Annotated in this window: 45 protein-coding genes and 1 tRNA gene (2 of these 46 only partly in view); 32 read left to right on the forward strand and 14 right to left on the reverse strand. The window is 73.9% G+C overall.

Features of this window, described 5'->3' with window-relative positions; translation table 11 throughout:
* Positions 1–1,385, forward strand: the 3' portion of a protein-coding gene (locus CELGI_RS00780) for a GMC family oxidoreductase (protein WP_013882212.1). The gene continues 334 nt to the left of window position 1, outside the view; only the last 1,385 of its 1,719 coding nucleotides appear in the window; its start codon lies off the left edge, out of view; it ends in the stop codon at positions 1,383–1,385.
* 4 nt (positions 1,386–1,389) lie between these two features.
* On the opposite strand, the gene CELGI_RS00785 is transcribed toward CELGI_RS00780, so the two are convergent.
* Both CELGI_RS00785 and CELGI_RS00790 read right to left on the reverse strand, forming a co-directional pair.
* Complete coding sequence (locus CELGI_RS00785) at positions 1,390–2,340, reverse strand: ribose-phosphate diphosphokinase (RefSeq protein WP_013882213.1); 951 nt, start codon at positions 2,338–2,340, stop codon at positions 1,390–1,392.
* A gap of 49 nt (positions 2,341–2,389) precedes the next feature.
* The gene (locus CELGI_RS00790; protein ID WP_013882214.1) at positions 2,390–2,695 is read right to left on the reverse strand and encodes a YtxH domain-containing protein; all 306 of its coding nucleotides are present in this window, start codon (positions 2,693–2,695) and stop codon (positions 2,390–2,392) included.
* A gap of 501 nt (positions 2,696–3,196) precedes the next feature.
* Between CELGI_RS00790 and CELGI_RS16195 the strand changes: the two genes are divergently transcribed.
* The 4 genes from CELGI_RS16195 (at position 3,197) to CELGI_RS00810 (ending at position 13,438) form a co-directional block, all read left to right on the forward strand.
* A complete protein-coding gene (locus CELGI_RS16195; RefSeq protein ID WP_013882215.1) occupies positions 3,197–7,930 on the forward strand; it encodes a beta-L-arabinofuranosidase domain-containing protein in 4,734 nt (1,577 codons plus the stop codon).
* Positions 7,931–8,070: 140 nt separating this feature from the next.
* A complete protein-coding gene (locus CELGI_RS16200) occupies positions 8,071–11,763 on the forward strand; it encodes a family 43 glycosylhydrolase (RefSeq protein ID WP_013882216.1) in 3,693 nt (1,230 codons plus the stop codon).
* A 71-nt stretch (positions 11,764–11,834) separates the two neighbouring features.
* Positions 11,835–13,127, forward strand: a complete 1,293-nt coding sequence (locus CELGI_RS00805) for an MFS transporter (RefSeq protein WP_013882217.1) — start codon at positions 11,835–11,837, stop codon at positions 13,125–13,127.
* Entirely contained in the window at positions 13,124–13,438 is a 315-nt protein-coding gene (locus tag CELGI_RS00810; protein ID WP_013882218.1) for a hypothetical protein, read from the forward strand. Before CELGI_RS00805 ends, CELGI_RS00810 begins: the two co-directional genes overlap by 4 nt.
* A 10-nt stretch (positions 13,439–13,448) precedes the next feature.
* Here CELGI_RS00810 and CELGI_RS00815 read toward each other — a convergent pair whose 3' ends face one another.
* Complete coding sequence (locus CELGI_RS00815) at positions 13,449–14,135, reverse strand: response regulator transcription factor (RefSeq protein WP_013882219.1); 687 nt, start codon at positions 14,133–14,135, stop codon at positions 13,449–13,451.
* Entirely contained in the window at positions 14,132–15,439 is a 1,308-nt protein-coding gene (locus CELGI_RS16205) for a sensor histidine kinase (RefSeq protein ID WP_013882220.1), read from the reverse strand. Before CELGI_RS16205 ends, CELGI_RS00815 begins: the two co-directional genes overlap by 4 nt.
* Positions 15,440–15,638: 199 nt before the next feature.
* On the opposite strand from CELGI_RS16205, the gene CELGI_RS16865 reads away from it, so the two are divergent.
* Both CELGI_RS16865 and CELGI_RS00830 read left to right on the forward strand, forming a co-directional pair.
* Positions 15,639–16,325: a D-alanyl-D-alanine carboxypeptidase family protein gene (locus CELGI_RS16865; RefSeq protein ID WP_049785496.1), complete on the forward strand. Its 687-nt coding sequence runs from the start codon at positions 15,639–15,641 to the stop codon at positions 16,323–16,325.
* A gap of 69 nt (positions 16,326–16,394) precedes the next feature.
* Positions 16,395–18,524: a TerD family protein gene (locus tag CELGI_RS00830; RefSeq protein WP_041574039.1), complete on the forward strand. Its 2,130-nt coding sequence runs from the start codon at positions 16,395–16,397 to the stop codon at positions 18,522–18,524.
* A 22-nt stretch (positions 18,525–18,546) separates the two neighbouring features.
* Here CELGI_RS00830 and CELGI_RS00835 read toward each other — a convergent pair whose 3' ends face one another.
* From CELGI_RS00835 to CELGI_RS00845, 3 genes are all read right to left on the reverse strand, one after another.
* Positions 18,547–19,554: an IS481 family transposase gene (locus CELGI_RS00835; RefSeq protein ID WP_013882223.1), complete on the reverse strand. Its 1,008-nt coding sequence runs from the start codon at positions 19,552–19,554 to the stop codon at positions 18,547–18,549.
* 113 nt (positions 19,555–19,667) lie between these two features.
* Complete coding sequence (locus tag CELGI_RS00840; protein ID WP_013882224.1) at positions 19,668–20,633, reverse strand: phosphotransferase family protein; 966 nt, start codon at positions 20,631–20,633, stop codon at positions 19,668–19,670.
* A gap of 9 nt (positions 20,634–20,642) precedes the next feature.
* Complete coding sequence (locus tag CELGI_RS00845; protein WP_013882225.1) at positions 20,643–21,917, reverse strand: MFS transporter; 1,275 nt, start codon at positions 21,915–21,917, stop codon at positions 20,643–20,645.
* Positions 21,918–22,004: 87 nt separating this feature from the next.
* Between CELGI_RS00845 and CELGI_RS00850 the strand changes: the two genes are divergently transcribed.
* On the forward strand, positions 22,005–22,298 hold the full coding sequence (locus tag CELGI_RS00850; protein ID WP_013882226.1) for a GNAT family N-acetyltransferase: 294 nt from the start codon (positions 22,005–22,007) through the stop codon (positions 22,296–22,298).
* 64 nt (positions 22,299–22,362) lie between these two features.
* Positions 22,363–23,379, forward strand: coding sequence for a LacI family DNA-binding transcriptional regulator (locus CELGI_RS00855; protein WP_013882227.1), 1,017 nt, complete (start codon positions 22,363–22,365; stop codon positions 23,377–23,379).
* 72 nt (positions 23,380–23,451) lie between these two features.
* On the opposite strand, the gene pgm is transcribed toward CELGI_RS00855, so the two are convergent.
* Positions 23,452–25,134: a phosphoglucomutase (alpha-D-glucose-1,6-bisphosphate-dependent) gene (gene pgm, locus CELGI_RS00860; RefSeq protein ID WP_013882228.1), complete on the reverse strand. Its 1,683-nt coding sequence runs from the start codon at positions 25,132–25,134 to the stop codon at positions 23,452–23,454.
* 109 nt (positions 25,135–25,243) lie between these two features.
* Here pgm and CELGI_RS00865 point away from each other — a divergent pair, with 109 nt between their 5' ends.
* The 5 genes from CELGI_RS00865 to pheA all read left to right on the forward strand — a co-directional run bounded on the left by CELGI_RS00865 (position 25,244) and on the right by pheA (position 33,126).
* Positions 25,244–26,068, forward strand: coding sequence for a DUF5926 family protein (locus tag CELGI_RS00865; protein WP_013882229.1), 825 nt, complete (start codon positions 25,244–25,246; stop codon positions 26,066–26,068).
* Between the two features lie 73 nt (positions 26,069–26,141).
* On the forward strand, positions 26,142–26,717 hold the full coding sequence (locus CELGI_RS00870) for a methylated-DNA--[protein]-cysteine S-methyltransferase (RefSeq protein WP_013882230.1): 576 nt from the start codon (positions 26,142–26,144) through the stop codon (positions 26,715–26,717).
* A 93-nt stretch (positions 26,718–26,810) separates the two neighbouring features.
* A complete protein-coding gene (locus tag CELGI_RS00875) occupies positions 26,811–27,674 on the forward strand; it encodes a glycosyltransferase family 2 protein (RefSeq protein WP_013882231.1) in 864 nt (287 codons plus the stop codon).
* A 20-nt stretch (positions 27,675–27,694) separates the two neighbouring features.
* Positions 27,695–32,173, forward strand: coding sequence for a hypothetical protein (locus CELGI_RS00880; protein ID WP_013882232.1), 4,479 nt, complete (start codon positions 27,695–27,697; stop codon positions 32,171–32,173).
* 11 nt (positions 32,174–32,184) lie between these two features.
* Positions 32,185–33,126, forward strand: coding sequence for a prephenate dehydratase (gene pheA / locus CELGI_RS00885; protein ID WP_013882233.1), 942 nt, complete (start codon positions 32,185–32,187; stop codon positions 33,124–33,126).
* 4 nt (positions 33,127–33,130) lie between these two features.
* Here the strand turns inward: pheA and CELGI_RS16215 are convergent, their stop codons facing one another.
* Both CELGI_RS16215 and CELGI_RS00895 read right to left on the reverse strand, forming a co-directional pair.
* Positions 33,131–33,817: a GntR family transcriptional regulator gene (locus tag CELGI_RS16215; protein WP_013882234.1), complete on the reverse strand. Its 687-nt coding sequence runs from the start codon at positions 33,815–33,817 to the stop codon at positions 33,131–33,133.
* Positions 33,818–33,935: 118 nt separating this feature from the next.
* A complete protein-coding gene (locus tag CELGI_RS00895; protein ID WP_013882235.1) occupies positions 33,936–35,120 on the reverse strand; it encodes a diacylglycerol/lipid kinase family protein in 1,185 nt (394 codons plus the stop codon).
* Positions 35,121–35,227: 107 nt separating this feature from the next.
* Here CELGI_RS00895 and serS point away from each other — a divergent pair, with 107 nt between their 5' ends.
* The 7 genes from serS to CELGI_RS00930 all read left to right on the forward strand — a co-directional run bounded on the left by serS (position 35,228) and on the right by CELGI_RS00930 (position 42,850).
* Positions 35,228–36,508, forward strand: coding sequence for a serine--tRNA ligase (serS, locus tag CELGI_RS00900; protein ID WP_013882236.1), 1,281 nt, complete (start codon positions 35,228–35,230; stop codon positions 36,506–36,508).
* On the forward strand, positions 36,505–37,302 hold the full coding sequence (locus tag CELGI_RS00905) for an HAD family hydrolase (protein ID WP_013882237.1): 798 nt from the start codon (positions 36,505–36,507) through the stop codon (positions 37,300–37,302). Before serS ends, CELGI_RS00905 begins: the two co-directional genes overlap by 4 nt.
* 129 nt (positions 37,303–37,431) lie before the next feature.
* The gene (locus CELGI_RS00910) at positions 37,432–38,433 is read left to right on the forward strand and encodes a LacI family DNA-binding transcriptional regulator (RefSeq protein ID WP_013882238.1); all 1,002 of its coding nucleotides are present in this window, start codon (positions 37,432–37,434) and stop codon (positions 38,431–38,433) included.
* Between the two features lie 141 nt (positions 38,434–38,574).
* Positions 38,575–39,951, forward strand: coding sequence for an ABC transporter substrate-binding protein (locus CELGI_RS00915; RefSeq protein WP_013882239.1), 1,377 nt, complete (start codon positions 38,575–38,577; stop codon positions 39,949–39,951).
* Between the two features lie 86 nt (positions 39,952–40,037).
* Positions 40,038–41,012, forward strand: a complete 975-nt coding sequence (locus CELGI_RS00920; protein WP_013882240.1) for a carbohydrate ABC transporter permease — start codon at positions 40,038–40,040, stop codon at positions 41,010–41,012.
* Positions 41,009–41,926 (forward strand): carbohydrate ABC transporter permease, encoded by a 918-nt coding sequence (locus CELGI_RS00925; protein WP_013882241.1) that lies wholly within the window; start codon positions 41,009–41,011, stop codon positions 41,924–41,926. The genes CELGI_RS00920 and CELGI_RS00925 overlap by 4 nt, the downstream gene beginning before the upstream one ends.
* Positions 41,927–41,986: 60 nt before the next feature.
* On the forward strand, positions 41,987–42,850 hold the full coding sequence (locus tag CELGI_RS00930; RefSeq protein ID WP_013882242.1) for an EamA family transporter: 864 nt from the start codon (positions 41,987–41,989) through the stop codon (positions 42,848–42,850).
* Between the two features lies 1 nt (position 42,851).
* Here the strand turns inward: CELGI_RS00930 and CELGI_RS00935 are convergent, their stop codons facing one another.
* Entirely contained in the window at positions 42,852–43,403 is a 552-nt protein-coding gene (locus tag CELGI_RS00935) for a bacterial proteasome activator family protein (protein ID WP_041574291.1), read from the reverse strand.
* Between the two features lie 63 nt (positions 43,404–43,466).
* Between CELGI_RS00935 and CELGI_RS00940 the strand changes: the two genes are divergently transcribed.
* The gene (locus CELGI_RS00940; protein WP_013882244.1) at positions 43,467–44,699 is read left to right on the forward strand and encodes an AGE family epimerase/isomerase; all 1,233 of its coding nucleotides are present in this window, start codon (positions 43,467–43,469) and stop codon (positions 44,697–44,699) included.
* A 22-nt stretch (positions 44,700–44,721) separates the two neighbouring features.
* On the opposite strand, the gene CELGI_RS00945 is transcribed toward CELGI_RS00940, so the two are convergent.
* Entirely contained in the window at positions 44,722–45,738 is a 1,017-nt protein-coding gene (locus CELGI_RS00945) for an NAD(P)H-quinone oxidoreductase (protein ID WP_013882245.1), read from the reverse strand.
* Positions 45,739–45,927: 189 nt separating this feature from the next.
* Between CELGI_RS00945 and CELGI_RS17685 the strand changes: the two genes are divergently transcribed.
* The 8 genes from CELGI_RS17685 to CELGI_RS00990 all read left to right on the forward strand — a co-directional run bounded on the left by CELGI_RS17685 (position 45,928) and on the right by CELGI_RS00990 (position 54,373).
* On the forward strand, positions 45,928–50,631 hold the full coding sequence (locus CELGI_RS17685; protein WP_013882246.1) for an ATP-binding protein: 4,704 nt from the start codon (positions 45,928–45,930) through the stop codon (positions 50,629–50,631).
* A gap of 70 nt (positions 50,632–50,701) precedes the next feature.
* The gene (locus CELGI_RS00955; protein WP_013882247.1) at positions 50,702–51,151 is read left to right on the forward strand and encodes a roadblock/LC7 domain-containing protein; all 450 of its coding nucleotides are present in this window, start codon (positions 50,702–50,704) and stop codon (positions 51,149–51,151) included.
* A 13-nt stretch (positions 51,152–51,164) separates the two neighbouring features.
* Complete coding sequence (locus tag CELGI_RS00960) at positions 51,165–51,542, forward strand: DUF742 domain-containing protein (protein WP_013882248.1); 378 nt, start codon at positions 51,165–51,167, stop codon at positions 51,540–51,542.
* Positions 51,523–52,134 (forward strand): GTP-binding protein, encoded by a 612-nt coding sequence (locus CELGI_RS00965; protein WP_013882249.1) that lies wholly within the window; start codon positions 51,523–51,525, stop codon positions 52,132–52,134. The genes CELGI_RS00960 and CELGI_RS00965 overlap by 20 nt, the downstream gene beginning before the upstream one ends.
* Before the next feature lie 106 nt (positions 52,135–52,240).
* Positions 52,241–52,702, forward strand: coding sequence for a PIN domain-containing protein (locus CELGI_RS00970; RefSeq protein WP_013882250.1), 462 nt, complete (start codon positions 52,241–52,243; stop codon positions 52,700–52,702).
* Between the two features lie 61 nt (positions 52,703–52,763).
* Positions 52,764–52,853: transfer RNA gene (locus CELGI_RS00975), tRNA-Ser, on the forward strand.
* Between the two features lie 334 nt (positions 52,854–53,187).
* Positions 53,188–53,745, forward strand: a complete 558-nt coding sequence (locus tag CELGI_RS00985; protein WP_013882251.1) for a hypothetical protein — start codon at positions 53,188–53,190, stop codon at positions 53,743–53,745.
* Positions 53,746–53,938: 193 nt separating this feature from the next.
* Positions 53,939–54,373 (forward strand): hypothetical protein, encoded by a 435-nt coding sequence (locus tag CELGI_RS00990; RefSeq protein ID WP_013882252.1) that lies wholly within the window; start codon positions 53,939–53,941, stop codon positions 54,371–54,373.
* Positions 54,374–54,444: 71 nt separating this feature from the next.
* Here CELGI_RS00990 and CELGI_RS00995 read toward each other — a convergent pair whose 3' ends face one another.
* Positions 54,445–54,807 carry a DUF2200 domain-containing protein gene (locus CELGI_RS00995; protein ID WP_013882253.1) on the reverse strand — a complete coding sequence of 121 codons (363 nt, stop codon included), beginning with the start codon at positions 54,805–54,807 and terminating at the stop codon, positions 54,445–54,447.
* A gap of 185 nt (positions 54,808–54,992) precedes the next feature.
* Here CELGI_RS00995 and CELGI_RS01000 point away from each other — a divergent pair, with 185 nt between their 5' ends.
* Together CELGI_RS01000 and CELGI_RS01005 are read left to right on the forward strand one after the other, a co-directional pair.
* The gene (locus CELGI_RS01000) at positions 54,993–55,763 is read left to right on the forward strand and encodes an LppM family (lipo)protein (RefSeq protein ID WP_150104626.1); all 771 of its coding nucleotides are present in this window, start codon (positions 54,993–54,995) and stop codon (positions 55,761–55,763) included.
* A gap of 67 nt (positions 55,764–55,830) precedes the next feature.
* Positions 55,831–57,297, forward strand: coding sequence for an RNB domain-containing ribonuclease (locus tag CELGI_RS01005; RefSeq protein WP_041574044.1), 1,467 nt, complete (start codon positions 55,831–55,833; stop codon positions 57,295–57,297).
* An 81-nt stretch (positions 57,298–57,378) separates the two neighbouring features.
* Here CELGI_RS01005 and CELGI_RS01010 read toward each other — a convergent pair whose 3' ends face one another.
* Positions 57,379–57,671: the 3' end of an MFS transporter gene (locus CELGI_RS01010; protein WP_013882256.1), read on the reverse strand. 1,264 nt of this gene lie beyond the right edge of the window; 293 of the gene's 1,557 nt are visible here — the last part of the coding sequence; its start codon lies off the right edge, out of view — the gene reads right to left on this strand; it ends in the stop codon at positions 57,379–57,381.

Consider the following 57,671-nt stretch of genomic DNA (forward strand, 5'->3'; position numbering starts at 1 on the left):
CCGGCATCACCGACTGGCGCGACGAGCTCGCGCCGTACTTCGACCAGGCACGCCGGATGCTGGGCGTGGTCACCAACCCGACGACCACGCCCGCGGACCGCGTGGTGCTCGCCGCGGCCCGGGACCTGGGGGTGGCGGACACGTTCGTCCCCGCGCCCGTCGGCGTGGTGTTCGGGCCCCCGGGCGAGCCCGTGCCCGACCCGTTCTTCGGCGGTGCCGGCCCGGAGCGCCGGGGCTGCCTGGAGTGCGGCGAGTGCATGACGGGGTGCCGGCACGGGGCCAAGAACACGCTCGAGACCAACTACCTGTGGCTCGCCGAACGGCTGGGTGCGCGCATCGTGCCCGACACCACCGTGACCTCGGTGCGGCCCGTCGGCGCCGGCTGGGAGGTGCGCACCGTCCCGACGGGACGGCGGGGACCGGTCACGACGACGCGCGCGGACCAGGTGGTGCTCGCGGCCGGGACGTGGGGCACGCAGTCGCTGCTGCACCGGCTCAAGGCGGACGGGACGCTCCCGGGGCTCTCGGACCGGCTGGGCGTCTCGACGCGCACCAACTCCGAGGCGCTGGGCGGCGCCGTCCGCCGCGTGCGCGGGCACCGGCGCACGCCACCGGTGAACACGGGTGTGGCCATCACGTCCTCGGTGTGGCTCGACGAGCACACCCACCTGGAGCCCGTGCGGTACGGGCGCGGGTCCAACCTCATGGGCCTGCTGGGCACCGTGCTGACGGACGGCGGCGGCCGCGTACCGCGGCCCGTGCGCTGGCTCGGCCAGGTGCTGCGCCACCCGGTGCGCGTGGTGACGGTGCTGACCGGGCTGGGCTCGTGGTCCGAGCGGACCGTGATCGGGCTGGTCATGCAGACCGGCGACGCGTCCCTGACGCTCGCGCCGCGCCGGACCTGGCGGGGCGGGTGGCGCCTGACCTCGACGCGCGGCGCGGGTGAGCGCCCGCCGACGTGGATCCCGCAGGCGAACGCCGCGTTCCGCCGCATGGCCGTCCACCTGGGCGGCGCGCCCATGAGCAGCCTCGGGGAGGTGGTCGACGTGCCGATGACCGCGCACTTCATGGGTGGCTGCGCGATCGGGGCGAGTGCGGAGCAGGGGGTGGTGGACGCCTACCACCGCGTGTTCGGGCACCCGGGCCTGCACGTCCTCGACGGCTCGACCATCTCCGCGAACCTGGGCGTGAACCCGTCGCTGACCATCACCGCGCAGGCCGAACGGGCGTGCGCGATGTGGCCCCGCGCCGGCGAGCCCGACCCGCGCCCGCCCGTCGGTGAGCCCTACCGGTGCGTCCCGGCCGTCGCGCCGCTCCACCCGGCGGTCCCGGCCCACGCACCCGCGGCACTGCGTCTCACGGTGGTCCGACGCCCCACGGCCTGACGGCTCACTCCACGCCGTGGTGGAACAGCGCGCTCACCGACTCTCCCGAGTGGATGCGTCGCACCGCCTCGGCGAACGCGGGCGCCACCCCCAGGACGGTCACGCGGTCGTCGTCGGCCAGGTCGTCGTGCGGGACCGTGTCGGTGCAGACGACGCCGTCCACGCGGCCGGACGCCATGATCCGGTCCAGCGCGCCGTTGGACAGGATGCCGTGCGTGCACGCGACCTGGATGCGGCGGGCGCCGGCGCGGTCCAGCAGGTCGACGATCGCGATGATCGTGGACCCGTTGGCGATCTCGTCGTCCAGGACGATCACGTCGCGGCCCGCGACGTCGCCGATCACGGTCGAGATCGAGACCGCGTCACCGTCGAGCCGCTCCTTGGACCCCGCCGCCACAGGCGTGCCGAGCATCCGCGCGAACGCGGTCGCGGTCTTGGCGTTGCCCAGGTCCGGCGAGACCACCGTGGTGCGGGACAGGTCCTGCAGCGAGAAGTGCGTCGCGAGCTCGTGCAGCGCGTGCAGCTGGTCGGTGGGCACCCGGAAGAACGCGTGGACCTGAGGCGCGTGCAGCGACATGGTCAGCACGCGGTCCACGCCGGCCGTGGTGAGCAGGTCCGCCACCAGCCGGCCGCCGATCGAGATGCGCGGCGCGTCCTTCTTGTCCGAGCGCGCGTACGCGAAGTGCGGCATGACCGCGGTGATGCGCTTGGCCGAGGCGCCGCGCGCCGCGTCCACCATGAGCAGGAGCTCCATGAGGTTCTCCTGCACGGGCGCGACGATCGGCTGCACCAGGAACACGTCGCGCTCGCGGCAGTTGGCCAGGAGCTGCACCTGCAGGCAGTCGTTGGCGAACCGCTGCAGCCGCGAGGGGCTCAGCGGCACGCGCAGGTGCTCGCACATCCCCGCCGCGAAGCTCCGTCCGGCCTGCCCTGCGAACACGCGGATCTTCGCCACGCGCCGATGCTACCCAGGCCGGCCGCTCGGGACTGGCGCTGCGCGCGCGTCAGGGTGCGGGGGTGTCGGGTTCGACGACGAGCGTGCGGGGCACGGGCGGCGGCGGCGTCGCCGGGGTGCCGGACATCGCGGCCTTGGCCGCGTCGACGGCCTTGTCCTTGAGGCTCACGGCCTGGTCCTTGGCGAACTGCTTGGCCTGGTCCTCGACGTCGTGCACGTAGGACTGCACGCGCGGGTCCTGCCACACCTGGCCGGCCTTGCCGCGGGCCTTGGCGACGAGCTCGCGCCCGTGCCGCGTGCCGAGCAGGTACCCCACGCCGGTGCCGACGACGAATGCCGTGATGCGACCGCTCACGGTCACCACCTCCCTGGACGACGGAAGTTCCGACCCTAACCAGGCCACGCCGAGCCCGCCTGCGCAGCCACGGGACGGCGTCCTCGCCCTCCGATCCCGGCTCGGATGCCGCCGACGGTTCCCAAGACGCGGTGTGAGCGTTAACATCACGCGAGTCGCCCCGGTCACCCGCGGCGGCGGGCGCCGGGCCACCGGCGTCCGGACGTGCGACGGGGCACGGACCGCGAACGGCGCAGCGGAGCGTCGTCGCGGACGCGGCACCGGACGCGCACCACGCCTTGTCCGTGACACGGCCGCACCCCGGCCCACGGACGTCGGGGTCGCTCGACCTCACCCGGCTCGGCTCCGGCCGCGCCGCCCCGGCGCTGCCACGCCGAGGACCCGGACCCGCACCGAGCAGCGGCGCTGCCACGTCGCTCCGCGAGGCCGACGCGCACCACCCCGGCGCTGCCACGCCGGCCCCGGCCGACGGCCGGGCACCACACCTTGGAGAGGCTGCACATGCCCCACGAGACCCGCCGACGCCGGTTGCGCCGGCTCGTCGCCGCCGGCGTCATCGGTCCGTTCCTCGCCGTCGGGAGCCTGGTCCCCGCGCACGCGGAGACGACGCTGAGCGACCCCGTGCTCGACCTGTCCTTCGAGGGCACGGTCGCCGACGCCAGCGCGCTGGCCCACCCCACCGCCCTGACCGGGCACAACGGCTCGAGCACGCTGAGCTACCAGTACACCCCGGGCGTGGCCGAGGGCACGCAGGCGCTGCAGCTGCAGGGCAGCACGTACCTGGACCTGGGGACCAGCACCGCGCTCCAGCCGCAGGACCTCACGCTCTCGTTCTGGATCAAGCCCAACGGCGCGTGGTCCGGCGAGCAGGTGATCACGTGGAACAAGAGCACCTGGAACAGCGACGGCTGGTACGTCGCGTCCGAGTCGAACACCTCCCCGCTGGCGATCTCGATCGGCCCGGCCACGAGCGGCAACAACCAGCCGTACATGGTCACGGTCGCCTCGACCGACCGGGCGGCGTTCATGCCCCCGGGCGAGTGGACGCACCTCGTCGTGACGTACGACCACACCTCCAAGGGCGTCGCGGTGTACCGCAACGGCATCGCCGTCCCGACGAGCGTGCGGTACCCGTTCGGCGGCGCGAACGGGGCCACCGGCGTGCTGGGCTCGAGCCCCGCGCTGCCCAAGACGATCGGCTTCAACGGCCCCACGTACAAGGGCTCGTACCTGCTGGCCGCGCTCGACGAGTACCGCGTCTACGACGACGTGGCCTCGCTCGAGGACGTCGTCGGGCTGTACGAGCAGTCGGGCCGCACGATCGACCGCCAGGCGGTCGCGCAGCAGGACGCCGACGCGCTGTCCGTCCCGGAGCAGGTCACGCTCGGCGTAGTCCTGCCCACAACCGGCTCGCAGGGCTCGCAGGTGAGCTGGGAGTCGTCGGACCCCGACGTCATCAGCACCACGGGTGTGGTGCACCGTCCGGGCGCCGACGAGGAGGACGCGACGGTCACGCTCACCGCGACCGTCCGCTACCTGGGCGGACCCGCGGTGACGCGGACGTTCACGGTGACGGTCCCGGCGGACCTCACGGAGCACGCGCTGCAGGACAGCGGCCTGGAGGACCTGTACCTGACCGACGCCTACCTGACGAACGCCGCGGCCAAGGAGCACGAGTACCTGCTGAGCCTCAGCTCGGAGAAGTTCCTGTACGAGTGGTACCGGAACGTGGGCCTGACGCCCACGACGACCTCGGGCTACGGCGGCTGGGAGCGCAGCGACGTCACCAACTTCCGCGGGCACGCGTTCGGCCACTACATGTCGGCGTTGTCGCAGTCCTACAGCGCCACGGCCGACGCGACGACGAAGGCCGCCCTGCTCGAGCAGGTCGAGGACGCGGTCGCGGGCCTGACGCTGGTGCAGGACACCTACGCCGCCGCGCACCCCGCGAGCGCCGGGTACGTCTCGGCGTTCCCGGAGAGCGCGCTCGACGCGGTGGACGGCACGGGCACGACCACGGACAAGGTCCTGGTGCCCTGGTACAACCTGCACAAGGTCCTCGCGGGGCTGCTGGACATCCACGACTACGTGGGCGGCGCCACGGGGGCGCAGGCGCTCGACATCGCGTCCCAGTTCGGTGAGTACACGTACCAGCGGATCTCGCGCCTCACGGACCGCACCCGCATGCTGCGCACGGAGTACGGCGGCATGAACGACGCGCTCTACCGCCTGTACGACCTGACCGACGACCCGCACGTCAAGACCGCCGCGGAGGCGTTCGACGAGACCGCGCTGTTCACGCAGCTCGCCGCCGGGCAGGACGTGCTCAACGGCAAGCACGCGAACACGACGATCCCCAAGCTCATCGGCGCGCTCAAGCGGTACACGGTCTTCACGTCCGACGCCGACCGGCTGGCGAGCCTCACGGAGGCGGAGCGCGCGCAGCTGCCGACGTACCTGGCCGCGGCCGAGGAGTTCTGGCAGATCACGGTGGACCACCACACGTACGCCACGGGCTCCAACAGCCAGTCGGAGCACTTCCACGACCCGGACTCGTTGCACGAGTTCGCCACGCAGCAGGGGGAGACGGGCAACGCCCAGACCTCCGAGACGTGCAACGAGTACAACATGCTCAAGCTGTCCCGCGAGCTGTTCAAGCTCACCAAGGACGTCAAGTACGCGCACTACTACGAGAACACGTTCATCAACACGGTCCTGGCGTCGCAGAACCCCGACACCGGCATGACGACGTACTTCCAGCCGATGGCCGCGGGCTACGACCGCATCTACTCGATGCCCTACACCGAGTTCTGGTGCTGCACGGGCACGGGCATGGAGTCGTTCTCGAAGCTGGGCGACTCGATGTACTTCACGGACCGGCGCTCGGTGTACGTGACGATGTTCTTCTCGTCGCGGTTCGACTACGCCGAGCAGAACCTGCGGCTGACGCAGGAGGCGGACCTGCCGTCCGACGACACCGTGACGTTCCGCGTCGCGGCGATCGACGGCGACCAGGTGGCCGACGGGACCACGCTGCGCCTGCGCGTGCCGCAGTGGATCGACGGCGCCGCGACCCTGACCGTCAACGGCGAGGCGGTGACGCCGCAGGTGGTGCGCGGCTTCGTCGTGCTGGAGGGCGTGGCGGCGGGTGACGTGATCACCTACCGGATGCCCATGAAGGTCCAGGCGCACGCGGCACCCGACAACCCGACGTGGGCCGCGTTCTCCTACGGCCCCGTGGTGCTCTCGACCGGGCTCGGCACCGCGAACCTGGGCGCGTCGCAGACGGTCGGCGTGGGGGTCCGGGTCGCGCGCGTGGACCCGGCCGCGCAGAAGTCGGTGACGGTCGCCGAGGGCACGCCCGAGCAGTGGCTCGCGGACGTCGAGGACAACCTGGTGCGCATCGCCGACGGCGCCGACGGCCAGGTGCGGTTCGCGCTGCGGAACACCACCGACGGCGCGGACCTGGTCTTCACGCCGCACTACCAGCGGCACGACGAGCGCTACGGCCTCTACCTGTACGTCGAGTCCGTGGACGGGCCCGAGGCGCAGGCGCGGATCCTCGCGGCCAAGCAGGAGCTGCGCGACGACGAGATCGCCGTCGACGGGATCGACAACTTCGACGGCAACAACTTCGAGGCCGAGAAGGGGCTGCGCACAGGCGGCACCGGCACGTCGCAGGTGGGCGTCTGGAACGGCCGGCAGTACCGCGACGCCACCGCGGGCGGCTGGTTCAGCTACGACCTGGCGTTCGACCCCGCAGCCCCCACGGGCTACCTCCGGGTGCGCTACTACGGCGGCGACGTGGGCCGGTCGTTCGACGTGTACGTCAACGACGTCAAGCTCAAGACGGTCGCGGTCTCGAACGCCCAGGGCGGCACGTCGTTCTACCTGGACGACACGCTCCTACCGGCCTCGGCGCTCGCGATCGACGGCAGCACCCGGTACAAGAAGGACGTCAACGGGAACGTCGTGCTCGACGCGGACGGGCACAAGATCCCCGTCGTCACGGTGCGCTTCCAGTCGACCGGCGGCCTCGTCGGCGGCGTGTTCGGCGCGTACGTGCTGCGCTCGACGGCGTACGACACCGACCCGGAGCTGTCCGCGCTGTCGTTCGACGTCGGCACGCTGGACCCGGCGTTCACCCCGGGCCGCTCGTCCTACGTGCTCACGGTCCCGCCGGCAACGACGAGCGTGCGCATGAGCGCGGCGCCGCACGTGCCCTCGGGCCTGGTGCACGTGGACGGCGTGCTGATCGACGACACGGTGGCGCGCACGGTGCCGCTCGCGGCGTCGGGGACCACGACGGTCTCGATCATGGCGCGCGCGCAGGACCACACCACCGCGGCGCCGTACACGGTCCAGGTGGTGCGCCGCGCGCTCGGCACCGACGCGTCGCTCAGGTCTCTCACGGTGGACGGCACCGCGGTGCCGGGCTTCGACCCGGCCGTGCACGACTACGCGCTGACGACCGCCACGGGGACCGCGGTGGTCGCGGCGGTCGCGGCCGATCCCGCCGCGACCGTGGTCGTCGGTCCGCAGGGCACGGACGGTGCGTACGCCGTCGCGGTCACCGCGGAGGACGGCACGACCACCGCGACCTACCGCGTGGTGGTGACCAGGACGCCCGCGCCCGAGCGGTCCGCGTCCACGACGACGGCCACCGTGCCGCGTCAGGTCCGGTACGGCGCCGCGCACACCGTGAAGGTCCGGGTGGTCGCGCGGGACGGCAGCGCGGTCGCGGGCAAGGCGACCGTCACGGTGCGCAAGGCGGGCAAGACCGTCCAGGTGCGGACGGTCACGGTGAAGGCGGGCGTCGCCGCGGTCACGCTGAGCCGGCTGCCCGTGGGGCAGTACTCGGTGCAGGCCACGTTCGCGGGCAGCACGACGGTCCTGCCCTCGAGCGGGGTCGCGGTCACGCAGGTGGTCCGGACCCCGTCCAGCGTCACCGCACGCCTCGGGACCGCGACGATCAAGGCGCGGACGGGTCGGACCTCGGTGGCCGTCACGGTCCGCACCGCGACCGGTGTGCCCGCCACGGGCAAGGCCACGGTGCAGCTGGTCCGCGCGGGCGTCGTGGTCCGGACGACCACGGTGACCCTGAGCGCCGGCAAGGCCGTGGTCCCGGTGCGGGACCTGACCAGGACCGGCACGTACACCGTCAAGGTCACCTATCGCGGGACGGCGAACGTCGCCGCGTCGGTGGCCAAGGCGCTCACCCTGCGGGTCACCTGACCTGACCCGCACGGCCGGCCCGGTGGGACGACGAACCACCGGGCCGGCCCCCGGCCCCCGCCCGCACACCGGTGGGCGGGGACCGCCGGATGGTGACGTCACCACCCGGCCGGACGCACGACGAAGGAGACGGACGACCGATGCGCACAGGACCAACCCGGCTGACCGGCACCGCGGTGCTCGCGGCCCTCACGGTGGCGGGCCTGGCCGGCCCGGCCGCCGCGGACCCGCCACCCACCGACGCGCTCGCCGCGCACTACGACTTCGCGGACCTGAGCTCGCCGACGGTGCACGACGTGAGCGGCCAGGGCCGCGACGCGACCGTCGTCGGGACCGTGGCCGCGGGTGAGCGCGGGCTGCTGCTGGGACCCGCCGCCTACGTCACGCTCCCGCCCCTGCTCGCGGAGGCGAGCAGCGCGAGCGTCTCGGTGGAGGTGCGCGCGGACGCCGCGGCGTTCCAGACCGCGAACTTCGTCTGGACGTTCGGCGGCCCGGGGGTCAGCGCGTCCGGCGGCGGCACCGGCTACTTCTTCGCCGCGGTGCACAGCAAGCAGGCGCGCACCGAGATCACGCCCACCAACTGGCAGGGCGAGCAGGAGGCGCGCGCGGCGGCGGGCACGTTCGCCGCGGACACGTGGACGAACCTCACCTCGGTGCTGGACGCGGATGCGGACACCCTCACGCTCTACGTCGACGGCGTGCAGGCCGCGCAGGCCACGGGCGTGACGGTGACGCCGTCGCAGTTCGGCAGCCAGGCGGTCAACTACCTGGGCAGGTCCGCCTACTCCGCGGACGCCAACTTCACGGGTGAGGTGGCCGACCTGCGCGTCTACACCGACGCGCTGACCCCCGCCGAGGTGGACGCGATCGCCGACGAGCAGGCCACCGATGCGCTCGCCGCGCTGCGCACGCGCGTCGAGTCGGCGCTCGCGGTCACCGACGGCGAGGGCCGGGCGCTGCGCAGCGTGAGGCTCCCCGCGGGCGTCACCTGGACGTCCTCCGACCCCGCGGTGATCGGCACCACGGGGACGGTCGTCCGGCCCGCCGCGGGCCTGCCCGACGCGCGCGTCACGCTGCAGGTGAGCTACGCGACGCGCGGCCTGACCGGCTCCGCGACGTACGTCGTCACGGTCCCCGCGCAGCGCGAGGACCGCCTGGTGGCGCACTACCCGCTCGACGAGACCGCCGGCACGGCCGTGGCCGACGCGAGCGGCAACGGCGCGGGTGCGACCGTCGTCGGGAACGCCGTCTGGAACGGCGGGTACGGGCTGCGGCTGGACGGCAGCACGTACGTGGACCTGCCGGACAACCTGCTGGCGGGCGCGCGCAGCGCCACGTTCTCGATCGAGACGAGCGCGGACCCGGTCTCGCTCGCGCGCAACAACTTCCTGTGGACGCTCGGCGGCACGGGCACCGAGGGCTACTGGTTCGCGTCCACCGGCAACGGTCACGCGCGCACCGAGATCACCGCGACCACGTACACGGCCGAGCAGACCGCGCAGGACCCGGCCCCGTTCCCCGCGGACACGTGGACCAACGTCACCGCGACGATCGACGGGTCGACGAGCCCCGCGACCATCGCGCTGTACGTGGACGGCGAGCAGGTCGCCACCACCACGAACGCCGCGGTGGTCACGCCCGCCGAGCTGGCGACGCAGACGCTCAACGCGATCGGACGCTCCGCCTACAGCGCCGACTCGCGCTACGTGGGCACGGTCGCGCAGGCGCGCGTGTACGCCACCGCGCTGAGCGCCGAGCAGGTCCGGGACGTGGTCCTCGAGGACGCCGCGACGGTCGCGGGCGCGTTCGCGCTGGACGTGGCGGCCGTCGACGGCACCCGGGTCACCGACGCGCTGCCGGGTGCGCCCGGCGTCACGTGGACCGCCGACGTCGCGGGCGTGGTCGCGCCCGACGGCACGATCACGCGGCCGCAGGCCGACCAGGACGCGCTGGTGCGCGTCGTGGCGACCGCGACCTACACCGACCGCACGGGCACCATGCGCACGCTGCCGCCCGTGACGTTCGACGTCCCGACGACGCCGCCCAACGACGGCCCCGCGCTCGTCGACGCCGACGGCGGGCACTTCTACGCCGACCCGAACGTCACGGTGTTCGGCGACACGTACTACGTGTACGCGACCACGGACGGCACACCCGGCTGGGGTGGCAACACGTTCTACGCGTGGAGCTCGAAGGACCTGGTCACGTGGACCCGGGCCGAGGAGCCCTTCCTCACGCTCGACGGCGCGAACGGCAACGTGCCGTGGGCGACCGGCAACGCGTGGGCACCCACGATCATCGAGCGGGACGGGCGCTACTGGTTCTACTTCTCCGGCCACAACCCCGCGGACAACGCGAAGAACATCGGCGTCGCGGTCGCGGACAGCCCGCAGGGCCCGTTCACGGCGCTGCCCGACTCGATGCTCAAGGGCTCCACGGGCAACGGCCAGGAGATCGACCCGGCCGCGTTCCGTGACCCGCAGACGGGCACGCACTACCTGCTGTGGGGCAACGGCACGCCGTACTACGCCGAGCTCGACGACTCCATGACGTCGCTGCGCACCGCACCGAAGGTGATCAGCGGGCTGACGAACTTCCGCGAGGGGCTGTTCCTCAACTACCGCCAGGGCACGTACCACCTGACGTACTCGATCGACGACACCGGCAGCGAGAACTACCGGGTCGGCTACGCGACCGCGACGTCGATGAACGGCCCGTGGACCTACCGTGGCGAGATCCTGACCAAGGCCCCGTCGATCGACGTCTACGCCACGGGCCACTCGTCGATCCTCAACGTGCCCGGCACGGACGACTGGTACATCGTCTACCACCGGTTCGCGCAGAGCGTCCCCGCGGCGCAGCGCACGGGCTACTACCGCGAGACGAAGATCGACCGCCTCACGGTCGGCGCCGACGGGCTGTTCCAGACCGTCGTCCCGACGCTGCGGGACGTCGCGCCCGAGACGGTCATGACGCCCACGCTCACCGGGACCGCGCGCGTCGGTCAGCCGCTGACTGCGGCCGCCACGGGCGTCGCCGACGAGTGGACCGCGACCGGCTACCGCTGGTTCGTCGACGGCACGGCCGTGGCCGGCCAGACCGGCGCGACGTTCGTGCCGCGTGCGGCCGACGCGGGGCTGACGGTCACCGCCGAGGTCACCGCGACCGACGCGGCCGGGCACGTCGCGGTGCGCACCACCGCACCGAGCGCCGCGGTGCTCGCTCCGCTGCCCGTGGCCACGACGACCACCGCGACCGTCGCGCGCTCGGTGCGCTACGGCGCGCCGCACACCGTCAAGGTCGCGGTCACCGCGCGGGACGGCGCGACCGTCGGGGGCACGGCCACCGTCACGGTGAGGCGGTCCGGCACCGTGGTGCTGGTGCGCACGGTGACCCTCACGCGCGGTGCCGCGAGCGTGCCGCTCGGCCGCCTGGGCGTCGGCGTGTACTCCGTGCAGGTGCGCTACGGCGGGTCCGTGACGCTGCTCGCGTCCACGGGCATCGCGACGACGACGGTGGTCGCGACCCCCTCCTCGGTCACCACGACGCTCAGCCGCAGCACCATCGGGCAGCGCACCGGGGTGCTCACCGCGAACGTCGTCGCGCGGACCGCGACGGGCGTGCCCGCAACGGGCAAGGCGACCGTGCAGGTGGTGCGAGCGGGCAAGGTGGTCCGCTCCACCACCGTGACGCTCAGCGGCGGCAAGGCCGCGGTGCGGATCGGGAAGCTGACCGCGACCGGCACGTACACGGTCAAGGTCACCTACCGCGGCACCACGAACATCGCGCGGTCCGTGGCCAAGGCGGTCACGTTCCGGGTGGTCGCACGCTGAACCGACCGCGGGGCCCGGCGGAGTCGTCGGGCCCCGCGGCGTGGGTCGCGGCCGCCACCTAGACTGCCGCGGTGCGGTCCCTCGTCGTCGACACGACGCCCCTGCGGATCAGCCCCGACTTCCGTCGCCTCTGGTGGGGCCTGTCGATCGCCAACCTGGGGACGCAGCTCACCGTGGTGGCCGTCGGGCTCCAGGTCTACGGCATCACCGGGTCGACGCTGTCGGTCGGGGTGCTCGGCATGTGCGCGTTCGTGCCGCTCGTGGTGTTCGGGCTGTACGGCGGTGCGGTCGTCGACCACTACGACCGACGCACGGTCGCACTCGTCGCGAGCGTCGTCTCGTGGGTCGCCATCCTGGTGCTCGCGGTGCAGGGGTGGGCCGGCAACGAGCACGTCGGGCTGCTGTACGCGCTGACGGCGGTCCAGTCGGGTGCGAACGCGGTGAACTCGCCCGCACGCTCCGCGATCATCCCGCGCCTGCTCGCCCCGAAGCTCATGCCGGCCGCCAACGCGCTGCAGGCGATCGGCTTCCAGACCGCCCTCACGGTCGGCCCGCTGGCCGGCGCCGGGCTCGCCTCGATCGACTACGGCCTGGCGTACACCGTGGACGCGGTGCTGTTCACGTTCGCGCTGGGTGCGGTGCTCCGCCTGCCGCCCGTCCTGCCCGAGCCCTCGGACTCGCGCCGGGCGCGCGTGGGCCTGGCCTCCGTGGTCGACGGCCTGCGCTACCTGGCGACGCAGCCGGACGTGCGCATGACCTTCGCTGTGGACCTGTGCGCCATGATCCTGGCGATGCCGCGCGTCGTGTTCCCCGCGGTCGGCATCTGGTACCTCGGTGGTGGCGAGACCACCACCGGCATCCTCACCGCGGCGCTCGCGGTCGGCGCCGTCTCGTCGGGACTGCTGTCCGGCGGGCTCGCGCGCGTGCGCTGGCAGGGCCGGACCATCACGTGGGCGATCACCGGGTGGGCGGCGTCCGTGGTCGCGTTCGGCCTGGTGCTGGTCGCGGTCGGCCGGGACCGGCCCGAGCACGCGCTGTGGGGTGCGATCGCGGTCGCGTGCCTCACGCTCGTCGCGGCGGGCGCGTCCGACGAGGTCAGCGCCATCTTCCGGCAGACCATCCTGCAGACCGCGACGCCCGACGACATGCGCGGCCGGCTGCAGGGCGTGTTCATCGTGGTGGTCGCGGGCGGACCGCGCCTGGGCGACATGTTCATCGGCTCGGTCTCGGGCGCGGTGGGCGAGGGGTGGGCCGTGGTGATCGGCGGCGTGCTGTGCGCCGCGGCGCTGTGGACCCTGGTCCGCACGCAACGCTCGTTCTGGCGCTACGACGCGCACCGCTTGACCCCAGGAGCACGCACATGACCCTGCTCGGCCGCCCGGAGCTCACGCAGGTCCCCGAGGGAGCGGTCGCGGACGTCACCCCCGACGTCTTCGTGACGTTCCTGGCGGGAGACCCCGCGCTCGACACCCTGAGCGCGGAGTCGACGTACCTGTTCCGCGAGGCGCGCGACGTCCCCGCGGTGGTCGCGTGGGCGCAGGCCCACGTGCCGGAGCACCTGCTGCTCGCGGAGGTCGCGGTCCGGCCGGCCGGGACGTCCCGGCGTGCCCGGATCTGGTGCTCGATGCCGGACACGCCGTGGGCGCGTGAGGTCGGCGCGGACTACACGTACTGACCGCGGGACCCTACTGACCGCCGACGCGGACCAGCCCCGACTCGTACGCGGTCACGACGAGCTGCGTGCGGGTGGTGCAGCCGAGCTTGCGCAGCAGCGCGTGCACGTGCGCCTTGACGGTCGCCTCGCCCACGCCCAGCTCGGCCGCGACGTCGGTGTTCGAGCCGCCCCGCGCGACCGCGACGAGCACCTCCCGCTCACGTTGGGTGAGCGTGCCGATCGCCTCCGCGGCACGCCCCGCCGCGGCCGCACGCGGTGCGGTGCCCGCGCGCCACTGGCCCACCACCACGCCCGTGACCTTGGGGTCCAGCACCGACTCGCCGCGGTGCACGCGGTGCACGGTGTCGACGAGCGTCGCGGGCTCGGCGTCCTTCAGCAGGAACGCGTGCGCACCCGCGTGCAGCGCACCGGTGACGTACTCCTCGTCGTCGAACGTGGTGAGCACGACGATGCGCACGGCCGCCAGGTCCGGGTCCGCGCGGATCCGGCGCGCGGCCTCGACCCCGTCGGTCCCGGGCATCCGGACGTCCAGCAGCACCACGTCGGGCCGGACCTCGCGCACGACGTCGACCGCCGCCTGCCCGTCGCCCGCCTCACCGACCACCTCCACGTCGGGCTCGTGGTCGAGGATCATGCGCAGCCCCAGGCGGATCGTCGGCTGGTCGTCGACCACCACCACGCGCACCGCACCCGTCATCGCATCGCCCCGTCCCGTCCGTTCGTCGGCACCATCAGCAGCACGCGCCAGCCGCCGTCCGGTGCGGGGCCGACCGCGAGGGTCCCGCCCGCCGCGGCCGCGCGCTCGCGCATGTGCACCAGGCCGTTGCCGCCGCGCGAGGCCTCCGCGCGGGGCGGGCCGGGGTCCCGGACGTCCAGCACCAACGTCCCTCCGGCGACCGACAGCGTGAGCACCGCCTCGGTCGCGGCCGAGTGCACCAGCACGTTGGTGAGCGCCTCCTGGGCCACGCGCACCACCGCGAGTCCGACCGCCGGCGGGCACGCGGGCAGGGGCGCGGGGAGCTCGGCCGTCACGACGACGCCTGCCGCGCGCACGCGCTCGACCACCGCGGGCAGGGACTCGAGCCCCGCGGTGGGGGCGAGCGGCGCGGACTCGTCGTCCGCAGCACGCAGCACGCGCACCACCGACCGCATCGCGTCGAGCGCCTCGCGGCCCGCCGGTGCGATCCACCGCACGGCCTCGCGCGGCGCCTGCGGGTCGCGGTCCGCGACCCGGTCCGCGGCCTGCGCGCGCACGACGATCGCCGAGACGTGGTGCGCGACCACGTCGTGCAGCTCCCGCGCGATCCGTGTGCGCTCGTCACGCACCGCCGCCCGCGCGCGGACCTCCTGCAGCGCCAGCAGCTCGGCGTTGCGCTGCTCGAGCGACGCGCTCGTCAGCGCGAGCCGCCGCATGATGCTCCCGATCACGGCCGCGGCGACGACGAGCGCGGTCAGCTGGACGGCGCTCGACCGGTCGATCGCGGGGAACCACTCGCCGCCCGTGACCCCGCGCGTCGCACCCGCGAGCCCGGCCGAGAGCACCAGCTCGGCGCCCACCGACGCGACGACCGCGGGCACCACGCGCAGCCCGCCGCTGCGCGTCACGCCGAACGCCGCGACCAGCAGCGGCAGGATGTGCGACGGCGACGACATGCCCCAGCCGTCGGTCACGACGAACGAGTACGTCACGGGGTAGCCGACCGCGACCACCCAGAACGACGCGCGCGGCGCGGCCCGCCACGTGGCCAGCGTGATCGTGAGCCACAGGCCCGCCCACCAGTAGCCCTCGATGCTCAACGGCATCCAGTTGGCCGAACGCATCGCGACCAGCAGCCCGAGCGACCACAGCGTGCCCACGGCGAGCCCGATGGGTACGTCCGTGCGGGCCGCCGTCCGCCACGCCCCGCGCGGGCCTGTGCCTGCCTTCGGTGTGAGCACCGCCTCGCGGGCCCGGCGGTCCGCCACGGGCGGCGGCGGGACCGGCGGGAGGGTGGCGGGCACGGCACCGACCGTACGCGCGCGCGGGCGCCCCGCCGAGCGTCGTCGGCCGGACACGCGTCTCCACCCTGGGGTGGAGACGCACGGTCCTCCCCCTGCCCAGGGCAGGGTGCGGGTCGGTCCTCTGGCGGAGACCCCCGCAGGTCACGTCCCGCCCACGGTCCGACGCGGCCGGACCCTGCGTCACGGGAACGTCGTCCTCGTGACCCGACCGACCCGCACCGCACCCGGAACCCGCACCGCCGCCCGCACCGCCGCCCGCACCGCGCACAGCTCCGCCGGCGGCGCCGCGGTGCCCGGAGGCGTGCTGGCGGCCTCGCAGGCCCACGAGCGGGCGAGGCAGCGCCGGCGCAGGTGGCGGGTCGGGTGGGGCGTGCTCGTCGCGCTCGTGCTCGCGGTGGGGGTGAACCAGGCCGCACGCGTGGCCGCCGATGCCGTCGGACCGCAGGGGGGTTCGACGGCGGGCGACCGCACGCACGGCGACGGCACGTCCGGCGGCGAGCATGCCGCGACCGGGCTCGACCCCGAGCTCGAGCGGCGGTTCGCCGCGGCGCAGGACGCCGCCGCGGCCGACGGCGTCACGCTCGTGCTCAACTCCGGCTGGCGCTCGGCCGACGAGCAGCGCCGCATCGTGCGGGACGCCGTCGACAAGTACGGCAGCGAGCGCGAGGCGCACCGCTGGGTCCTGCCCGCCCGGCACTCCGCGCACGTGCAGGGCCTCGCGGTCGACGTCGGCCCGCCCGAGGGCGCGCAGTGGCTCAGCGAGCACGGCGAGGCCCTGGGGCTGTGCCGCACGTACGAGAACGAGCCGTGGCACTTCGAGCCGCTGCCGGCCGGCGCCGACACGTGCCCCCCGATTCACCCCGACTCGTCGTGGGGCTGGTCGTAGCACCCGGCTGGCGGAGCGCTGCGGGTGAACTTCCCGTGAGCCGCCGACGGCGGCTCTAGCATGCCCCGCATGGACGAGATCGTTCTGCGCAAGGGGGCCAACTGCGAGGTCCCGTCCGAGGTGGAGAGCCTGCAGGTCGTGGTGGCGTGGGACGAGCCGGACGGCGAGGTCGACGTGGATGCCGCGGCGCTGCTGCTCGCGGGCGACCGTCGAGTCCGCTCGGACGCCGAGTTCGTCTTCTTCAACCAGCCCGCGTCACCCGACGGCTCGGTCCGCCTGGTCGGACGTTCGAGCACCGAGTCGGGCTCGCACGAGCTGGTCCGGATCGACCTCGTCAGGATCGACCCGGAGGTGGACTGCGTCGCGGTCACGGCGAGCCTCGGAGACGGGGACTTCGGTTCGCTCGCGGGCCTGCGCCTGCGGATCCTCGACGCCGGGGGTGAGCCGCTCGCGAGGTACGACATCGACGACGCCGACGCGGAGACGGCGTTCGTCTTCTGCGAGGTCTATCGACGCGGCCCCGGCTGGAAGGTGCGCGCTGTCGGGCAGGGGTGGGACTCCGGCCTCGCGGGCCTGGCGTCCGACTTCGGCGTCACCGTGGACGACGGCGTCGACAGCGACGTGCCACCCGTCGACGACGCACCGCTCGGCGAGGAGGCCGACGGCGCCGTCGTCCAGGTCGATGCCGCCGAGGCCGAGCCGTCGCTCGTCGAACCCGTGGACGGCGTACCGGACGAGAGCCTCGATCCGGACGGCGTCGCGCAGGTGATCGAGTTCCCGGCGACGCCGACCGGGCGCGTGCGCCCGACGCGCCCGCGTCCGGGCGTGCGGACCAGCAAGCGCGCCGCCGTCGTCGTCAGGCCACCGCGGCTCAAGCTCGCGGGCGCCGAGACCTGGCAGCCGTCGCGTCTGTTCTCCATCTCCGGTGTCGGCACCGCCGAGGAGCAGGAGAAGCGTGCGACCTCCGCACTCCTCGCCACGGTCATGGCAGTTCCCGCCTTCGGGCGCGCACTCAGCGCGCGGTTCGGGGCGCCAGCGGGACCTGTCGAGACGTTCCTCGAGGTGCCCTTCGGTCTGGGGGAGTCGACTGTCTACCCCGACGGGGTGCTGCGCGTCGCGCGCGGCGGGAAGCTGTGGACGGCCGTCCTCGAGGTCAAGACGGGTAGCGGACAACTCCTCAGGGAGCAGGTCGAGCGCTACCTCGACGTCGCGCGGCAGGAGGGCTACGACACCGTCGTGACCCTCTCCAACGAGATCGCGGCACATCCGGGCGAGCACCCGGTGCTCGTGGACAAGCGCAAGCTGCGCCGAGCGACGTTGACCCACATCTCGTGGGCGGAGGTGCTGCACGAGGCGAAGTTCACGCTCCACCACCGCGGCGTCGGCGACCCCCTGCAAGCCTGGATCCTCCACGAGTTCATCCGCTACATCGAGCACCCGCGCTCAGGAGCCGCGACCTTCGAGGACATGGGTCCGTCGTGGGTGCCCGTCAGGGAGGCGATCCACGCAGGCACGCTTCGTGGGAGCGACAAGAAGGTTCCCGCGGTCGCGGCGGCGTGGGTACGGCTGGTGCGGCACCTGTGCCTCCGCCTCAGCAGCGATCTGGGCGTCAACGTCGTCCCGTCCGTCGCGCGCAAGCTTGCCGGTGACCCGGCTGCTCACGTGCAGTCGATCGTCACGCGGCTGGCATCGGAGGGTGCCCTCGAGGCGGTCATCAAGGTCCCGCTCGCCGCTGGGCCGTTGACCGTCACGGCCGACCTGCGCACCTCTCAGGTCCGGACGTCGGTCGCGGTCCGCGCGCCCCAGGAGGGCAACGGGCAGCGGCGGATCGCGTGGCTCCTGCGCCAGCTGAAGGACGCGCCCGACGCGCTCCTCGTCGAGGCGGTGTTCGCGGCGCGCACCGAGACGGCGTGCGAACAGCTGAAGGACGTGCGCGACAACCCGACGATGCTCCTGCCCGACAGGGGCGTGGAGATCAGCGCGTTCCGGCTCTCGCTCGCCAGTGCCATGGGGACCAAGCGGTCCGGCCAGCGAGGCGCTTTTGTGCCGAGCGTGACGAGTGCGGTGGAGGCGTTCTACTCGTCGGTCGTCCAGCCGCTCAAGGCCTGGCAGCCGGCAGCGCCCAAGCTGTCCGAGGACGTCGAGAGCGAGGCGATCGAGACGCAGGAGAGCGAGGTCTCCGACGAGGCGATCTCGTAGCGAGCTCGGGTCCGGGCTGGTCCTAGATGTTCCGGCTCATGAGGTTGGTGACGCCTGCGTGGAGGCGTGAGGCCGGGGGCTGGTTGCCGGCGGCGGTGTGGCAGCGATGGTAGTTGTAGTGGACGTTCCAGATCTTGATCGCTGCGGCCCGCTCGGCCTCGGAGGTCCAGATGCGGGCGTAGAGGAGTTCCTCGGCCAGGATCCGGTTGTATCTCTCGACCTTGCCGTTGTGCCGGGGAGTGTGCGGACGGATCCGCTGGTGACGCGAGGCGAACGCGGTCACCGTCCGGGTGAACGCCTTGGCGGTGTAGTTCGCGCCGTTGTCGGTGACCACCCGGACCAGCCGGTTGATGCCGTGGGCGGCGAAGAACGCCCGTGCCCGGCAGAAGAACCCGATCGTGGTCGCTGCCTTCTCGTCGGGCAGGTGCTCGGTGTAGGCCAGTCGGGAGAAGCCGTCGACGGCGGAGTGCAGGTAGACGTAGCCGGCGCGGGCGCCCTTGGTCTTGGCCCGCTGGGCGGCCTTGTCCGCCGCTGAGCCGCGCCCGTGAGCGCGCCAGCCGCCGCCATCGGGGATGCGCCCGACCTTCTTGACGTCCAGATGGACCATGTGACCGGGGTAGCGGGCGGTGATGCGGCCCGCGGTGCGGTTCATCGACCCGTCGGGGTCGATGTCGCGGCGCCGGCTGATGCCCAGGCGGACCAGCCACCGCCCGACGGTCGCGACCGAGACCTGGTGCCCGCGGCGGACCAGCTCGAGGTGGATCGCCCGGGCCGACCACTTGTGCTCCCGGCGCCACGTCTCGATCAACGCGACCAGGTCGGGCTCGAGCTGGGTCGGGGACGCGTGAGGGACACTCGCCCGGTCGGCCAGCCCGACCTCGCCCAACTCGTCGAACCGGGCCTTCCACTTCGACAGGCACTGCCGAGAGATGCCCGCCTCGGCAGCGACGTGAGCGATCGGTCGGTGGGCGCAGCGGCGCACGAGCCGCAGCCGCCCTTCGGGGGTGAACGGGGCGTTAGCGTGGCTCATCGAGGGGTAGGTCCTTCGCGCAGCAGTTGGTTGGTCGCACTTCCATCCTGCCGCCGGGGCCTACCCCTCCCTCACACCCCCAGCCGCGTCACCAACCTCATGAGCCACAACACCTAGACGCCGAGCTCGTCGAGGGCGCGCAGCAGGTTGCCTCGGTTCGCGGAGTCGTACTCCGCCACCCAGTCGCCGGTGTAGGCGCGGGGCGCGATCTCGACCGTCATCACGAGCGCGAGCCACATGCGGGCCAGCAGTAGCCGCGCGGCACCGGACGGCGAGGTGAGGTCGAACGAGTCGTCGAGGTCCAGGCCGGGCCCGTCCCACATGGGGTCGGCGCCCACCACGTCGACGAGCGGGTCGCCCCACAGCGCGCGCTCGGGGTCGATCACGCCCGTGAGCGCGCCCGTGACGGGGTCGACGAACAGGTTGCCGGGCCACAGGTCGGAGTGCACGAGGCGGGGCTCGGTGACCTCGTCGAGCGCGGCGCCGTGGCGGTCCAGCGCGGTGCGGATGCGATCGGCCGGGACGTCGACCGACCACCGCTGCGCGTCGGACAGGAGCGCCTCGACCATCGCGGTCAGCGCCCCGCGCCACGTGTCCGCCTGCAGCGCGGGGGACTGCGGGTAGCCGAACGTGGTTCCGGTGACCGCGGCGAACCGGCCGATGAGCGCCGCGAGGTCCCCGTGCGCTCGTGCCGTGCGTGGGTCCAGGCCGGCGGGGCCGAAGCCGGCGTCCTTCCACGGCACGCCGTCCAGGTGGGCCGCGACCACGACGTCCCCGCCGACCACCTCACGCGTGAAGTCCTGGTGCAGCAGCCGCGGGAGCAGGAGGTCCGGGTGCTCCGCGCCCAGCGCGTACACCTCGGCCTCGGTCCGCAGCAGGTCGTGCTCGTGCGTGAGGAGGCGGCCGGTGGCCACGGGTGCGGTCTTCACGACGACGCGCGTCCCGTCCTCGAGCGTGACGCGGTACGTCGTCGCGAACAGGCCGCCCTCGAGGCGGGTCGCGTCGGCCAGCGTCCCCAGCGGAGCGACCAGCCTGGTCAGGGCGTCGAGCGGGAGGTCGGGTGCGGCGTCGTCGGGCACCCGCGCAGCCTAGGGCCGCGGCTCGTCCTCCGGGCCGGGACGTGCGTCCTCGACCTCGCCGGGTGCGGCCTCGGCGTCCTTGGCGGCGGCGAGCCCCGCGTGGTGCGCGGCGCGCAGCGTACGCAGGGACGCGACCGTCGCGACGGCCGCGCACGCGCCCGCGACCACGACGACGACGAAGCCGCCGTGCGAGCCCTCGGCGTCGATGCGCGCACCCGCGATCGACGAACCGATGGACACGCCGACGCCCAGCGACGTCCCCACCCAGGTGAGCCCCTCCGTGAGGCGCCGCGCCGGGACCAGCTCCTGGACCAGGCCGTTGCCGTTGATCAGCGTGGGCGCGATCGCGAACCCGGTCACGAACATCACGGCGGCGAGCGCCCACAGCGACTGCACCACGACGAACAGCGACACACCCGCGGCGAGCGCGACCATCCCGATGCCGAACCGCATCCACAGGGGTCGCACCCAGTGACGCGCGCCGTACAGGAGGCCGGAGACCATGGAGCCGGCCGCGAACACCGCGAGGATGAGCCCCGCCGCGGACTTGCGGTCGGCCTCCTCGGCGAACGCGACGGTCGCGACGTCGGTCGCCCCGAAGATCGCGCCCATCGCCAGGAACACGACGACCAGCACGAGCATCCCGGGCACCGCGACCAGCGACCCGCCGCCGGAGCCGTGGTGCGGGACGGGTGGCGGCTCGGTGCGGCGCTGCGACAGGAACCAGGTGCCGCCGACCACGGTGGCCACGAGCGGCACCACGAGGCCCGCGGTGGGGGTCACGCCGGTGGCGAGGATGGTGGCCGCGGCCGGTCCGACGATGAAGACGACCTCGTCGAGCGCGGCCTCGAGCGAGTACGCGGTGTGCAGCGCCTTGGCGTCGCCCTGCAGCAGGTGGGACCAGCGGGCACGCACCAGCGAGCCGAACTGGCCGCTGATCCCCGCGACGACGGCCGCGGCCCACAGCACGGGTTCGGGGGCGTGCGCGAGCAGCGCGGCGATGAGCCCGACGAGGCCGGTCCCGCACGTCGCGAGCGCCACGCGCATGACGCGGGCCTGCCCGTGCCGGTCCACCAGGCGCGCGATGAGCGGCGCGGTCAGCGAGGATGCGACGACGAACACCGCCGAGACCCGGCCCGCCATCGCGTAGGAGTCGTACAACGACGACACCGCGAGCACGATCCCGATGCCCACCATCGAGATCGGCAGCCGCGCGACGACTCCCGCGACGGAGAACGCGAGCGCCCCGGGCCGCGCCAGCACTTCCCGGTAAGGCCCCAGCACCCGCACATCCTGTCATCCGGTCCCGACACGGACGTCCGTGCGCGCGGCCACCGGCCCCGGGCACCGACCGGTGGCAGGGTGGGGTGCATGGTGGACGTGGTGGAGGTCACGCAGGAGGAGCGGTTCGAGGCGCGCCGGGACGGGGAGCTGCTCGGGTTCGCGGCGTACACGCTGGACCGGGGCACAGTCGTGCTCACGCATACGGAGGTGTTCCCGGAGCACGAGGGGCAGGGCGTCGCGGGTGAGCTGGTCCGTGGCGCGTTGGACCAGGTGAGGGCCTCGGGCCGGGACGTCGTGCCGCTGTGCCCGTACGTCAGGGCGTGGCTGGGGCGGCACCCCGAGTACCAGGACCTGGTCCGCGCGGATCCCTCGAACGGGTGACCACAGGGCCGCTCACGGCCCGGTGGCTGTGAACGTTCCCGGACACCGCCTAGAGTGCGAGGCGATGGAGCCGAGAGCAACGCCGCGCAAGCGGCCGACGATCCGCGACGTGGCGGCCGCAGCCGGGGTGTCACGCGGCACCGTGTCGCGCGTCATCAACGGCGGCCACTGGGTCTCCCCGGAGGCGCTCGCCGCCGTCGAGGAGGCGATCCGCACCACCGGCTACAAGGCCAACCAGCACGCGCGCAGCCTGGTGACCGGCCGGTCCAACTCGGTCGCGTTCCTGCTCACGGAGCCCCAGCACCTGCTGTTCGAGGACCCCAACTTCTCCATCCTGCTGCGCTGCGCGGCCAACGAGCTGGCCGCGCGCGGCATGCCGCTGCTGCTCATGGTCGCGGGCACGCCCGCCGAGCAGGAGCAGATGCTCGGCTACGTCGGCGCGGGCCACGTGGACGGCGTGCTGCTCATCTCCTCGCACGCCGGCTCGCCCGTGCTGCGCGAGCTCGTGGCGCAGCAGATCCCGACCATCGCGTGCGGCATCCCGCTGGGCTTCGAGTCGCGCGTGGGCTGCGTGGCCGCGGACGACCTGGGGGGCGCGCGGGTCATGACGCGGCACCTGATGGAGCGCGGACGCTCACGCATCGCGATGATCACCGGCCCCATGGACACACCGGGCGGGCGTCTGCGCCTCGAGGGCTATCGCCAGGAGCTCGGGGACGCGTACGACGAGTCGCTCGTGGTGCACGGCGACTACACGCGCGCGAGCGGCGGCCGGGCCATGGCCGAGCTGCTCGAGCGTCGGCCGGACCTGGACGCGGTGTTCGCCGCGAACGACCTGATGGCCGCGAGCGCCATGGTGGTGCTGGCGGACTCGGGCCGCACGGTGCCCGACGACGTGGCGGTGGGCGGCTTCGACGACGCGGGCGTGGCCGTCACGGTCAACCCGAACCTCACGACGATGCGCCAGCCGTTCGAGCGGATCAGCTCGGAGATGGTCCGCCTGCTGCTCGAGGTGGTCGACGGCCACCCGCCGGCCGCCGTGACGCTGCCGGCCTCGCTCGTCGTGCGCGAGAGCACCTGAGGCGACCCGCACGCCCGAGGGGGCGGCGGTCGTCGTGCGCGCCGCCGACGGGCGCGCACGACGAACCGCGGATCAGCCCGCGAGCGCCGCCGAGACCACGTCCTTCGCCTCGGCCTGCACCTGGGCCAGGTGCTCCGCGGACACGAACGACTCGGCGTAGATCTTGTAGACGTCCTCGGTGCCCGACGGGCGCGCGGCGAACCACGCGTCGTCGGTGGTGACCTTGAGCCCGCCGATCGACTCGCCGTTGCCGGGGGCCTGCGTGAGACGTGCCGTGATGGGTGCGCCGGCGAGCGTGGTGGCCGTGACCTGCGCGGGCGAGAGCGCGCCGAGCCGGGCCTTCTCCTCACGCGTGGCGGCGGCGTCGATGCGCGCGTACCAGGACTCGCCCAGCTCGTCGACGAGCGCCCGGTGGTGCTCCGAGGGCGAGCGGCCCGTGGTCGCCAGGATCTCCGAGGCCAGCAGGCACGCGATCGGCCCGTCCTTGTCGGTGGTCCACACGGTGCCGTCGGTGCGCAGGAACGACGCGCCCGCGGACTCCTCCCCGCCGAACCCGACCGAGCCGTCGATCAGGCCGGGGACGAACCACTTGAACCCGACCGGGACCTCGACGACGCGCCGGCCCAGCCGTGCGCCGACGCGGTCCACGAGCGAGGAGGAGACCAGCGTCTTGCCGATCGCGGCGTCGGGCGACCAGCCCGGGCGCGCGCCGCCGTACAGGTAGGAGATCATCACGGCCAGGTAGTGGTTCGGGTTCAGCAGGCCGCCATCGGGCGTGACGATGCCGTGGCGGTCGGAGTCCGCGTCGTTGCCGGTCGCGATGTCGTACGGCGCGGGCCCGTCGCCCGCGGTCATGCGCGCCACGAGCGACGCCATGGCGTACGGCGACGAGCAGTCCATGCGGATCTTGCCGTCCCAGTCGAGCGTCATGAACGGCCAGCGCGGGTCCACGGTCGGGTTCACCACGGTGAGGTCCAGGCCGTACCGCTCCCCGATCACGCCCCAGTACTCGGCCATCGCGCCGCCCAGCGGGTCGGCGCCGATGCGGACGCCCGCGGAGCGGATCGCGTCGAAGTCGATCACGTTGGCCAGGTCGTCGACGTACGCCGTCAGGTAGTCGTGCCGCTTGACCAGGTCGGAGCCGATCGCCGCGTCGTACGCGGTGCGCGGCACCTGGCGCCAGCCGCCCGCGAGCAGCTCGTTGGCGCGCGCCGCGATCGGACCCGTCGCGTCGCCGCCCGCGGGGCCGCCGTGCGGGGGGTTGTACTTGAAGCCGCCGTCCGCGGGCGGGTTGTGCGACGGGGTCACGACGATCCCGTCGGCCAGCCCGGGCCCGTGCGTGCGCACGCCGGCGGCCGTGCCCGCGCCGTTGTGCCGCAGGATCGCGAGCGAGACGGCGGGTGTGGGCGTGAACGAGTCCCGCGCGTCGACGTGCACCTCGACGCCGTTCGCCACCAGCACCTCGATCGCGGTGCGCTGCGCCGGCTCGGAGAGCCCGTGCGTGTCGCGCCCGATGAACAGCGGCCCGTCGGTCCCCTGGGCCCGCCGGTACTCGACGATCGCCTGCGTGATCGCGACGATGTGCGCCTCGTTGAAGGCGGTGCGCAGCGACGAGCCGCGGTGGCCGCTGGTGCCGAACACCACCTGCTCGTCCGGGTGGGTGGGGTCGGGGATGCGGTCGTAGTACGCGCCGACGAGCGCGTCGACGTCGATGAGGTCCTCGGGCAGGGCAACGGTTCCGGCGCGCTGGTGCATGCGCCGATCTTCCCCCGGTCACCCCGCCCGCGCACAGTCCCGGAGTCCCATCCGTGGCGTCGCCGCCGGGCTGCGGACGTGGGCAGCCGGGCCGGTAGGGTGCTGCGCTATGGCCAAGGGATCTGTGGACTTCGTGCTGCGACCGTTCGAGGGGCTCCCGGGCGAGCCCGACTGGGTCGCGCTCAAGGAGGTCGTGCCCGCCGCGACGGCGCCCGCGCGCACCACCGCGGAGCACGGCAGCAAGGACGTCCTGATCACCACCGTGCTGCCGCAGGCCTGGCCCGCGCTGCACCGCGCGGACGGCGTGATCCTGCTGGCGCTGCAGACCTCGACGCACTCGGGCGACGCGAGCCGGGACCTGGCCGCCGCGCTGCTCGAGGCGATCGAGGTCGAGCCCGGCACCGCGGTCGAGGTGATCGGCCTGCCCGAGGCGGGCCCGCGCCTGCAGGACGTGCTGGACCTGAGCGTCCCGTTCGAGGTCACGGTGCACGACTCGTTCGCGTACTGGCTGGCCCCCGACGTCGAGCGCACGAGCGACCTCGAGGCCGCGATCCAGGACGCCGACGAGGGCATCATCGACACGGTCAAGATCCCCGGTGTCGAGGCGGCGTACTGGTGCCGCATGGGCGCCAAGGAGTTCCTGCGATGGGCGCAGCCGCACGACGAGCAGGTGGTGCTGGACGGCCTCGCCCGCCTGCACGCCCGGCGCGAGTCGGGCTTCGCCGGCGGCAAGTTCATCGGCTACTTCCGCTCGAGCGGTCTCGTCGTGCCCGTGTGGGAGCTCGCGCGCGGCACCGAGGCCGACGAGCTGGACGGCGCGATCGCGCAGTTCGCGCCGCGGTTCGAGGCCGCGCTGGCCAGCACCGAGCCGCTCGACGCGAACGAGCGCCGCGCCCGCGCGGGCCTGGTGGCCCGCCAGGTCACGCTGCGCTGACGTCGCGGCTCACGTCGTCGGCCGCCCGCGCGTCTGCCTCATGAGGGGGCACGCCGGCGGGGAGGGGACGGGCATGACGCAGGACGCGGTCACGACGGGACGCGTGCACACGTGCGTCGCGACGCCGCTCGGTGAGGTGGTGGTCGCGGCGCTCGACGGTGCCGTCACGCACGTGCGCCTGCCGTTCCGCGCAGCCGGCCTCGCGCCGGTGCCCCCGTCCGTGCCCGCGGCGTCCGTCGAGCCGGTGGGCCTGGGCGAGCGCGTGGTGCCCGCGGACGAACCCGTGCTCGCAGCCGCGGCCGACCAGCTCACGGCGTACTTCGCGGGGCGGCTGCGCGCGTTCGACCTGCCGCTGCGGCTGACGGGCACCGCGTTCCAGCTCCGGGTGTGGCAGGGGCTGCGCGCGATCCCGTACGGCACCACGACCACGTACGGCGCGCTCGCGGCGGACCTGGGCCTGGACCCGCGGACCACGTCCCGTGCGGTCGGCGCGGCCAACGGCGCCAACCGCGTCGCGATCGTCGTGCCGTGCCACCGCATGGTCGGCGCCGACGGGACGCTGACGGGCTTCGCGGCGGGCGTCGGCACCAAACGTGCGCTGCTGGACCTGGAGCGCGGCACCGCCGGCCCCGACGACGCGCTGTTCTGACCCGCCGACCCGCGTGCCGCCGGATGGGGGACCGCGCGCGCGTGCTGTGCGCGGTGGCAGGGCGAGGGCGCGCGGCGTCGATAGGCTGGGACCGTGACCCCTCGCCCCTCGTCCGACCCCTCCACGGAGGGGGAGCCCGACCCGCGCACGCCCTCCGGCGACGAGCCCGGCAGGAGCCACTCCCGCAGCGGCACCACGCCGCGCGTGCGCCAGCGGGTCGCGGTGATCATCCCCGCCAAGGACGAGGCCCGGCGCATCGCGGCGACGGTCCGGGCGGCCAAGGCGATCCCGCACGTGGACCTGGTGCTGGTGGTCGACGACGGCTCCGAGGACAACACGCAGCACGTCGCGCGTGAGGCGGGCGCGGTCGTGGTGCGGCACTCGCACAACCGCGGCAAGGCCGCCGCGATGGAGACCGGTGCCGCGGTCGTCGCGATGCGTGACGCGCCCGACCGGGCGCCGCGCATCCTGCTGTTCATCGACGGCGACCTGGCCGAGACCGCGGTCAACACCGCGCCGCTGGTCCCGCCGGTGCTCGAGGGCCACACCGACCTGGCGATCGCCCTGCTCCCGCCGCAGCCGGGTGCGGGTGGCCGCGGCATCGTCGTGGGTGCCGCGCGTCGTGCGATCGCGGCGATGACGGGGTGGACCCCCACGCAGCCGCTGTCCGGCATGCGCTGCCTGACGCGCGAGGCGTTCGAGGCGGCCACGCCGCTGGCCCGCGGCTGGGGCGTCGAGACCGGCATGACGATCGACCTGCTGCGCCAGGGCTTCCGTGTGGTCGAGGTGCCGTGCGAGCTGCGGCACCGCCCGTCGGGCTCGGACCTGCGCGGTCAGCTGCACCGCGCCGCGCAGTACCGCGACGTCCAGCTCGCGGTGAGTGCGCGGCGTGTGCGCGCCGCGGCGGGTTCCGTGAAGAGCACGGTGAGCCCTCCGCGTCCGCCGACGCACCGCTGACCAGCACCTACCCTGGACGGATGCCCCTGCAGCCGCCCGCCACCCGTCCCGGGCGCGCCCGTCGCGCCCTGCGGGCGTGCCTGACGGGCGTGATCGCGTCGTTCGTCGCGGGCACGGGCCTGGTGGCCGGGGCCGGGGCGGCGCACGCCGACGAGGGCGAGCTGCGCGACGTCGTCGTCATCGGCGTCGGCGGCATGCACTGGTCGGACGTGGACCGGGTGGGCACGCCCACGCTGTGGCGCATGGTCGGCGAGGGCGCGGTCGGGTCGATCTCGGTGCACACGTCCTCGGCCCAGATGTGCCGCCTGGGCGCGTGGGAGACGGTGTCCGCGGGGCGGCGCGTGCCCCCCGTCCCGACGCGCGAGCAGCAGGATCCCGACGACGCCGCGACGCCGGGCTCGGACGCGGGCGACGGCACCGACGGCGGGACGGGCGACGGGTCCGACGACGCGTTCGACGACTGCCGCCCGCTGCCGGGCGTGTCCGCCGCGACCGATGCCGTGGGGCCCGCGACCGTGCGCGGCTGGTCCGACCTCGCGGTGCCGTCGGACGACGAGCCCGCGGGCAGCTACGGGCGGCCCGGGACGGTCGGCGCGCTCCTCGAGGAGACCGGCCGGTGCACCACCGCGATCGGCCCGGGCGCCGCGATCGCGCTCGCGGACGCCAGGGGCAAGGTCGAGCGGTACGCGCCGACGCTCGGCGCGGTCGGCGACGACGAGCTGCGCGCATGCCCCGTGACCGTGGTCGACGCGGGCGACCTGCCCGCGGACCGCACGGACCGCCGCGACGCGCTCGGCCTGCTCGACGACGAGCTGCGGCGCGTGCTGGCGGCGGTCGAGGACGGCACGGACGTCGTCGTCGCGGGGATCTCTGACGGGCCCGCGGGTGAGAGCGGGCTGCAGGCCATCGCGTCCTGGCGTGCGGGCGGCGGCACGATCGGGTGGCTCACGTCGTCCTCGACGCGGCGCACCGGGATCGTCACGCTCACGGACCTGTCGGCCACGCTGGTCGCCGCGGTCGGCGGGCCGTCCGCCGACCTGGACGGCGCGCCGCTCGAGGTCGGCCCGGAGCGGCGCATGAGCACCGATCGGACCGTCGAGAACCGCCGGTACCTGACCGAGATGACCACGATCACGCCGCACCTGCTGCCGCTGCTGCTCGCGGTCGTCGGCGTCGTCGTCGGGCTCGTGCTCGTCGCGCTCCTGGTGCTGAGGCGCCGGCACGCGCGCCCGCCGCCCGCGCTGCGGCGGGTGACGGTCGCGGTGCTCCTGGTCGGGGCGTGCACGCCCGTCGGCGCCCAGCTCGCCGCGCTGTCGCGGTGGTGGGGCGCACCCGCACCCATGTTCGCGGCCGCGGCGTGGTGGGCGGTCGCGACGACCGCCGTGGCGCTCGCGGCGTGGGGCCTGTCGCGTCGGATGCCCGCGGGTCCGTGGCGCCTCGCGATCCCGACCGCGGCCCTGACGTGGCTGGTCGTCACCGTCGACGGGCTGACCGGCACCGTGCTGCAGCAGGGCTCGATCCTCGGCGTCACCCCCACGCTCGGCGCGCGCTACTACGGCTTCGGCAACACCACGTTCGGCGTGTACGCGGCCGCGAGCCTGGTGCTCGCGGCCGGCGTCGCGGCGCTGGCCCGTGCGGCCGGACGACGCGGGCTCGCGCTCGCGGCCGTCGTCGTGGTCGGCGTGGTCACGGTCGTGGTCGACGGGTGGCCCGCGTTCGGCGCCGACTTCGGCGGCGTCCTGGCGCTCGTCCCCGCGTTCGCCGTGCTGCTGCTCGGCGCGGTCGGGGGCCCCGTCAACGCGCGGCGGGCCGTGCTGTTCGGCGGCGTCGCGGTGCTCGTCGTCGCGGTCGTCTCGGTGGTCGACTGGGCGCGGCCGGGGCGCAGCAGCCACCTGGGCCTGTTCGTGCAGCGTGTGCTCGACGGCGAGGCGTTCGCGGTGGTGCTCGGCAAGGCCGCGGGTGCGTGGGCCACCGTCGCGCAGCCGCTCGGCGCGACCGCCGCCGTGGTGTGCCTCGCGGTGTGCGTGCTGCTCGTCGGCCCGCAGCGGTGGCGGCCCGCGGTGCTGCGGCGCGTGACGGCGGCGTGGCCCGGCCTCGACCGGCTGCTGCAGGCCGTGGCCGTGGCCGCACTGGTGGGTTCGCTGCTCAACGACTCGGGCGTCGTGGTCGCCACCGCGGTGCTGGGCGTGGCCGGAGCCGTGCTGCTGGCCTCGCTCACCGCGGACCGCTGGGCCGCGCTGCCCGACGACCCCGCACCCGTGCGGTCCCCGCTGCGGCACATGCCCGCGGTCGTCGCGACGACCGGTGGCGGCCTGCTCGCGGCCCTGCTGCTGGTCACCGTCGTCGTCCCGCTCTCGGCCGCGGTGCCGGGTGCGGTCACCGCGGGCCGGGGCACGCCCGCGGTGCCGCAGGACGCACCCGTCGTGGTCGTCGGGACGTCGGGCGTGGACTGGTCGAAGGTGGACCGGACCGCGACGCCCACGCTGTGGGGTCTGCTGCGGGACGGCGCACCGGCCGGCGGCGTCACGCCCGGCGCGACCGGCCGCAGCGCGTGGTGCTCGTCCGGCGGCTGGCTCGCGCTCTCGTCGGGCCGTGCGGCGCTCGCCGGGTCCGCGCAGGACGGTGCGTGGCGCTGCGCGTCGTGGTGGGTACAGACCACCGCCGACGGCGGCGCGACCGTGCCCGGCTGGGCCGACCTGGTGGCGCTGCAGTCCGCGTCGGAGTTCCGCCCGCGCCTGGGCGCGCTGGGTGAGGGCCTGGCCGCGAGCGGGGGGTGCAGCACCGCGGTGGGTCCGCGCGCCGCGCTCGCGCTCGCGCTGCCGGACGGCACGGTCCCGCGCTACCGCACGTTCGCCGACATGGTGGCCGACGCCCCGGACGCGTTCTCCTGCCCGACGACGGTCGTGGACGCGGGTTCCGCGACGCCGCCCGCGCTCGCCAAGGACGTGGCGGGTGACCAGGCCGGGCTCGACGCGCTGCGCGCCGTGGACGCGAACGTGGCCCGCGTGCTGCGCGCGGCCCCGGCGGACGCGACCGTCCTGGTCGTGGACACGGGCATCGCGGGCCGGGGCCGCCCCGTGCTGGGCGTCGGCATCGGCGACACCGCGACCCGGTCGGGCTTCCTCACGACGCCCGCCACGCGCTGGGTCGGCGTGATCCGCCTGCTGGACCTGCCGCTCACGCTGCTCACGCACGCGGGTGCGGTGGCCGGCGACGACTTCGCGGGATCACCCGCTCAGATCGGCGCCGAGCGGCCGTCGGAGGTCGCGACGACCGTGCAGCAGCTCGAGGACCTCACCGCACGCGACCAGGCGCTGCGCGGGACGTCGACGCCCGTCACCACGCCGCCGCTCCTGCTGGCGCTGCTGGTGCTCGCGCTCGCGGCGCTGCTCGGGCCGCGCCTGGTGCGCGCACGGCCGGCGCTCGCCGAACGCCTGCGCCGTGCGGCCGACGTGGTGCTGCTGGTGCTCGCGACGCTGCCGGTCGCGTCGTTCCTCATCACCACGACCGCGTGGTGGCGCGCGGCCGATCCCGACACCGCGCTGTGGGTCGCGCTGGGCGGCTGGGCCGCGGTGATCGCCGCATGCGTCGCGCTGCTGCCGCGGCGCCCCGTGCTCGCGGGCCCGGGCGTGCTCGCCGCCCTGACGTTCGGCGTGCTGACCCTGGACGCGCTGCTGGGCACGCCGCTGCACCGCGGCTCGCCGCAGGGACCCGCCGTGACGCTCGGCGGTCGCTTCTACGGCTTCGGCAACCCCACGTACTCGGTGTACGTGGTCGCGGCGCTCGTGACCGCGGCCGTGCTCGGGGGTGCCCTCGTGCGGCGCGGCCGGCGGCTGCTCGGCACGTGCGCCGCGGCCGCGGTGTGCGGCATCGCGCTCGTCGTCGACCTGTGGCCCGGGCTCGGGGCGGACGTCGGGGGCGGGCTGGTCCTGGTGCCCGCGAGCCTCGTCGTCGTCCTGGGCGTCGCGGGCGTGCGCGTCACATGGCTGCGGCTGCTCGTCGCGGGCGCGGCGGGCGTGCTGCTCGTCGGTGGGATCGCCGTGCTCGACTGGCTGCGACCCGCCGCGGACCGTACGCACCTGGGCGTGTTCGTGCAACGCATCGCTGACGGATCCGCGTGGGAGACCGTCGCGCGCAAGCTCGGGTACGCCACCGCGACCGTCACCACGGGATGGCTGCCGGTCCTCACGCTCGCGGTCCTCGTGCTCGTGGCGCTCGCCCTGTGGCCGGTCGCACGCGTGCGGGTGCCGGGCTGGCCGACGGTCGAGCGCGCCTGGCCCCTGGCCCGGCCGGTGGTGGTCGCGCTGCTCATCGCGGGCGTGGCCGGCGGGCTCGTCAACGACTACGGCGTGCGCATCGCCACGGTCATGCTCGTCACGGCACTTCCGCTGTTCGGCATGATCGGCCTGCGTGCCGCGACGCCCACCGGGCCCGACCTCACGGCGGGGCGTGACGACTACCCTGCGAGCACGTCGCCCGACGCCACGCACGCCCCGTAGAAGGACGGTCCATGCGCTACGCCTACCTCGGCCCCGCCGGCACGTTCACCGAGGCCGCGCTGCGCCAGGTCGCCTCCCCGCAGGACGCCGAGTACCTCCCGCAGGTCGACGTCGCGTCCGCGATCGACGCCGTGCGGGAGGGTGCGGCGGACTTCGCGGTGGTCGCGATCGAGAGCACGGTCGAGGGCGGCGTGACCGCGACGCTGGACGCGCTCGCGACCGGCACGCCGCTCGTCGTGGTGCGGGAGGTGCTCGTCCCGGTGCAGTTCGCGCTCGCGGCCCCGCACGGCACCGCGCTCGCGGACGTCCGCCGGATCTCGGCGCACCCGCACGCGTGGGTGCAGTGCCGTCGCTGGCTGGCCCACCACCTGCCCGGCGTGGTGCACGTGCCCGCGACGTCGAACACCGCACCCGCCGCGCTCATCGCGCAGGCCGGCGAGCGCAGCGCAGAGCTCGGCTTCGACGCCGCGCTGGTCCCGCCGCCCGCGGTCGAGACGTACGGCCTGCACGCGCTGGCCCGGGACGTCGCGGACAACCCCTCGGCGGTCACGCGGTTCGTCGTCGTCGGTCACCCCGGGGACGTGCCCGCACCCACCGGCGCGGACAAGACGACGCTCGTCGTCCACCTGCCCGACAACGAGGCCGGTGCGCTGCTGGAGATGCTCGAGCAGTTCGCGGCGCGCGGCGTGAACCTCTCCCGGATCGAGTCGCGCCCCATCGGGGACGCGCTCGGCCGGTACTCGTTCTCGATCGACGCGGAGGGGCACGTCGCCGACGAGCGCGTCGCCGAGGCGCTCATGGGCCTGCACCGGCGCTGCCCGCTGGTCCGGTTCCTGGGCTCCTACCCGCGTGCGGACGCGCTCGAGCCCACGGTGCACGTCGGCACCGCGGACACCGACTTCGTCGCCGCGCGCGCGTGGGTCGCCGACGTGCGGGCCGGCCGCACCACCTGAGCGGTCAGGACGCGATGCCGCGCTCCACGGCGGCCGCGACCAGCGCGTCGCCGAGGCCCAGCACGTACGCGCGTGCCGCGTCGCCGGCACGTGCCGCATCGCCCGCCGCGAGCGCGACGACGACCGCCTCGCCCAGGCGTTGCGTCGTCGCGACGTCGGGCACGCCCGGGACGAGCGCGACCAGCCGCGTGAGGTGCGGCCGCAGCGACAGCAGCGTGCGCGTCAGGACGGGGTTGCCGCTGCGCTCGTGCAGCACGTCGAGAGCGGCGTCCGTCTCGGCGGCCCGCTGCGCGGCGTCGCCGGACTCGTGCGCCTTGACCGAGGCCTCGAGGTGCGCCGCCAGCATCGCGTGGTCGACCGAGCCCAGGCGGTCCGTGGCGCGCGTCGCGGCCAGCGCGTAGAGCGCGGCGACCACCTGCACCACGTGCTCGAGGTCCTCGCGGTCCAGGGGCGTGACGTGCGAACCGCGGTTGGGCTGGTAGACCAGCAGGCCCTGCTCGCCCAGCCGGTGCATCGCGTCGCGCACGGGGGTCCGGGACACGCTGAGCCAGCCGGCGACCTCCTCCTCGCGGACGACCTCGCCGGGGGCGAGCTGGCCGCCGACGATCACCGAGAGCAGCCGGTCGTAGACGACGTCGGCGAGCAGCAGCCGGCCCGGTTCGGCCGCGGAGACGTGCGCGGGGATCGGCATCGCTGGCGCGCTCCCGTCGGGTGGTGGATGGACGCTGCTTCGAGGCTAGGTCGGCGGGTGCTTCGCACACAGGGACACACGTCCCGGTACGGGACGCCCCCGCCCGGTCCTGCCGGCGTCAGGCGGGTGCCGCGACGCGCACGACGAGCGCGCCCGGATCGACGCGCGCGGTCACCTCGGTCACGCGTCCGACGATGTCCCCGTCCACCTGCGCGTACTCGCCCGCGGGCACCACCACGCGCACGTCGCGCGCACGCGTGTGGTCGATGCGCCCGATGCCCCGCGCGCGGCCGTTCTTGACCCCGACGCCCTGCAGCACCACCTCGCCGAACAGCTGCGCCCAGCCCGCGATGCCGGCGCGCGTGTCGATCGCGGCGACGTCGAGCCACCCGTCGTCGACCACCGCGTCGGGCAGCAGCGTCAGGCCGCCGGGCAGCCTCCCGCAGTTGCCGATCAGGAGGCTGCGCAGCCGGGTGGACGTGGTCGGCTGGTCGTCGATGCGCACGTGCACGCGGTTGCGCCGACCGTGCAGGTGGCGGATCCCGGCCACGAAGTACGCGACCCAGCCCATGCGTGCCTTGAGCCCGTCGTCCGCGTCGGCCACCATCGCGGCGTCGAACCCGAGGCCCGCGATCACCAGGAACAGGTGGTCGCGCTCGTCGCGCGGCCGGGGCGCCGCGGGGGCCGCGTCCGGTGCGCGGCGCGCCGTGGGCCGCCGGGGCTCGCGCGGGCCCTCCTCGTCGTCGTAGCGCAGCACGCGCAGCCAGCCCACGTCGATCGCGCGGTCCGCGCCGCGCACCGCGACCTCGAGCGCGGCGAACGGGTCGCCGATCGGCAGGTCGAGGTTGCGGGCCAGCAGGTTGCCCGTGCCGAGCGGAACGATCGCCATCGCGACGTGCGTGCCCGTGAGCACCTCCGCGACCGCGCGCACGGTCCCGTCGCCGCCGATCGCCACCACCAGGTCCGCACCCTGCGCGAGTGCGGCGCGGGCCTGGCCGCGGCCCGGGTCCTCGACCGTGGTCTCGAGCCACAGCGGTGCGGGCAGACCCTGGTCCGCGGTGGCGCGCTCGACCGCGTCCCGCAGCGCGGGCACGTCCGGCTTGGAGGGGTTGGCGACGAACGCGATCAGCTGGCCGCGCTCACGCGCGTCGCGTCCGAGCGCGCGTGCCCGGGTGCCCGTCGCGGGGGAGGAGTTGAGGTGCGCGAGCAGGTCGCGCCGTCGCGCCCAGGTCACGAGCGCGACCAGGAGGCCGACGACGACCGCCAGCCCGACGGCCACGGCCGCCCACTCGTGCCACCCCACACGCGCAACCTACCGACCAGCCCCCACAGCCACCCGGTGTTTGTCCGGACGGCCGGACGGCCGGGTCGCGGGGGGAAAGCGGTGGGCGCGGTCGGTAGCCTGCGAGGGTGATCGATCTCAAGCTCCTGCGCGACGACCCCGACGTGGTCCGCGCCAGCCAGGTGACCCGTGGTGACGACCCCGCCCTCGTGGACGAGGTGCTGGACGCGGACGCCCGCCGGCGGTCCGCGCTCACGGAGTTCGAGCAGCTGCGCGCCGAGCAGAAGGCGCACGGCAAGAAGGTCGCGCAGGCGCAGGGGGAGGAGAAGCAGGCGCTGCTCGCGCACGCCAAGCACGTGGCCGACCGCGTCAAGGCGCTCCAGGCGGACGCGGACGCCGCGCAGGCCAAGGCCGACGAGCTGCTGCGCCGCATCGGCAACGTGGTCGAGGACGGCGTCCCGGCGGGCGGCGAGGACGACTTCGTCGTGCTCGAGCACGTGGGCACGCCCCGCGACTTCGCCGCGGAGTACGGCGCCGACTTCACGGTCAAGGACCACCTGGAGCTCGGCGAGGGCCTGCGCGCGATCGACACCGAGCGCGGCGCCAAGGTCTCGGGCGCGCGGTTCTACTTCCTGACCGGCATCGGGGCGCGGCTCGAGCTCGCGCTGCTCAACGCGGCCGTGGACAAGGCCGTGGGCCTGGGCTTCACGCCGGTCATCACGCCCACGCTGGTCAAGCCGGAGATCATGGCGGGCACCGGGTTCCTGGGTGCGCACGCCGACGAGATCTACCGGCTCGAGGCCGACGACCTGTACCTGGTCGGCACCAGCGAGGTCGCGCTCGCGGGCTACCACTCGGGCGAGATCGTCGACCTGTCGGACGGCCCGCTGCGGTACGCCGGGTGGAGCGCGTGCTACCGGCGCGAGGCGGGCTCGTACGGCAAGGACACGCGCGGCATCATCCGCGTGCACCAGTTCCACAAGGTCGAGGCGTTCAGCTACACGCGCGTCGAGGACGCGCAGGACGAGCACCGGCGCATCCTGGGCTGGGAGAAGGAGATGCTCGACCTCGCCGAGCTGCCCTACCGCGTGATCGACACCGCGGCGGGCGACCTGGGCTCGAGCGCGGCGCGCAAGTTCGACTGCGAGGCGTGGCTGCCCAGCCAGCAGCGCTACCTGGAGCTGACGTCGACCTCCAACTGCACGACGTTCCAGGCCCGGCGCCTGGGCGTGCGCGAGCGGACGGCCGACGGCCAGGTCCGCGCGGTCGCGACGCTCAACGGGACGCTGGCCACGACGCGGTGGATCGTCGCGCTGCTCGAGAACCACCAGCAGGCGGACGGGTCGGTGCACGTCCCGGTGGGGCTGCGGCCCTACCTGGGCGGGCTCGAGGTGCTGGAACCCCGATGAGCCGCACACGCCTGGTGGCCCTCGACGTCGACGGGACCCTCATGTCCTACGACGGCGTCATCTCCGACGGTGTGCGCCGGGCGGTGCTGGACCTGGTCGCCGCGGGTGTGCACGTGGTGCTCGCGACCGGCCGCGGCGCGCACTCGGCCGTGCCCGTCGCGCTCGACCTGGGCCTGACCGAGGGCTGGGTGGTGTGCTCCAACGGGGCGGTCACCGCACGCCTGGACGCCGACGAGGCCGCGGGCTTCGAGATCACCGACGTCGTCACGTTCGACCCCGGTCCCGCGCTGCGCGCGATCGCGCTCGAGCTGCCGGACGCGCTGTACGCGGTCGAGGACCTCGGCGTCGGCTTCCGCGTCTCGTCGCCGTTCCCCGCGGGCGAGCTGAGCGGGGAGATGGAGGTCGTCGGGTTCGACGAGCTCGCGGCGACGCCCGCGACGCGCGTGGTCATCCGCGCACCCGGCGCGAGCCCCGAGGAGTTCCACGCGATCGTCGAGCGCGTGGGCCTGCACGAGGTGGAGTACGCGGTCGGCTGGACCGCGTGGCTCGACCTGACCCCGGGCGGGGTCTCCAAGGCGAGCGCGCTCGAGGCCGTGCGGCGCAGGCTGGGCGTGGAGCCGTTCGCGACGGCCGCGGTCGGCGACGGCGGGAACGACCTGCAGATGCTCCAGTGGGCCGCGCGCGGGGTCGCCATGGGCCACGCGCGCGACGACGTGCGCGCCGCGGCCGACGAGGTCACGGGCACGATCGACGACGACGGCGCCCTGGCCACGCTCCGCTCCCTCCTCCCCTGACCCGCCCACCTGGTCGTCGGACACCGGTTCACCCCGCCGAACTGGCGTCCAACCACCAGTTCGCCCCGCCGAACTGGCCTCCAACTACCAGTTCGGCGGGGGTGGGTGGGGGCGTGGGAGGATCGCCCGATGGGGCACGGCATCGAGGACGTCGCCCGCGCGGCAGGCGTGTCCACCGCGACGGTGTCCCGCGCGCTGCGCGGGCTGCCGCACGTCACCGATGCGACGCGTGAGCGCGTCCGGGCGGTCGCGGCCGAGCTCGGATACGTCGCCACGCCGTCGGCGCGCTCGTTGGCCACGGGGCGGACCCGCACGATCGGGCTGCTCTCGCCGTGGGTCAGCCACTGGTTCTTCGCCAACGTGATCGAGGGCGCCGAACGCGCGCTGCGCGAGCAGGACCACGACGCGTTGCTCTACACGTTCGACGTGTTCGAGCTGGGACCGCGTCGTCGCGTGGAGACGCACGTGCTGCGCGGCCGCGTGGACGGGGTCCTGGTGGTGGGGCTCCCGCTCGAGGACGCCGAGGTCGCGGACCTGGACGCGCTCGGCCGGCCGCTCGTGTTCGTCGGCGCGGGGCCCACGGACCGCTGCACGGTGCGGATCGACGAGGTCGCGGTGGCGCACCTGGCCGTGCGCCACCTGCTCGAGCTCGGGCACCGGCGCATCGCGTACGTGAGCGGGCACCCGGACGACGTGAGCCCGTGGTCGGCCGCGGTGCTGCGGACGCACGGCTGGCGCGAGGCGATGACGGAGGCCGGGCTGCGCACGGACCTGCAGGTCAACGGCAACTTCGACATGCCGGGCGGGCGTGCCGCGACGCATGAGCTGCTGGACCGGCACCCGGACGTCACGGCGGTGTTCGCGTCGTCCGACGAGATGGCCATGGGCGTCGTCGTCGCGGCGCGGGAGAGGGGCCTGCGGATCCCGCAGGACCTCTCGGTGATCGGCGTCGACGGTCACGAGCTGGGTGAGGTCGTGGGGCTCACGTCGGTCGCGCAGGACGTGCTCGCGCAGGGTCGGGAGGCCGCCCGCCTGGTGCTGCGCGTGATCGCGGGCGAGCCCGTGCCGGTGCGCGTGACCCCTCCGGTGCGCCTCGTCGTGCGGTCCTCGACGGGTCCCGCACCGGCCTGACGGCCGTGACCGAATTGTGACGGTCCTGATGCGGGATCCGACTTGCGAGGTCTGTCCGTAAGCGCTTGCATGGCTGGCGACAGGACCCGATGGCGCGCCCTGGCGTGCTCGGGTCGTCCCAGCGACGATGTGGAGCGCTCGATGAGGAGTTTGCGCAACCGACGCGGATACGCGGTGGCGGCGACCGGGGCGGCGCTCGCCCTGGTGCTGACGGCCTGCGGTGGCGGCGACGACGAGGACCCGAAGGGCGGCGGGGGCGAGACGAACGCCGACTGCGCCGCGTTCGAGGAGTACGGCGACCTGGACGGCAAGACCATCACGATCTACGCGGGCATCGTCAACCCGGAGGACCAGCCGTACGTCGACTCGTTCAAGCCGTTCGAGGACTGCACGGGCGCCAAGGTGGACTACCAGGCGGACAAGCAGTTCGAGCAGCAGATCCTGGTCCGCGCGCAGGCCGGCAACCCGCCGGACATCGCGATCGTCCCGCAGCCGGGCCTCCTCGCCCAGCTCGTCGCGACCGGGACCGTCAAGGCCGCGCCCGAGGGCGTGGCGGCCAACGTCGACGAGTTCTGGGGCGAGGACTGGAAGGCGCTCGGCACCGTCGACGGCACGTTCTACGCAGCACCGTCCGGCGCCAGCGTGAAGTCGCTGGTCTGGTACTCGCCGCAGGAGTTCGAGGCCAACGGCTGGACCGTCCCGACGACGCTCGACGAGCTCAAGACGCTGAGCGACACGATCGCGGCCGACTCGGGCCACAAGCCGTGGTGCGCGGGCATCGCGTCCGACGCCGCGACGGGCTGGCCGGTCACCGACTGGATGGAGGACATGGTCCTGCGCGTCGGCGGCCCGGACGTCTACGACCAGTGGGTGAAGCACGAGATCGCGTTCAACTCCGACGTGCCCACGCAGGCGCTCGACGCGGTGGGCGCCTACCTCAAGAACCCGGACTACGTGAACGGCGGCTACGGCGACGTGTCGTCGATCGCCACCACGGCGTTCCAGGACGGTGGCCTGCCGATCCTCGACGGCCAGTGCTCGCTGCACCGCATGGCGAGCTTCTACGCCGCGAACTTCCCGAAGGGCACGGACATCTCGGAGAACGGCCAGATCTTCGCGTTCTACCTGCCCGGCCAGGCGGCCGAGGACAAGCCCGTGCTCGGCGCCGGCGAGTTCGTGACCGCGTTCTCCGACGACCCGGCCGTTCAAGCGCTGCTCGACTTCTGGAGCACCGACACCTGGGCCAACCTCAAGGCCAAGGCGAGCGCGGACCTGACCAACGGCGGCTGGATCACGGCCAACAAGGGCCTGGACACCTCGATCCTGGTCAACCCGATCGACGCGCTCTCGGCCGGCATCCTGCAGGACCCGAACGCGGTGTTCCGGTTCGACGGGTCGGACATGATGCCCGCCGCGGTGGGCTCGAACGCCTTCTGGAAGGAGGCGACGAGCTGGATCACCGGCCAGTCGACCAAGGACACGCTCGACAAGATCGAGGCGGCCTGGCCGTCGTCGTGACGTGACACCGGTGCCCCGGGGGCGGACCGCTCCCGGGGCACCGGTGCGTGCCCGTCCCGTCGTGCCCTCATCCGGAGGAGGTCGCTGTGGAAGCCGCCGACAAGCTGGTGCAGATGGTGGTCGCGCTCGTCGCGTTCGCCGCGGTCATCGGCGTGATCCTGCTCGTGGTCCACCTGCTCGAACGCCGCGGCGCGCGGCGCGTCGCCTGGTGGTTCATCGGCCCGACGATCCTGCTGATCGTCGTCGGCCTGGTCTACCCCGCCCTGCACACCATCTGGCGGTCCTTGTACGACGCCGCCGGGACGACGTTCATCGGGCTCGGGAACTACGCCGACATCTTCACGTCCGACGACCAGCTGGTGGTGCTGCGCAACACCGTGCTGTGGGTGCTCGTCACGCCGTTCGTGGCCACCGTCGTCGGGCTGGTCTACGCGATCCTCGTCGACGGCGCGAAGGGTGAGGCGGCAGCGAAGGCGCTGATCTTCCTGCCCATGGCGATCTCGTTCGTGGGCGCGTCGATCATCTGGAAGTTCATGTACGAGTACCGGTTCTACGACCCGGCCGTCGCGAACAACCCGAGGCAGATCGGGTTCATCAACCAGATCATCGTGTGGTTGGGCGGGACACCCCAGAACTTCCTGCTGAACAGCCCGCTCAACAACTTCTTCCTCATCGCGGTGATGATCTGGATCCAGGCGGGGTTCGCCATGACCATCCTGTCCGCCGCGATCAAGGCGATCCCTGCGGAGATCACCGAGGCCGCGCGCCTGGACGGCGTGTCCTCCCTGGAGATGTTCCGGTTCGTCACGGTGCCGAGCATCCGGCCCACGCTCATCGTGGTGCTCACGACGATCGCGATCGGGTGCCTGAAGGTGTTCGACATCGTGCGGACCATGACGGCCGGCCGGTTCGGCACCAGCGTGGTGGCCGACGAGTTCTACACGCAGAGCTTCAGCGCCGGGAACCAGGGGCTGGGCGCCGCGCTCGCGGTCCTGCTGTTCGTGCTCGTCGTGCCGATCATCGTCTACAACGTGCGCCACCTGCGGAAGGCGGACCGATGAGCGCCCCCGACGTCACGCTGACGAAGAAGTCCGCGGCCACCACGCCGCGCCGCTCCACCGCCGCGGCCGCCAAGCAGCGGCTCTCCCGGCCGTGGGCGTCGCTGTTCGCGGTGGTGCTCGCGGTGCTGTGGACCATCCCCACGCTCGGGCTGCTGGTGACGTCCTTCCGGCCCGTGGCGGACATCAACTCGAGCGGCTGGTGGACGGTCCTCACCGACCCGACGTTCACGCTGGAGAACTACCGCAACGTCCTGTCCCCGGACAACGCGCAGTCGTTGGCCCCCTCGATCGTCAACTCCGTCGTCATCACCATCCCGGCCGTGGTGCTGCCGATGTTCCTGGCCACGCTCGCGGCGTACGCGTTCGCGTGGATGGACTTCAAGGGCAAGAACGTGCTGTTCATCGCGGTGTTCGCGCTCCAGGTGGTGCCCATCCAGGTCACGCTCATCCCGCTGCTCTCGCTGTACGCGGACATGGACATCGCCGGGACGTTCTGGGCGGTGTGGCTCTCGCACACCATGTTCGGCCTGCCGCTCGCGGTCTTCCTGCTGCACAACTTCATGCGCGAGATCCCCGCCGAGCTCATCGAGGCGGCGCGCGTGGACGGGGCCGGGCACGTGGTGATCTTCTTCCGCCTGATGCTGCCGATGCTCAAGCCCGCGATCGCGGCGCTCGGCATCTACCAGTTCCTGTGGGTGTGGAACGACCTGCTGGTCGCGCTCACGTTCGCGGGCTCGTCGCGCGACCTCGCACCCATGACGGTGTCGCTGCTCAACCTCACGGGCACGCGCGGCTCGCAGTGGTTCCTGCTCTCGGCGGGAGCGTTCGTCTCGATCATCATCCCCGCGATCGTGTTCCTGTCCCTGCAGCGGTACTTCGTGCGCGGGCTCCTCGCGGGCTCGGTCAAGGGGTAGTCCCGACGAGGGTCGCGCACGCCCGGCGTGCGAGCGGCGGGGCGGGCTAGCCTGACGGGCGTGCCCGCCCCGCTGCTGTTCGTGATCTCGGGGCTCACGCAGTACGTCGGTGCGGCGGTCGCGGTGGACCTGTTCGCGCGGGTCGCGCCCGCGGGCGTCGCGTGGCTGCGGGTCGCGGTCGCCGCGCTCGTGCTCGTGGCGTGGCGCCGGCCGTGGCGCGCGCGGGCGACGTGGACGTGGCCCTCCGTCCGCACCGCGGCGCTGTTCGGCGTCGTCCTCGCGGGCATGAACGTCGCGTTCTACGTCGCGATCGACACGCTGCCCCTGGGCACCGCGGTCGCGCTCGAGTTCGCCGGGCCGGTCGCGGTCGCGGCGGTCACGGGCCGCGGGTGGCGGGACCGGACCGCGATCGTCGTCGCCGCCGCGGGGGTGGTGCTGCTCGCCGGCGTGAGCCTCACGGCGGGCCACGAGGCGGTGCGCGGGCTCGTCGCGATCGGGGTCGCGGCGCTGTGCTGGGCGTTCTACATCGTGCTCGGGCGGCGCGTCGCGACGGCCGCGACGGGCGGGCTCACGGGGCTGAGCGTCGCGATGGCCGCGGGCGCGCTCGTGCTCGCACCGTTCCTCGCGCACACCGCGGGTCCCGTGCTGCACGACGCGCGGCTCGCGCTGCTCGTCGTGGTGGTCGCGGTGTGCTCGTCGGTGGTGCCCTACGGGATCGAGCAGGTGGTGCTGCGGCGTGTGCGGCCCGCGACGTTCGCGGTGCTGCTCGCACTGCTGCCGGCCACCGCGGCCGTGGTCGGTGCGGTGATGCTGCGCCAGGTGCCGCACGGGCTCGAGGTCGTGGGTCTGCTGCTGGTCTCCGGGGCCATCGCGCTCACGGCGCGTGCGTCGGACGCCGCCGAGGAGGCACCGCCTCCCGCCTGAGCTACAGGTACTGCCCCGTGCCGCCCGGCCCGTCCGCGCCCTCGTCGGACGCCGCCATGCCCGGCGGCCGCACGGCACCGGGCGGCAGCGCGCGGCGCATCTGGTGCAGCTGGGCCTGCGTGGCCATCTGCTGCGCGACGAGCGCGGTCTGGATGCCGTGGAACAGCCCCTCGAGCCAGCCCACCAGCTGCGCCTGCGCGATGCGCAGCTCGGCGTCCGACGGCGTCGCGTCCTCCGTGAAGGGCAACGTGATGCGGTGCAGCTCCTCGATCAGCTCGGGGGACAGGCCCTCCTCGAGCTCGTGGAGCGAGCGCTCGTGCACCTCGGCCAGGCGCGCGCGGGCGGCGTCGTCGAGCGGTGCGCTGCGCACCTCGTCGAGCAGCTGCTTGATCATCGTGCCGATGCGCATGACCTTGGCCGGCTGGGCGACCATGCCGCGCACGTCCTCGTCGGCGTCCTCGGGCTCGTCGGTCCCTCCGGGCTCGTCGGTCCGGTCCGCGGGCACGATCACGATGCGGGGCTCGTCGGGCGCGTGCTGCTGGTCGTCGCTCACCGGGGCATTCTCACCGACGCGTGGGCCCACGGCCAGGGCGCCGCACGCCACTAGGGTGTCCGCATGGCCTGGCTGACCACCGCTGCTCACGCCCGCTGGCTCGAGGCGGAGACCGACCGTCTCCTGGAGTTCGGCCGCGCATCCGCGCTGCCGGGCGGCGGGTTCGCCCGCCAGGACGACGCGGGCCGTCCCACCGACGGACCGCTCGAGCTGTGGATCGCGTGCCGCATGACGCACGTGTACGCGCTGGGTCACCTGCTCGGCCGGCCCGGCTCGGCGGCGCTCGTCGACCACGGCCTGGCCGCGATCACGGGCGTGTTCGCGGACGACGAGCACGGCGGCTGGTTCGCCGAGGTCGAGCGGGACGGGACGCCGGTCACGACGACGAAGGCCGCCTACCCGCACGCGTTCGTGGTGCTCGCGGCGTCGTCGGCCACCGCGGCCGGGCGCCCGGGTGCGCGCGAGCTGCTCGACGCGGCGCTCCAGGTCCAGGAACGGCACTTCTGGGACGAGGCCGCGGGCATGGCGGTCGAGGAGTGGGACGCGGCGTTCGGCACGCTCGACGCCTACCGCGGGGTCAACGCGAACATGCACACGGTCGAGGCGTACCTGGCCGCCGCGGACGTCACCGGTGACCGCGTGTGGCTCGACCGCGCGGTGCGCATCGTCGGACGCGTGGTGCACGGCTTCGCGCGGGACAACCAGTGGCGCATCCCCGAGCACTTCGACTCGGCGTGGACGCCCGAGCTCGAGTACAACGCCGACACCCCGGCGCACCCGTTCCGGCCGTACGGGGCCACGATCGGGCACTGGTTCGAGTGGGCCCGCCTGACGCTCCACGCGCGTGCCGCGCTGCAGGCCCGCGGCGACGCGGTCCCGGACTGGATGCTGCAGGACGCCGTGGCGCTGTTCGACGCGGGCGTCGCCGAGGGCTGGGACGTCGACGGCGCACCCGGCTTCGTCTACACGGTCGACTGGTCCGGCGCTCCCGTGGTGCGCGAGCGCATGCACTGGGTGGCCGCCGAGGCCGTCGCGGCCGCGGCCGCGCTGCACACCGCGACGGGCGAGCCGCGGTTCGACGACTGGTACACCACGTGGTGGGAGTACATCGGGGCCCACCACCTGGACCGTGAGGGCGGCTCGTGGTGGCACGAGCTGGGCACCGACAACACCGTGTCCCGCACGGTCTGGGCCGGCAAGGCCGACCTCTACCACGCGGTGCAGGCCGCGCTCATCCCGCGCCTGCCCCTGACGCCGGTGATCGCCCCCGCGCTGGCCGCGGGCCTGCTGGGCTGACGCCGGGCTGACCCGGGCCGGCTCAGGGCACCAGCAGCAGCTTGCCGAGCACCTCGCCCGACGCGAGGAGCTCGTGCGCCCGGCCCGCCTGCTCGAACGGCAGGGTCGCGTGCACCACCGGTCGCACGCGGCCGTCCGCGACCAGCGGCCACGCGCGCGCCCGGACCTCGGACATGATCCGCGCCTTGTCCGACGACGAGCGTGAGCGCAGCGTGGTGGTCAGCACCGCGCCGCGCCGCGCGAGCAGCTCACCGAGGTCGATCTGAGCGCGCCGGCCGCGCTGCAGCCCGATCACGACGACGCGCCCGTCGAGCGCGAGCATCGCGACGTTGTCGGCCAGGCCGCCCGCGCCCAGGACGTCGAGCACGACGTCGACGCCGCGGCCGTCGGTCGCGGCACGGACCTGCTCGACGAGGTCGTCGGCGCGGTGGTCGAGCACGACGAGCGACCCGTCCGGGACCAGGCGTGCGACGCGCTCCACGCGCTCGCGCCCACCCGCCGTGGCCAGGACACGCAGCCCGAGCGCATGCGCCAGCTGGACGGTGACGCTGCCCACACCACCGGACCCGCCACGCACCAGGAGCGTCTCACCGGGCGTCGCGCGGCCCGTCTCGAGCACGGTCCAGGCGGTCGCGAGCGCCTCGGGAAGTGCCGCCGCGTCGTTCGTCGGGACGTGGTCGGGGACGTGCAGCGCCAGCTCCGCGGCAACGACGACCCGTTCGGCGTAGCCGCCGCCCGGGAGCAGCGCCGCGACGCGGTCACCCGGTTGCCACCGCTCGTCGGACCCGGGACCAGTCCCGCCCCGGGCGCCCACCGCCGCACCGACCGCACGCACCACGCCGGCGACCTCCAACCCCGGCCACGGCGGGGTCCCAGGTGGGGCGGGGTAGTGTCCCTCCCGCTGCAGGAGGTCTGCCCGGTTGATCCCGGCCGCCTCGACCTCCACCAGGAGGTCGGACAGGCCCGGCTGCGGATCGGGCACCAGCGCGACCTCGAGGACCTCCGGTCCACCCGGTCGAGTGATCGTGACGGCTCGCACCCGGGCACCTTACGACCGTTCAGGTGGGCCAGAGTGTCCCCATCTGTCCGTATCTTCCCGGGTGAGGTCCGTGGCAAACTCTGCGGCGGGCTAATGGTCGTAGGTCCAGAGGCCGATGTAGCCGCACGGGCAGCCTGTGGTCGCACCCCCCGACCACGAGGGCCCGCGTCAGGTGAGGAAGGAAAAGAGATGCTGCGACGACTTGGCATTCGGGCCAAGGTGCTGGCCGTTCTGGCCGTCCCGATGCTCGTGCTCGCCTTGCTCGGTGTGTACATCTCGGCGACCTCGATCTCCGCCTGGCAGGACGCGCGCGGCACCCAGCAGGTGACCGAGACCCTCGAGGCCTACCAGCCGCTCGGGCAGGCGATCGACGGCGAGTTCGTCACGTCGATGACGACGACCGACCCGGACGCGATCGCGAAGGCGCAGGCCACCACGGACGCCGCGCTCGCGCGGGTTCGCAAGGTCACAGCCGACCTCGACCTCAGCCAGTTCCCGCCCGCACTCGTGCAGCAGTTCCGCTCGGTGCAGGAGGACTACGACACGACGCTCGTCAACGCCCGGACCGCCGTGAACCGCGGTGGGTCGAGCTCCACGGTGCGCGCCAACTTCGAGACGATCGAGGACGGCCAGCTCGAGCTCGTCGCGCAGCTGTCGGAGACGTTCCAGAACCGTGACGTCGCGACCGCCGTCAACTCCTACCTCGCGCTGTCCACGCTCTCGACCGCACTGGTCGGCGAGCTCATCGACGGCATGACCCTGGTCTCGGGCAGCTACAGCCCCACGCTCGGCGGCGTCTACGGGGACACCGTCCAGCAGGTCGAGATCATGCGTGCCGACGCGGCCGCCGCCCTCTACCGCGTCTCCGGGCTCGACGCGACGATGCCGTCGAACCAGCCGAGCTCGGCGTTCATCGCGATGCGCACGCTGCTGTCCGCCGGTACCGCGGACACGGTCACCAAGGTGGACCCCGCCAAGTACGGCGCGGACATCGAGGAGCAGACCACCGCGCTGGTCGCGCTCGCCGGCCAGTCCATCGCACACGCGCAGGAGCTGGCGGCCGACGAGGCCGCGGCCGCGCGCAACCAGGCCATCCTGACGATCGCCGCGACGATCCTCGCCGCCGCGGCCTCGCTGCTGCTCGCGCTCGTCGTCGCCCGAAGCATCGTCACCCCGCTGCGACGCCTGACGTCCGCTGCGTCCGACGTGCGTGAGCGCCTGCCGCGCATCGTCGAGCAGGTGGCCACCCCCGGTGAGCAGCCGGACGTGCAGCTCGACCCCATCCCGGTCACGTCCCGTGACGAGGTCGGCCGTCTGGCCCAGGCGTTCAACTCGATGAACGCGACCACCGTCCGCGTCGCCCAGGAGCAGGCGATGCTGCGTGGCTCGATCGCGGAGATGTTCGTCAACGTCGCCCGGCGCGACCAGGTGCTGCTCAACCGCCAGCTGTCGTTCATCGACTCGCTCGAGCGGTCCGAGGAGGACCCGAACACGCTGGCGAACCTGTTCCGCCTCGACCACCTCGCCACCCGGATGCGTCGCAACGCCGAGTCCCTCCTGGTGCTCGCCGGCATCGACTCGGGACGTCGCCTGCGCGACACCATGCCGCTGTCCGACGTGATCCGTACCGCGTCCTCGGAGATCGAGCAGTACGACCGGATCGAGCTCGACCTGCAGATCGACCCGCACATGCTCGGCTTCAACGCCCTGCCCGCGGCTCACCTGCTGGCCGAGCTGCTCGAGAACGCCACGGTGTTCTCCGAGCCCGAGACGCCCGTCACGGTCACCACCGGTGTGTCCGGCCAGTTCGTCGTGGTGCGCGTGCGCGACCACGGCCTGGGCATGACCGAGGACGAGATCCGCGCGGCCAACGCGAAGATCGCGTCGTCCGCCGCGGGTGACGCGCTGGGTGCGCAGCGCCTGGGCCTGTTCGTGGTGGGCCGCATCGCCCAGAAGCTGGGCGCCGCGGTGCGCCTGGCCAAGGCCGAGGGCGGCACGGGTACGGACACCACCGTGCTGTTCCCCGCCACGCTGTTCGCGAGCACCGAGACCGACACCTACGGCGCGCCGGGCGTCGCGCAGGAGATGGCGCTCGACGCCGCTGCCGCGCCCGAGGTCGCGCCCGTGGACCTGACCGCGCTGACCGACGGCGAGACCGCCCTCGGCCTGCCGCGCCGCCGCCGTGTCGAGGGCGAGGCCGAGTCCGGCGCGATCCCCGTGACGCAGGTGGGCCTGCCCACGCGAGGCGGCGGCGAGCTGCCCACGCGTGGTGGCGACCTGCCCGCACGTCCCCGCAAGACGTTCGACGAGGACAACATCGTCCTCCCCGAGGCCCCCGCGGCGACGCTGTCGCCCGACCTGTCGACGGCCGCACCCGACTGGCGCCCCGCCGCGCTCGAGTCCACCGGTGGTGGCCTGCCCAGCCGCAGCGGCCGCACGTCCGCGTGGCAGGCGCCCGAGCCCGTCGCCGACGAGCCCGTGGCTCCCGCAGCTCCCGCCTCGCCAGCCGCGCGTGCGGGTCTGTTCTCCGGCTTCCGTGGCCGCTCGGCCGCCGAGGGCGGTGTCCCCGGCCTCGCCGCGGACGGCGACGAGAACCGGTCCGACCAGGTGCGTGCGCCGTGGATGTCGCTCGGTGCGCACGGTCAGGCGCCCGCGCCGATCGTGGTGCCCGGCCTCGCCGAGGACGAGGAGCAGTGGGCTCCGCAGCAGGACTCCGGTGCGTCCGACGAGGCCTACCAGCCGGCCGCGTTCGAGCAGGGTGCTCCGCTGGGTGGTGTCGAGCAGGCTCCGGCTGAGCCCGAGGCCTACCAGCCGGCCGCGTTCGAGCAGGGTGCTCCGCTGGGTGGTGTCGAGCAGGCTCCGGCTGAGCCCGAGGCCTACCAGCCGGCCGCGTTCGAGCAGGGTGCTCCGCTGGGTGGTGTCGAGCAGGCTCCGGCTGAGCCCGAGGCCTACCAGCCGGCCGCGTTCGAGCAGGGTGCTCCGCTGGGTGGTGTCGAGCAGGCTCCGGCCGAGCCCGAGGCCTACCAGCCCGCTGCGTTCGAGCAGGGTGCGCCGCTGGGTGGCGCACACGCGGTGGATGCGCCCGCGCAGTACGAGCCCGCGCCGTTCGAGCCCGCCTCCTACGAGCCCGCCCCGTTCGAGCCGGCCGCCTTCGAGCCCGCCGTGCACGAGCCGGCCGCCTTCGAGCCGGTGGCCGACGAGCCCGCGGCGTACGACGCGCCCGCGTTCGAGCCGTCCGGCTACGAGCAGCACGTGCCGGCGGAGGAGACCGTCGCGGCACCGGCCGCGGCCCCTCAGTGGTTCGAGGCGCCCGCCTTCGAGGCTCCGGTGTTCGACCAGGCTGCCTCGGCGGCAGTCGTGGACGAGCCCGAGTCGACCGCCTATGACGCGCCGGCCGCCTACGAGGCCGCGGCGTACGTCCCGACGTACGACGCACCCGCCGAGCCGGCCGCGCAGACGCCCGCATCCGACGAGCAGGCTGCGGCGCAGTCGCCCGTCGCACCGGCGCCCGCCCCGGTGAGCTACACCGCGTACAGCGGTTACGCCGGTTGGGCCGCCCCGACGCAGACGCCCGACCCGCAGGCGCCGTTCGACTTCGAGCGCACGCTCGACGAGGCGCGCGCGTGGCACACGGGTGCGCTGCCCACCGTGGCCGAGCCCGCGGCGCCGGTCGTCGAGCAGCCCGCGGCCGTCGCGGAGCCCGCGCCCGTCGTCGAGCAGCCGACCGACCAGCCCGAGCCCGTCGCGCAGGCGCAGGCCGAGCCGGTCGCGCAGGACGTGCCCGCGTGGGAGCCCCCGGCCTGGGAGCCCCCGAGCTGGGAGGCGCCGACGCAGCTCGTCGAGCCGATCGTCGAGCCCGTGCTGGTCGAGGAGCCCGTCGAGGCGTACGCGGCGCCGGCCGTCGAGCCGGTCCAGGAGCAGTCGTTCGCCGTGCCGGCGCTCGCCGAGGACCCGGCGGACGCCCCGCAGTGGGCCGAGACGACGCCCGCGTGGGGTGCGCCCGCCTGGCCCTCGCTGGCCGACGCGGAGGCACCCGCCGAGAGCCCGGCACCCGTCGCCGAGCCGCAGCCGCAGGCCTACGCCGCTCCGACGCCGGCACCCGAGCCGGTCGCCCCGGCCGTGTCCGCCGCTCCGGCACCGGCGTTCGGTGGCTTCGGCGCCACGGGCCTCGGCGACATGCAGGCGCCTGCCGCCGCACAGCCCGCGCCCGCCGCCGAGGACGACCGTCCCCGCAAGAAGTGGGGCCTGTTCGGACGTCGCAAGCCCGAGGCGGAGACCGCGGCACCCGCTGCCGCGTCGTTCGCACCGTCGCCGGCTCCCGTGGAGCCCGCGCCGGAGCCGGTCCGCACGTCGGCGTGGTCGGCCCCCGCCGAGCCGGCCGCACCGGCTCCGGCCGCGGCGCCGTCGTGGTCCGCCCCGCAGTGGTCCGCGCCGGAGGCCCCCGCCCCCGCCGCGCCCGAGCCGGTCGCGGCCGCGCCCGCCGCGGGCTGGGCACCGCCCGAGTGGGCCGCCTCGCGCCCCGCTGCACCGGCGCCCGCGCCGCAGGCCGCGGTCGACGTGCCGAACCCGATGCTGCCGCCGTCGGTCGCGCCCCGCATCGGGACGCTCGACGACAACGTGGCGGCCATGCTCGCGCTGCGGTCGGACATCCAGGAGCAGGCCCTGTCGGAGCTCTCGCAGCTCTCGGCCTACCGGCCGGCCGCCAACAGCTCCGGCGAGCGGCTCACCAAGCGCGTGCCGACCGCGATCCCGCAGACCGCGGCCGAGCCGTCCACCGAGGCGCCGGTCCAGCGCGACGCGAACGAGCTGCGGAGCCGTCTGTCCAGCTTCCAGTCCGGAACGTCGCGCGGTCGCCAGGCCGCCGGCCCGAACGACACCCCGAGGACATCGTGACCCCCACCATCGCCCCCGCCGTGGGGACGTACGAACCCGCAGTCGTCGACTGCACCAGCAAGGAGGAAGTGTGACCGCGCTCAGCACCGAGGCAGCCAACTTCGGCTGGCTCCTGGACAACTTTGTCCGGACCGTGCCCGGCACTCGCCACACACTTGTGGTGTCGGCCGACGGTCTTCTCATGGCAATGTCGGAGCAGCTGGACCGCACCAGTGGCGACCAGCTCGCAGCGATCGTCTCCGGCATGTCGAGCCTGACCCGTGGCGCGGCGCGCCAGCTGCGTGCGGGGGAGGTGCGTCAGGCGATCATGGAGATGGACAACTTGTTCCTCTTCCTCATGAGCGTCTCGAACGGCTCCGTCCTCGCCGTGGTTGCCGAGTCCAGCTGCGACGTCGGCCTCATCGGATACGAGATGGCCATGCTCGTGTCCCGGACCGAGGCGACGCTGACCCCGCAGCTCATCTCCGAGATGCGCGGCCAGCTCCCCGTCGACGGCGCCACCCGAGCCCCTGCCGTCTGAGGAGCCCTACTCCATGAGTGAGCACATCGAGTACGTCGCCCGGACGGTGCGGCCCTACGCCGTCACCGGCGGGCGCGTGCGCTCGTCTCGCTCCGACCTGCCGATCGAGGCACTGGTCGAAGCGATGCCGGACGCTGTGTCGAGCCAGGGTCTGCCGCCCGAGCGGCGCGCGATCCTGCAGCATGCCGCAAGCAACTACATCTCGGTCGCCGAGCTGTCCGCACTGCTCCACCTGCCGCTCGGCGTGGTGCGGATCCTCGTCTCCGACATGTCCGAGCAGCAGCTCGTGCGCGTGCACACCTCTCAGCCGGTCGAGGTCAACACCGGTGAGTCCCCCGCCCTGTCCCTGAGCGTGCTGGAGAGTGTTCTCAATGGCATTTCCGCCCTCTGACGCCGCGGTGGCCGCACCGGCCGGAACCGCTGGCGCCGTCGCCCCCACCGTCGTCAAGATCGTCGTCGCCGGCGGGTTCGCCGTCGGCAAGACGACCTTCATCGGGTCCATCTCGGACATCGAGCCTCTGAACACCGAGGCCGCGATGACCGAGCACTCCGTCGGCGTCGACGACGCCGGTGGCGTCTCGGACCGCAAGACCACCACCACGGTCGCCATGGACTTCGGCCGCATCGCGCTGCCGGGTTCGCTGTGGCTGTACCTGTTCGGCACGCCTGGCCAGGACCGCTTCCTGTTCATGTGGGACGACCTGGTCCGCGGCGCCATCGGTGCCGTGGTGCTGGTGGACACCGACCGTCTCGACCAGTGCTTCCCGGCGGTCGACTACTTCGAGAGCCGTGGCATCCCGTTCGTCGTGGGCGTCAACTGCTTCGACGGCGTCGCCAAGCACGCGCTCGACGACGTGCGCGAGGCGCTGGCCATCCCGGCCCACGTCCCCGTGCTCTACACGGACGCGCGCTCGCGCGCGGCCACCAAGCAGGCGCTGATCTCGCTGGTGCAGCTCGCGATGGAGCGACTGCGCCGCCGCTGATCCGCGGCAGTCGTCGGACGGCCGGTTCACCTCTTCGGGTGGGCCGGCCGTTCGTCGTCCCCGACGACGAGCCGACCACGCCCGGCGCCCGCGCCGGTGGGCCATGATGGGGCGCGTGCCACCCCGGGTCGTCGAGAGTCCGCGCGTGTACGCGGACGGCTCTGCCCTGACGCGGTTCCTGCCCGGTGCGCCCCAGGGGCAGATGTGGCGCGCGTGGGCCGAGCGGTTCGAGCCCATGCTCCTGACCACGCCGCTCGGCACCACGGAGCTGCGCGGGACCGCGCGCACTCTCGGCGGCCAGGCCGTGCAGGACGTGGCGCACGACGTCGCCCGCCGGCTCGAGGTGATCCGGTTCTCCGACCAGGCCATCGCCCGCGCCACCGACGTGGGCGGGGTCGCGACCGCGTACGTCGCGCTGCACTGCGGCGCGATGCTGACCCACCGCGACGTCACCGGCGTGGCCACCTACGACGCGCACCTGGCGCGCCTCGGGGCGCTGTTCGGGCTCGTCGTCGTCTCGCCCGGCCTCCCGACGCGATGGTGGGAGCGCGACGCGACCCCGTGGTGACCTCGCTCCCGCACCCGTGCGCTGTGGGAGACTCGTCGCGCCGCCGGCTCAGGCCGGCGCTGGAGGGCTGGCTGAGCGGCCGAAAGCGACGGTCTTGAAAACCGTTGGTGCGGTGACCCCGTACCCAAGGGTTCGAATCCCTTGCCCTCCGCCGTACGTGCGTTCCCGCAGATCGGAGAGGGGGACGACGTGACCGTAGTCGCCGACGGGCCAATGACAGTGGGCGAGGTCGCTGAGATGCCCGTGGTGGATGGCCGCCCGACGGTTGGCGAGGGCGACGCAGAGCCGGCCGGCGGAACCCCGACGCACGAGGACCTCGGAAGGCGTTCCGCGGTCATTCGCTTGGCCTGCTCGACGACGCCGGCCGTGACCCTGCGGTCCATCCACAGCGAGGGCTCGGACACCTCGTTCGGGCGGGGATCCAGCGTCGCTGGACTGGGCTTCGATCGGAGCGCTAGCGACACCGGAAGGCTGGTCGCCCGGCGGTGACAGCGCGAACGTGGCACAACCGGCTGCGCGCGGTCCTGGGGGTTCTCGCCATCGCGGCTCTGAGCGCGGGGTGCAGCGCCTCCACGGAGCTGCCTTCTGGGTCGCTGAGGATTGGCCCCGGTGGGGAGGAGTTGAACTGTCCCGACCCCGGGGTGCGCCACGCGCGCGCCCTCGGTGCGGTGTGGGTCAAGAACCTCGGCGAGTCGCCGATCCGGATTCGGAAGGTCGAACCCGTAGCCCCGGTCGATGTCGAGGTCGACGGGGTCTTCCTGGTGCCCGACGGCGGCAAGTGGTACTCCGTCGCTGCGGACGTCCCGCCGTCCGTGGCGCAAGATGACGACTGGTCGGCCGATGCGTGGGCGCGAAGGGTCCCGCTCCAGGAGGCAGTGCTCGAGCCAGGCGAGCTCTGGCAGATCGTCCAGGTCATGCGCACGCTCAGCGACGAGGCGAGTTTCGAAGCGACCCGGGTCGAGTACGACGAGGACGGAGTACGGAGGGCGGGGCAGGACCGTACCGCCATGTACATCATGGGAGATGCACGGTGCCTGAGCTGAGCGCGGCGGCTCGGGCGGCTCAGTGCGGCGGCGCGCGGCGTGGACCACGCATCCGGCGGTGCCGTGTTTCCGGCCGAGTCGCCTGCGCTGCTCACACCTGCCGAGCGAGGGCGAGTGGTGTCATGCCCACGGGCATCCACAGCGGTTGATGGGTGGTCGCGTACTCGCTCGACCCGCTGGCAGGATCGACTCCATGCCCACGTTCCGGGTCGAACCGAAGGTGTCCGGCGAGCTCGGACCGGATGCCGTACTGAACACGTCGACGTGGCCGCCGGTCGTCGAGTACTTCCAGTTCGCCTTCGACGCCTGGCGGGGTGAGGACATCGTCGAGACGTTCCCGACGTTCCTGGTCACGGACCGGTTGCGCCGGGCACTCGAGAGCGCGTCGATCACCGGGTTGGTGTTCGGGCACGTCGACGCGTGCAAGGGAGAGCAGTTCGACATCCTGATGCGCGGCGAGGACGTCGATCTCGGGCAGTGGCACCGCATGGACGTCGTCGGCCGGCCGGACGCGGACGACGCCTGGCTGGTAGCGAACCACCTGACCGTGAACGAGCGATTGATGGCCTTGTTGAGCTCATTCGATCTCAACGGCTCGATCGTCACCGAGTCGCCCGAGGGCGGATGAGGGCCTCTCGAGAGAGGCGCGCGACGAAGGTCCTGAGAGCCCGACCAGGCGCGGCCCGGACGTCGGCACCCTCAGGACGCCGCGGAGCCGCGCAGGATCGAGGACATCTTCTTGCCGCGGGCGACCTCGTCGACCAGCTTGTCGAGCCAGCGGATCTTCTGCATGAGCGGGTCCTCGATCTCCTCGACCCGGATCCCGCAGATGAGCCCGGTGATGAGGGCGGCGTTCGGGTTGAGGTGCGGTGCCCGCTCGAAGAACGTGGCGTAGTCGACCTCGTCGTCGAGCACGCGGCGCAGGCCCGCGTCGTCGTACCCCGTGAGCCAGCGGATCACCTCGTCGACCTCGGCCTGCGTGCGGCCCTTGCGCTCGACCTTCTGGACGTAGAGCGGGTACACGCTGGCGACGCTCATCGAGAACACCCGGTGCCCAGCCACGCGGCCATTGTGCCTCCGGTGCGGCGCGCAGCACACCCACCCGACGGGCGTTCGGCTGACGCGGGCGGCGTGGTGCCGCAAGGATGGGGCACATGACACCCCGACACAGACTGACCCAGCCTGTCGCCCTGGTGGCCGGCGCCGTGATGGTCCTGCTCGCCCTCTCCGGATGCATGAAGCTGGACATGGACGTCGCGTTCAACAAGGACGACACCGTGGAAGGCACGGTCGTCATGGCGGCCAGCAAGGCGGCGCTCGAGACCATGGGCGCGTCCTTCGACGACCTCGTCGGTGACGAGGACCCCTTCGACGGCGACGCGACGTCCGAGCCCTACGAGGACGACACGTTCGTCGGCCGCACCTACACGCTCAAGGCCGTCCCGCTCGAGGACTTCGGCGACGAGACCATGAGCGTCACGCACGAGGACGGCAAGTTCACGGTCGACGGCTCGCTCCCGCTCGACATGGAGTCCGGCATGGACGCCGAGCAGCTGTCCGGCGCCGAGATCACCATCACGTTCCGCTTCCCCGGCCCGGTGGAGAGCGCCAACGGCCGCATCGACGGCAACGCGGTCACGTGGGAGGGCGAGCCGGGGACGACGCTCGAGATGCAGGCGGTCGCCAAGGACAGCGGCAGCTCGTTCCCGGTGCTGCTCGTGGTGCTGCTCGTCGTCGGTCTCCTGGTCGTGGTGGGCGTGGTGCTGGCCGTCGTGCTGGTCAAGCGCCGCTCGAAGACGCAGGCCGCGCCCGCGCCGTTCGGTGCCGCGCCGTACGGCGCCCCCGCGCCGGGTGCGCCGCCCGCCGGCGTCGAGGCCCCCGGAGCGCCGGTGCCCCCGGTGGCACCCGCGCCCGCCACCCCGCCGGCACCTGCCACCCCGCCCCCTCCGGCGGCCCCGCCCGCTCCGGAGACCCTGCCCGCACCCCAGCAGCAGCCGCCGGCTGCCCCGCAGCAGTGACGGTCTGACGCGACGACGCCGGGCCGACGCGCCGCCTCCGGGTGGCGCGTCGGCCTAGGCTCGGCGGGTGCCTCGTCGACGAGTTCGCCTCGCAGTCCCGTCCGCACGCCTGGCCGAGGTGGACCAGGCGGTCCGCGCAGGCCTGCAGACCCTTCGCGACGAGCTGGGCGTCCCCGCCGACTTCCCTGCAGCGGTTCGTGCCGAGGCGGCCGAACGCGCCGCCGCCGGTCCGGCGGACGCCCCGCGCGACGACGCGCGCGACGTCCCGCTGCTGACGATCGACCCACCCGGCTCGATGGACCTGGACCAGGCGCTGCACATCGAGCGCCGCGGGGACGGGTTCCGCGTCCGCTACGCGATCGCCGACGTCGCGTCCTGGGTGACGCCGGGCGGCGCGGTGGACGGCGAGGCGCGCGCCCGCGTCACCACGCTGTACGCGCCCGACGGCCGCACGCCGTTGCACCCTCCGGAGCTGAGCGAGGGCGCGGCGAGCCTGCTCCCGGGCCAGGAGGCTCCCGCGGCGCTCTGGCAGATCGACCTGGACGCCGACGGCGCGGTGGAGCGGGTGACGGTCCGCCGGGCCACGGTGCGCAGCACCGCGCGGCTCACGTACGACGAGGTGCAGCGGGCGATCGAGGCGGGCACCGGGCTCGCGGGCGACGACGGGCCCCTGGCGCTGCTGTGGGAGGTCGGCGAGCTGCGGGTCGCGGCCGAGCGCGCACGCGGCGGCATCACGCTGCCCACGCCCGAGCAGGAGGTCGACCGCACCGCGGACGGTGCGTGGGTGCTGACCAGCCGCACCACGCTCCCGGTCGAGGAGTGGAACGCGCAGATCTCGTTGCTCACGGGCATGTGCGCGGCGCGCCTGATGCTCGACGCGGGCGTCGGCGTGCTGCGCACGCTGCCGGATGCGCAGGCGGGTGACGTCGCCCGGCTCCGACGCACCGCGCTCGCCCTGGGTGTGGACTGGCCGCAGGGAACGGCGCCCGGGGCGGTGCTGCGCACGCTCGACGCGGCCCGCCCGCAGCACGCCGCGGTGCTCACCGAGGCGACCTCGCTGCTGCGCGGCGCCGCGTACGTCGCGTTCGACGGCCAGGTCCCGGAGCGCGTCACGCACGGCGCGATCGCGGCGCCGTACGCGCACGTGACGGCGCCCCTGCGCCGGCTGGTGGACCGGTTCGGCACCGAGGTGTGCCTTGCGGTGAGCGCAGGTGAGCCGGTGCCGGACTGGGTGCGCGGCGCCCTGCCGACGCTCCCGGAGCTCATGGCCGCGGGTGATCGTCGGGCGTCCGCGTACGAGCGCGGATGCCTGGACCTGGTCGAGGCGGCGCTGCTGAGCGGCCGCGAGGGGCAGGAGTTCACGGGCGTGGTGGTGGACGTCCGCGACGACGGCCGCTCGGGCGTGCTGCAGGTGGCCGACCCGGTGGTGCACGCCAAGATCGTCGGGGAGGGCCTCGAGCAGGGCACGCAGGTGCGGGTGCGGCTGGTGCACGCGGACGTCGCGACGCGCACGGTCCGCTTCGAGGAGGCCTGATCCGGCCGGAGCCGGCCCCGGACGCCAGAAGTCCCGGTCCGCGAGCGGCGGCGCCGCTGCGGACCGGGACTCCGGGACCGATCAGGCCGCGGCCACCGCGCCCTCCGTGGGCAGGTCGCTGCGGCGCGCCTGGATCAGCGTCACCGCGGCGACGAGCCCGAGCGCCAGGAGCCCGGCGCCCGCGAAGTACGCCACGTGGTAGCCCGCCACGTTCGCGGTCGCGATGGCGGCCGGCGAACCGGCGTCCTGCCCGGACGCGATGAGCTCCGCGAACTTGTCGGTGGTCGCCGTGAGCGCGAACGTGTTGAGCAGGGCCAGGCCCAGCGAGCCGCCGACCTGCTGCGACGTGTTGAGCACCGCGCTGGCGATGCCCG

The organism is Cellulomonas gilvus ATCC 13127 (genome assembly GCF_000218545.1).
In the GTDB taxonomy this organism is placed as follows: domain Bacteria; phylum Actinomycetota; class Actinomycetes; order Actinomycetales; family Cellulomonadaceae; genus Cellulomonas; species Cellulomonas gilvus.

Bases quoted from the DNA above. Each gene is read 5' to 3' on its own strand.
- CELGI_RS16195 (WP_013882215.1), top strand. From the start codon at position 3,197: ATGCCCCACGAGACCCGCCGACGCCGGTTGCGCCGGCTCGTCGCCGCC.
- CELGI_RS16200 (WP_013882216.1), top strand. From the start codon at position 8,071: ATGCGCACAGGACCAACCCGGCTGACCGGCACCGCGGTGCTCGCGGCC.
- CELGI_RS00810 (WP_013882218.1), top strand. From the start codon at position 13,124: ATGACCCTGCTCGGCCGCCCGGAGCTCACGCAGGTCCCCGAGGGAGCG.
- CELGI_RS00815 (WP_013882219.1), bottom strand. From the start codon at position 14,135: ATGACGGGTGCGGTGCGCGTGGTGGTGGTCGACGACCAGCCGACGATC.
- CELGI_RS00830 (WP_041574039.1), top strand. From the start codon at position 16,395: ATGGACGAGATCGTTCTGCGCAAGGGGGCCAACTGCGAGGTCCCGTCC.
- CELGI_RS00835 (WP_013882223.1), bottom strand. From the start codon at position 19,554: ATGAGCCACGCTAACGCCCCGTTCACCCCCGAAGGGCGGCTGCGGCTC.
- CELGI_RS00850 (WP_013882226.1), top strand. From the start codon at position 22,005: ATGGTGGACGTGGTGGAGGTCACGCAGGAGGAGCGGTTCGAGGCGCGC.
- CELGI_RS00855 (WP_013882227.1), top strand. From the start codon at position 22,363: ATGGAGCCGAGAGCAACGCCGCGCAAGCGGCCGACGATCCGCGACGTG.
- pgm (WP_013882228.1), bottom strand. From the start codon at position 25,134: ATGCACCAGCGCGCCGGAACCGTTGCCCTGCCCGAGGACCTCATCGAC.
- CELGI_RS00865 (WP_013882229.1), top strand. From the start codon at position 25,244: ATGGCCAAGGGATCTGTGGACTTCGTGCTGCGACCGTTCGAGGGGCTC.
- CELGI_RS00870 (WP_013882230.1), top strand. From the start codon at position 26,142: ATGACGCAGGACGCGGTCACGACGGGACGCGTGCACACGTGCGTCGCG.
- CELGI_RS00880 (WP_013882232.1), top strand. From the start codon at position 27,695: ATGCCCCTGCAGCCGCCCGCCACCCGTCCCGGGCGCGCCCGTCGCGCC.
- pheA (WP_013882233.1), top strand. From the start codon at position 32,185: ATGCGCTACGCCTACCTCGGCCCCGCCGGCACGTTCACCGAGGCCGCG.
- CELGI_RS16215 (WP_013882234.1), bottom strand. From the start codon at position 33,817: ATGCCGATCCCCGCGCACGTCTCCGCGGCCGAACCGGGCCGGCTGCTG.
- CELGI_RS00905 (WP_013882237.1), top strand. From the start codon at position 36,505: ATGAGCCGCACACGCCTGGTGGCCCTCGACGTCGACGGGACCCTCATG.
- CELGI_RS00910 (WP_013882238.1), top strand. From the start codon at position 37,432: ATGGGGCACGGCATCGAGGACGTCGCCCGCGCGGCAGGCGTGTCCACC.
- CELGI_RS00915 (WP_013882239.1), top strand. From the start codon at position 38,575: ATGAGGAGTTTGCGCAACCGACGCGGATACGCGGTGGCGGCGACCGGG.
- CELGI_RS00925 (WP_013882241.1), top strand. From the start codon at position 41,009: ATGAGCGCCCCCGACGTCACGCTGACGAAGAAGTCCGCGGCCACCACG.
- CELGI_RS00940 (WP_013882244.1), top strand. From the start codon at position 43,467: ATGGCCTGGCTGACCACCGCTGCTCACGCCCGCTGGCTCGAGGCGGAG.
- CELGI_RS17685 (WP_013882246.1), top strand. From the start codon at position 45,928: ATGCTGCGACGACTTGGCATTCGGGCCAAGGTGCTGGCCGTTCTGGCC.
- CELGI_RS00960 (WP_013882248.1), top strand. From the start codon at position 51,165: ATGAGTGAGCACATCGAGTACGTCGCCCGGACGGTGCGGCCCTACGCC.
- CELGI_RS00965 (WP_013882249.1), top strand. From the start codon at position 51,523: ATGGCATTTCCGCCCTCTGACGCCGCGGTGGCCGCACCGGCCGGAACC.
- CELGI_RS00970 (WP_013882250.1), top strand. From the start codon at position 52,241: ATGGGGCGCGTGCCACCCCGGGTCGTCGAGAGTCCGCGCGTGTACGCG.
- CELGI_RS00990 (WP_013882252.1), top strand. From the start codon at position 53,939: ATGCCCACGTTCCGGGTCGAACCGAAGGTGTCCGGCGAGCTCGGACCG.
- CELGI_RS01000 (WP_150104626.1), top strand. From the start codon at position 54,993: ATGGACGTCGCGTTCAACAAGGACGACACCGTGGAAGGCACGGTCGTC.